This is a genomic window from Nostoc sp. NMS9, assembly GCF_017114995.1.
GTDB lineage: Bacteria > Cyanobacteriota > Cyanobacteriia > Cyanobacteriales > Nostocaceae > Nostoc.
On record NZ_JABXKL010000080.1, the window covers coordinates 230,685 to 288,355 of the forward strand.

At 41.3% G+C, this 57,671-nt stretch carries 57 protein-coding genes and 4 pseudogenes (1 of these 61 only partly in view); 20 read left to right on the plus strand and 41 right to left on the minus strand.

Annotated features, from left to right (window positions below):
- The first annotated feature begins 106 nt into the window (after positions 1 to 106).
- The 9 genes and pseudogenes from HWQ40_RS25390 (at position 107) to HWQ40_RS25430 (ending at position 8,244) form a co-directional block, all read left to right on the plus strand.
- A complete protein-coding gene (locus HWQ40_RS25390) occupies positions 107 to 448 on the plus strand; it encodes a cupin domain-containing protein (RefSeq protein WP_292783371.1) in 342 nt (113 codons plus the stop codon).
- 158 nt (positions 449 to 606) lie between these two features.
- Positions 607 to 753 carry a hypothetical protein gene (locus HWQ40_RS25395; protein ID WP_292783373.1) on the plus strand — a complete coding sequence of 49 codons (147 nt, stop codon included), beginning with the start codon at positions 607 to 609 and terminating at the stop codon, positions 751 to 753.
- Positions 754 to 848: 95 nt separating this feature from the next.
- A complete protein-coding gene (locus tag HWQ40_RS25400) occupies positions 849 to 2,420 on the plus strand; it encodes a GMC family oxidoreductase N-terminal domain-containing protein (RefSeq protein WP_292783375.1) in 1,572 nt (523 codons plus the stop codon).
- 549 nt (positions 2,421 to 2,969) lie between these two features.
- Positions 2,970 to 3,171, plus strand: a pseudogene (locus HWQ40_RS25405) (hypothetical protein); the annotation flags it as partial.
- Positions 3,172 to 3,237: 66 nt separating this feature from the next.
- Positions 3,238 to 3,921 carry a DUF4142 domain-containing protein gene (locus HWQ40_RS25410; protein WP_292783377.1) on the plus strand — a complete coding sequence of 228 codons (684 nt, stop codon included), beginning with the start codon at positions 3,238 to 3,240 and terminating at the stop codon, positions 3,919 to 3,921.
- A gap of 270 nt (positions 3,922 to 4,191) precedes the next feature.
- A complete protein-coding gene (locus tag HWQ40_RS25415) occupies positions 4,192 to 4,341 on the plus strand; it encodes a hypothetical protein (RefSeq protein WP_292783379.1) in 150 nt (49 codons plus the stop codon).
- A gap of 16 nt (positions 4,342 to 4,357) precedes the next feature.
- Positions 4,358 to 5,677: a Gfo/Idh/MocA family oxidoreductase gene (locus HWQ40_RS25420; protein ID WP_292783381.1), complete on the plus strand. Its 1,320-nt coding sequence runs from the start codon at positions 4,358 to 4,360 to the stop codon at positions 5,675 to 5,677.
- A gap of 768 nt (positions 5,678 to 6,445) precedes the next feature.
- Positions 6,446 to 7,603 (plus strand): XdhC/CoxI family protein, encoded by a 1,158-nt coding sequence (locus tag HWQ40_RS25425; RefSeq protein WP_292783384.1) that lies wholly within the window; start codon positions 6,446 to 6,448, stop codon positions 7,601 to 7,603.
- A gap of 5 nt (positions 7,604 to 7,608) precedes the next feature.
- Entirely contained in the window at positions 7,609 to 8,244 is a 636-nt protein-coding gene (locus HWQ40_RS25430) for a nucleotidyltransferase family protein (protein WP_292783402.1), read from the plus strand.
- 739 nt (positions 8,245 to 8,983) lie between these two features.
- Here HWQ40_RS25430 and HWQ40_RS25435 read toward each other — a convergent pair.
- The 8 genes from HWQ40_RS25435 to HWQ40_RS25470 all read right to left on the minus strand — a co-directional run bounded on the left by HWQ40_RS25435 (position 8,984) and on the right by HWQ40_RS25470 (position 16,019).
- Complete coding sequence (locus tag HWQ40_RS25435; protein WP_292783405.1) at positions 8,984 to 9,394, minus strand: peptidoglycan-binding domain-containing protein; 411 nt, start codon at positions 9,392 to 9,394, stop codon at positions 8,984 to 8,986.
- A gap of 354 nt (positions 9,395 to 9,748) precedes the next feature.
- On the minus strand, positions 9,749 to 11,116 hold the full coding sequence (locus HWQ40_RS25440) for an NAD(P)/FAD-dependent oxidoreductase (RefSeq protein ID WP_292783407.1): 1,368 nt from the start codon (positions 11,114 to 11,116) through the stop codon (positions 9,749 to 9,751).
- A 143-nt stretch (positions 11,117 to 11,259) separates the two neighbouring features.
- On the minus strand, positions 11,260 to 11,505 hold the full coding sequence (locus HWQ40_RS25445; protein ID WP_292783410.1) for a hypothetical protein: 246 nt from the start codon (positions 11,503 to 11,505) through the stop codon (positions 11,260 to 11,262).
- A gap of 39 nt (positions 11,506 to 11,544) precedes the next feature.
- A complete protein-coding gene (locus HWQ40_RS25450; RefSeq protein ID WP_292783413.1) occupies positions 11,545 to 12,210 on the minus strand; it encodes a heme-copper oxidase subunit III in 666 nt (221 codons plus the stop codon).
- A gap of 102 nt (positions 12,211 to 12,312) precedes the next feature.
- Positions 12,313 to 13,977, minus strand: a complete 1,665-nt coding sequence (locus tag HWQ40_RS25455) for a cbb3-type cytochrome c oxidase subunit I (RefSeq protein ID WP_292783416.1) — start codon at positions 13,975 to 13,977, stop codon at positions 12,313 to 12,315.
- Positions 13,967 to 14,890: a cytochrome c oxidase subunit II gene (locus HWQ40_RS25460; RefSeq protein ID WP_292783419.1), complete on the minus strand. Its 924-nt coding sequence runs from the start codon at positions 14,888 to 14,890 to the stop codon at positions 13,967 to 13,969. Before HWQ40_RS25460 ends, HWQ40_RS25455 begins: the two co-directional genes overlap by 11 nt.
- A 32-nt stretch (positions 14,891 to 14,922) precedes the next feature.
- Complete coding sequence (locus HWQ40_RS25465) at positions 14,923 to 15,528, minus strand: DUF2231 domain-containing protein (RefSeq protein ID WP_292783422.1); 606 nt, start codon at positions 15,526 to 15,528, stop codon at positions 14,923 to 14,925.
- Positions 15,525 to 16,019: a DUF2231 domain-containing protein gene (locus tag HWQ40_RS25470; protein ID WP_292783425.1), complete on the minus strand. Its 495-nt coding sequence runs from the start codon at positions 16,017 to 16,019 to the stop codon at positions 15,525 to 15,527. Before HWQ40_RS25470 ends, HWQ40_RS25465 begins: the two co-directional genes overlap by 4 nt.
- Before the next feature lie 909 nt (positions 16,020 to 16,928).
- On the opposite strand from HWQ40_RS25470, the gene HWQ40_RS25475 reads away from it, so the two are divergent.
- From HWQ40_RS25475 to HWQ40_RS25485, 3 genes are all read left to right on the plus strand, one after another.
- On the plus strand, positions 16,929 to 17,867 hold the full coding sequence (locus tag HWQ40_RS25475; RefSeq protein WP_292783428.1) for a cation diffusion facilitator family transporter: 939 nt from the start codon (positions 16,929 to 16,931) through the stop codon (positions 17,865 to 17,867).
- A 70-nt stretch (positions 17,868 to 17,937) separates the two neighbouring features.
- Positions 17,938 to 20,352 carry a glycoside hydrolase family 15 protein gene (locus tag HWQ40_RS25480; RefSeq protein ID WP_292783431.1) on the plus strand — a complete coding sequence of 805 codons (2,415 nt, stop codon included), beginning with the start codon at positions 17,938 to 17,940 and terminating at the stop codon, positions 20,350 to 20,352.
- A gap of 213 nt (positions 20,353 to 20,565) precedes the next feature.
- On the plus strand, positions 20,566 to 20,718 hold the full coding sequence (locus HWQ40_RS25485) for a lmo0937 family membrane protein (RefSeq protein WP_292735705.1): 153 nt from the start codon (positions 20,566 to 20,568) through the stop codon (positions 20,716 to 20,718).
- Positions 20,719 to 21,077: 359 nt separating this feature from the next.
- Here HWQ40_RS25485 and HWQ40_RS25490 read toward each other — a convergent pair whose 3' ends face one another.
- The gene (locus tag HWQ40_RS25490) at positions 21,078 to 22,286 is read right to left on the minus strand and encodes a 4-hydroxy-3-methylbut-2-enyl diphosphate reductase (RefSeq protein WP_292783434.1); all 1,209 of its coding nucleotides are present in this window, start codon (positions 22,284 to 22,286) and stop codon (positions 21,078 to 21,080) included.
- A 95-nt stretch (positions 22,287 to 22,381) separates the two neighbouring features.
- Positions 22,382 to 23,239: an SGNH/GDSL hydrolase family protein gene (locus HWQ40_RS25495; RefSeq protein ID WP_292783437.1), complete on the minus strand. Its 858-nt coding sequence runs from the start codon at positions 23,237 to 23,239 to the stop codon at positions 22,382 to 22,384.
- Between the two features lie 23 nt (positions 23,240 to 23,262).
- On the opposite strand from HWQ40_RS25495, the gene HWQ40_RS25500 reads away from it, so the two are divergent.
- The gene (locus tag HWQ40_RS25500) at positions 23,263 to 23,406 is read left to right on the plus strand and encodes a hypothetical protein (protein WP_292783440.1); all 144 of its coding nucleotides are present in this window, start codon (positions 23,263 to 23,265) and stop codon (positions 23,404 to 23,406) included.
- 56 nt (positions 23,407 to 23,462) lie between these two features.
- On the opposite strand, the gene HWQ40_RS25505 is transcribed toward HWQ40_RS25500, so the two are convergent.
- Positions 23,463 to 24,875 carry an ammonium transporter gene (locus HWQ40_RS25505; RefSeq protein ID WP_292783443.1) on the minus strand — a complete coding sequence of 471 codons (1,413 nt, stop codon included), beginning with the start codon at positions 24,873 to 24,875 and terminating at the stop codon, positions 23,463 to 23,465.
- A 670-nt stretch (positions 24,876 to 25,545) separates the two neighbouring features.
- The gene (locus HWQ40_RS25510) at positions 25,546 to 25,869 is read right to left on the minus strand and encodes a YnfA family protein (protein WP_292735637.1); all 324 of its coding nucleotides are present in this window, start codon (positions 25,867 to 25,869) and stop codon (positions 25,546 to 25,548) included.
- Between the two features lie 307 nt (positions 25,870 to 26,176).
- Here HWQ40_RS25510 and HWQ40_RS25515 point away from each other — a divergent pair, with 307 nt between their 5' ends.
- From HWQ40_RS25515 to HWQ40_RS25525, 3 genes are all read left to right on the plus strand, one after another.
- Positions 26,177 to 30,850 carry a GAF domain-containing protein gene (locus HWQ40_RS25515; protein WP_292783446.1) on the plus strand — a complete coding sequence of 1,558 codons (4,674 nt, stop codon included), beginning with the start codon at positions 26,177 to 26,179 and terminating at the stop codon, positions 30,848 to 30,850.
- 441 nt (positions 30,851 to 31,291) lie between these two features.
- Entirely contained in the window at positions 31,292 to 32,779 is a 1,488-nt protein-coding gene (locus HWQ40_RS25520; protein WP_292783449.1) for a CIA30 family protein, read from the plus strand.
- Positions 32,780 to 32,858: 79 nt separating this feature from the next.
- Positions 32,859 to 33,206 (plus strand): hypothetical protein, encoded by a 348-nt coding sequence (locus tag HWQ40_RS25525; RefSeq protein WP_292783452.1) that lies wholly within the window; start codon positions 32,859 to 32,861, stop codon positions 33,204 to 33,206.
- A gap of 192 nt (positions 33,207 to 33,398) precedes the next feature.
- Here HWQ40_RS25525 and HWQ40_RS25530 read toward each other — a convergent pair whose 3' ends face one another.
- The 4 genes from HWQ40_RS25530 to HWQ40_RS25545 are packed head-to-tail and all read right to left on the minus strand — an operon-like array spanning position 33,399 to position 37,335.
- Positions 33,399 to 34,913 carry a GH3 auxin-responsive promoter family protein gene (locus HWQ40_RS25530; RefSeq protein WP_292783455.1) on the minus strand — a complete coding sequence of 505 codons (1,515 nt, stop codon included), beginning with the start codon at positions 34,911 to 34,913 and terminating at the stop codon, positions 33,399 to 33,401.
- A complete protein-coding gene (locus tag HWQ40_RS25535) occupies positions 34,913 to 35,521 on the minus strand; it encodes a DapH/DapD/GlmU-related protein (protein ID WP_292783458.1) in 609 nt (202 codons plus the stop codon). Before HWQ40_RS25535 ends, HWQ40_RS25530 begins: the two co-directional genes overlap by 1 nt.
- Positions 35,518 to 36,270 carry a sterol desaturase family protein gene (locus HWQ40_RS25540; protein ID WP_292783460.1) on the minus strand — a complete coding sequence of 251 codons (753 nt, stop codon included), beginning with the start codon at positions 36,268 to 36,270 and terminating at the stop codon, positions 35,518 to 35,520. The genes HWQ40_RS25535 and HWQ40_RS25540 overlap by 4 nt, the downstream gene beginning before the upstream one ends.
- 42 nt (positions 36,271 to 36,312) lie before the next feature.
- Entirely contained in the window at positions 36,313 to 37,335 is a 1,023-nt protein-coding gene (locus HWQ40_RS25545; RefSeq protein WP_292783462.1) for an aromatic ring-hydroxylating dioxygenase subunit alpha, read from the minus strand.
- Between the two features lie 122 nt (positions 37,336 to 37,457).
- Here HWQ40_RS25545 and HWQ40_RS25550 point away from each other — a divergent pair, with 122 nt between their 5' ends.
- Together HWQ40_RS25550 and HWQ40_RS25555 are read left to right on the plus strand one after the other, a co-directional pair.
- Positions 37,458 to 37,682, plus strand: a complete 225-nt coding sequence (locus HWQ40_RS25550) for a hypothetical protein (RefSeq protein WP_292783465.1) — start codon at positions 37,458 to 37,460, stop codon at positions 37,680 to 37,682.
- On the plus strand, positions 37,682 to 38,095 hold the full coding sequence (locus HWQ40_RS25555) for a PIN domain-containing protein (RefSeq protein WP_292783468.1): 414 nt from the start codon (positions 37,682 to 37,684) through the stop codon (positions 38,093 to 38,095). The genes HWQ40_RS25550 and HWQ40_RS25555 overlap by 1 nt, the downstream gene beginning before the upstream one ends.
- Before the next feature lie 16 nt (positions 38,096 to 38,111).
- Here the strand turns inward: HWQ40_RS25555 and HWQ40_RS25560 are convergent.
- The 16 genes and pseudogenes from HWQ40_RS25560 to HWQ40_RS35740 form a co-directional block, all read right to left on the minus strand.
- A pseudogene (locus HWQ40_RS25560) lies at positions 38,112 to 38,189 on the minus strand (type II toxin-antitoxin system VapC family toxin); the annotation flags it as partial.
- A complete protein-coding gene (locus tag HWQ40_RS25565) occupies positions 38,186 to 38,431 on the minus strand; it encodes a type II toxin-antitoxin system Phd/YefM family antitoxin (protein ID WP_292783470.1) in 246 nt (81 codons plus the stop codon). The pseudogene HWQ40_RS25560 and the gene HWQ40_RS25565, both read right to left, overlap by 4 nt.
- 163 nt (positions 38,432 to 38,594) lie before the next feature.
- A complete protein-coding gene (locus HWQ40_RS25570) occupies positions 38,595 to 39,065 on the minus strand; it encodes an SMI1/KNR4 family protein (protein WP_292783472.1) in 471 nt (156 codons plus the stop codon).
- A gap of 32 nt (positions 39,066 to 39,097) precedes the next feature.
- Entirely contained in the window at positions 39,098 to 39,382 is a 285-nt protein-coding gene (locus HWQ40_RS25575; protein ID WP_292783475.1) for a 2Fe-2S iron-sulfur cluster-binding protein, read from the minus strand.
- Between the two features lie 18 nt (positions 39,383 to 39,400).
- Positions 39,401 to 40,606 carry a P-aminobenzoate N-oxygenase AurF gene (locus HWQ40_RS25580; protein ID WP_292783478.1) on the minus strand — a complete coding sequence of 402 codons (1,206 nt, stop codon included), beginning with the start codon at positions 40,604 to 40,606 and terminating at the stop codon, positions 39,401 to 39,403.
- A gap of 39 nt (positions 40,607 to 40,645) precedes the next feature.
- Complete coding sequence (locus tag HWQ40_RS25585; RefSeq protein ID WP_292783480.1) at positions 40,646 to 41,551, minus strand: ferritin-like domain-containing protein; 906 nt, start codon at positions 41,549 to 41,551, stop codon at positions 40,646 to 40,648.
- Entirely contained in the window at positions 41,535 to 42,596 is a 1,062-nt protein-coding gene (locus tag HWQ40_RS25590; RefSeq protein ID WP_292783482.1) for an aromatic ring-hydroxylating dioxygenase subunit alpha, read from the minus strand. Before HWQ40_RS25590 ends, HWQ40_RS25585 begins: the two co-directional genes overlap by 17 nt.
- Positions 42,597 to 42,601: 5 nt before the next feature.
- On the minus strand, positions 42,602 to 43,342 hold the full coding sequence (locus HWQ40_RS25595) for a hypothetical protein (RefSeq protein WP_292783484.1): 741 nt from the start codon (positions 43,340 to 43,342) through the stop codon (positions 42,602 to 42,604).
- A gap of 261 nt (positions 43,343 to 43,603) precedes the next feature.
- A complete protein-coding gene (locus HWQ40_RS25600) occupies positions 43,604 to 44,608 on the minus strand; it encodes an aromatic ring-hydroxylating dioxygenase subunit alpha (protein WP_292783487.1) in 1,005 nt (334 codons plus the stop codon).
- Positions 44,592 to 45,038, minus strand: a complete 447-nt coding sequence (locus HWQ40_RS25605; RefSeq protein WP_292783489.1) for an Mpo1-like protein — start codon at positions 45,036 to 45,038, stop codon at positions 44,592 to 44,594. Before HWQ40_RS25605 ends, HWQ40_RS25600 begins: the two co-directional genes overlap by 17 nt.
- Entirely contained in the window at positions 45,038 to 45,289 is a 252-nt protein-coding gene (locus HWQ40_RS25610) for a ChpI protein (RefSeq protein WP_292783491.1), read from the minus strand. Before HWQ40_RS25610 ends, HWQ40_RS25605 begins: the two co-directional genes overlap by 1 nt.
- An 80-nt stretch (positions 45,290 to 45,369) precedes the next feature.
- Positions 45,370 to 45,582, minus strand: coding sequence for a type II toxin-antitoxin system HicA family toxin (locus HWQ40_RS25615; RefSeq protein WP_292783493.1), 213 nt, complete (start codon positions 45,580 to 45,582; stop codon positions 45,370 to 45,372).
- Positions 45,579 to 45,824 carry a type II toxin-antitoxin system HicB family antitoxin gene (locus HWQ40_RS25620; RefSeq protein ID WP_094352872.1) on the minus strand — a complete coding sequence of 82 codons (246 nt, stop codon included), beginning with the start codon at positions 45,822 to 45,824 and terminating at the stop codon, positions 45,579 to 45,581. The genes HWQ40_RS25615 and HWQ40_RS25620 overlap by 4 nt, the downstream gene beginning before the upstream one ends.
- A gap of 432 nt (positions 45,825 to 46,256) precedes the next feature.
- Entirely contained in the window at positions 46,257 to 46,634 is a 378-nt protein-coding gene (locus HWQ40_RS25625; RefSeq protein WP_292783496.1) for a helix-turn-helix domain-containing protein, read from the minus strand.
- A gap of 106 nt (positions 46,635 to 46,740) precedes the next feature.
- Entirely contained in the window at positions 46,741 to 47,091 is a 351-nt protein-coding gene (locus tag HWQ40_RS25630) for a hypothetical protein (RefSeq protein ID WP_292783499.1), read from the minus strand.
- Positions 47,092 to 47,328: 237 nt separating this feature from the next.
- Positions 47,329 to 47,511, minus strand: a pseudogene (locus HWQ40_RS35740) (DUF4365 domain-containing protein); the annotation flags it as partial.
- 487 nt (positions 47,512 to 47,998) lie between these two features.
- Here HWQ40_RS35740 and HWQ40_RS25635 point away from each other — a divergent pair.
- Together HWQ40_RS25635 and HWQ40_RS25640 are read left to right on the plus strand one after the other, a co-directional pair.
- Positions 47,999 to 48,265, plus strand: coding sequence for a type II toxin-antitoxin system RelE/ParE family toxin (locus HWQ40_RS25635; protein WP_292783551.1), 267 nt, complete (start codon positions 47,999 to 48,001; stop codon positions 48,263 to 48,265).
- 4 nt (positions 48,266 to 48,269) lie between these two features.
- On the plus strand, positions 48,270 to 48,584 hold the full coding sequence (locus tag HWQ40_RS25640; protein WP_196511215.1) for a helix-turn-helix transcriptional regulator: 315 nt from the start codon (positions 48,270 to 48,272) through the stop codon (positions 48,582 to 48,584).
- A gap of 55 nt (positions 48,585 to 48,639) precedes the next feature.
- On the opposite strand, the gene HWQ40_RS25645 is transcribed toward HWQ40_RS25640, so the two are convergent.
- The 9 genes and pseudogenes from HWQ40_RS25645 to HWQ40_RS25685 form a co-directional block, all read right to left on the minus strand.
- The gene (locus HWQ40_RS25645) at positions 48,640 to 50,346 is read right to left on the minus strand and encodes an amidohydrolase family protein (protein WP_292783503.1); all 1,707 of its coding nucleotides are present in this window, start codon (positions 50,344 to 50,346) and stop codon (positions 48,640 to 48,642) included.
- A gap of 24 nt (positions 50,347 to 50,370) precedes the next feature.
- The gene (locus HWQ40_RS25650; RefSeq protein ID WP_292783554.1) at positions 50,371 to 51,072 is read right to left on the minus strand and encodes a hypothetical protein; all 702 of its coding nucleotides are present in this window, start codon (positions 51,070 to 51,072) and stop codon (positions 50,371 to 50,373) included.
- Positions 51,035 to 52,327 carry an AAA family ATPase gene (locus HWQ40_RS25655; protein WP_292783506.1) on the minus strand — a complete coding sequence of 431 codons (1,293 nt, stop codon included), beginning with the start codon at positions 52,325 to 52,327 and terminating at the stop codon, positions 51,035 to 51,037. The genes HWQ40_RS25650 and HWQ40_RS25655 overlap by 38 nt, the downstream gene beginning before the upstream one ends.
- A 180-nt stretch (positions 52,328 to 52,507) precedes the next feature.
- Positions 52,508 to 52,843: a XisI protein gene (locus HWQ40_RS25660; protein ID WP_292783508.1), complete on the minus strand. Its 336-nt coding sequence runs from the start codon at positions 52,841 to 52,843 to the stop codon at positions 52,508 to 52,510.
- A pseudogene (locus HWQ40_RS25665) lies at positions 52,831 to 53,247 on the minus strand (XisH family protein). The gene HWQ40_RS25660 and the pseudogene HWQ40_RS25665 overlap by 13 nt, the downstream one beginning before the upstream one ends.
- 13 nt (positions 53,248 to 53,260) lie before the next feature.
- The gene (locus HWQ40_RS25670; RefSeq protein WP_292783511.1) at positions 53,261 to 54,565 is read right to left on the minus strand and encodes a glycosyltransferase family 2 protein; all 1,305 of its coding nucleotides are present in this window, start codon (positions 54,563 to 54,565) and stop codon (positions 53,261 to 53,263) included.
- 8 nt (positions 54,566 to 54,573) lie between these two features.
- Positions 54,574 to 55,212, minus strand: a complete 639-nt coding sequence (locus tag HWQ40_RS25675; RefSeq protein WP_292783514.1) for a nuclear transport factor 2 family protein — start codon at positions 55,210 to 55,212, stop codon at positions 54,574 to 54,576.
- A 331-nt stretch (positions 55,213 to 55,543) separates the two neighbouring features.
- Entirely contained in the window at positions 55,544 to 56,623 is a 1,080-nt protein-coding gene (metX, locus tag HWQ40_RS25680; RefSeq protein WP_292783517.1) for a homoserine O-acetyltransferase, read from the minus strand.
- Between the two features lie 152 nt (positions 56,624 to 56,775).
- A protein-coding gene (locus HWQ40_RS25685) for an O-acetylhomoserine aminocarboxypropyltransferase/cysteine synthase family protein (protein WP_292783519.1) crosses the window boundary here: on the minus strand, positions 56,776 to 57,671 show its 3' portion. It continues 409 nt past the right edge of the window; 896 of the gene's 1,305 nt are visible here — the last part of the coding sequence; its start codon lies beyond the right edge, outside the window — the gene reads right to left on this strand; its stop codon occupies positions 56,776 to 56,778.

Below are 57,671 nucleotides of genomic sequence, written 5' to 3' on the forward strand. Positions count from 1 at the left end.
GAGGGAGATGAGGGAGATGAGGGAGATGAGGGAGACTAGGAAAATAACCTATGCCCAATGCCCAATGCCCAATTTCCAAAGTTAAAACTATAAAGAGGCAAAAAATATGTCTGATACAACCGTTAACAAAGTAGACTCTAGTCATTCTCCAAAAGGCCAACTTGGTCAAAAATATCTTGCATCTGGCAAAAGTATTTCCATGCGTCTGTGGGAAAATGAACAACCGAACGAATCTAAAGAGCCAACAGCACGAGAATATGAAACTGTTGGTTATGTAATCAATGGTCGTGCAGAATTACATATTGAAGGGCAAACGATTTTACTAGAACCTGGGAGTTCTTGGATAGTACCAAAAGGAGCCAGCCACACTTATAAAATTCTAGAATCATTTACTGCTGTTGAAGCAACCAGTCCACCCGCTCAAGTTCACGGGCGAGATGAAAACTGATTTGCAATTATTTGAAATTTGGCGATCGCTAAAAACTTATAGCCACTTTCAATAACATAGACTATAAAGCGGAATGGCACTAAGAAAAGCTATAAGGTTTGCGGAATAAGGACTACAGCTTTAATTCCCTCTTCCGTAGTAATGGCATGATTCAGGCGATGCCTTCTCTTCTCCTGTCGGAGACGCTGCGCGAACGAGAGGCTTCGCCAACGGCAACATCTTCTCTTCGAGACGCTGCGCGAACGACGAACACACCAGTGCTGGCGATTGCCATGACTTTGAATTGGTGTTACATCAGAGGTTGAGCAATACACGCTCTCAAAGCTGCTCTTGAAAGTCAAGAATAATTGTGGTATTGGGTAAATGATATTACACAGCAAAACGTTCTTGGTTCAGGGGAATGGTAATTAAAAACCAATATGACTACATTGTGATTGGTGCAGGTTCGGCAGGCTGCGTTGTCGCCAACCGTCTGACAGAAGAACCTGAAACCACTGTGTTGTTACTCGAAGCAGGTAAAGAGGATACAAAACCGGAGATTCAAATCCCGTCGGAATGTACAAACCTACCAGGCTCCGAGGTGGACTGGGGCTATTTCTCTGAACCAGAACCCTACCTCAATAACCGCAAAATCTTTTGTCCCCGTGGCAAAGTCTTGGGCGGCAGCAGTTCGATTAATTTCATGACTTATATTCGAGGCAATTATCACGATTATAACCACTGGAGGGAATTGGGGAATCCCGGTTGGAGTTACCAGGATATATTGCCCTATTTCAAAAAATCTGAGAACCAGCAACGAGGTGTTTCCGAATACCACGGTGTAGATGGCGAGTTGAGCGTGACCGATGTCATTTCCCCATCTGCAATATCCCAACGATTTGTAGATGCATGTGTGACAATGGGTTATGACGAAAATCCTGATTTCAACGGAATGCAGCAGTCAGGTGCGGGACCTTTTCAGGTGACTATCAAGGATGGTAAACGACACAGTACTGCTGCTGCATTCCTGGTGCCAATTCTCAAGCGTCCCAATTTGACAACAATGACTGGAGCGTTAGTGACTCGGTTGCTTTTTGAGGGAACTTGCACTGTTGGGGTGGAATATCTGCACGAGAGCATACTGCACCAGGTCAGGGTCAACAAAGAGGTGATTTTAAGTGCTGGCGCGTTCGATTCGCCCAAACTGCTGATGCTTTCCGGCATTGGCAATGCAGAGTACCTGCAAGCAATGGGAATTCCGGTCGTTGTTGATTTACCAGGTGTCGGACAAAACCTCCAAGACCACGTTTGCGTTCCTGTGCCATACGAGGCGACTCAGGATTTACACAGTAATGGCATCGCTGAAACTGGATTGTTTTTGCATAGCGAGGGTCATCTAGACGCTGCGCCAGATTTAGAGCTGATCTTCGCTCCCATTTTGAGGGTACCTCCTAGCTATCCCAACTCTGGTTTAGGTTTCACGGGTATAATCGTTTTGACTCATCCCCAAAACGTTGGCAGTATCAGTTTGCGCTCATCTGATCCCAAAGATACACCAATGATTTGGCTGAACTATCTGCAAAGTCAATCCGATGTGCAAAAGCTAGTTGACGGGATTAAATTAATACGCAAATTGTTTCATACTAGTGCCTTTGATGAGTTTCGAGGCAGAGAAGTTGCGCCTGGTGCCGATGTGACTAGCGATGAAGCACTCGTTGCTTACATCCGAGAAGTTTGCGGTACTGTGTATCATCCTATCGGCACCTGCAAAATGGGAACTGACCCAATGGCGGTTGTAGACCCCGAACTACGGGTACATGGGGTTAAAGGGTTGCGTGTCGTCGATGCCTCAATTATGCCAACTTTAATCACGGGACATACGAACGCGCCGACAATTATGATCGGCGAAAAAGCAGCCGATTTAATTAAAGCCACTCTTCGCGTTTCACAGCAAGTAACTTTCAAGAAACACATTGGGTGGGGTAAGAAATAGGAATTTGACTTTTCACGGGATATGGAAAAGACAAAGTAGTTCGCGAATATTGGGGCTTTGTTGGCGAATTCTTTGAAGTCAAAATTAGACAGCTATTGCTGCGAAGCGAGAAATACTCTTGCCAAAATTATTAGCTTGGATCCACCATTGCCAAACTATTGTTACAGAGAAGCAAGCTACGCATCTTGTTTGCTGTTGGTGCAGCTCTCATAAAGAAGTTCAAATCACTAAATAAAGCATATTTAGTGTGGTGTTTCACTGTTTATATTCTGATGACTGACGCCTTAATTCTATTTTGAGAATTATAGATAAGACTTATGGCATAAATCTTCTGATAGAGAGACATAACAAGATGAAATTGTATTCTATTAACAATGTCTTTTTAGAGAAAATGCTTGTAAGAAAGTATGGTTTATTCAACAGGTTTCTCTAGGTGCAACCCATGATGGCAAATTGACTGCTCTGCGACACGCCGGGACTTCACAGACTTCAACTTTCGATGAATTTATCGAAGCGCGTGCAGATGCCAAGCCTGGAGACGAACAAAAGAATGTACCAGTGAATGCAGACGTTCCTGATATTGAGGTATTGTTTGTGGATGAACACGATCCACATATCAACCCGCTTGGGTGTCAAGGGAATTGGTGAAATTGGGATTACCGCAACTGCGGCGGCGATCGCTAACGCTGTCTATCATGCCACGGGTAAGCGTGTCCGCGATTTGCCAATTACCTTAGACAAACTTTTGTAGACATGGCGATCGCGCTTATTTTTCATTCAACGTTTCAAAATATAGCTTTATCCAAGGAGAACAATTATGTCCAACTTCAAAATATATTCTACTGGTATAGTAGCGATCGCCTTGTCTCTGGCAACTGGTTGCACACCAACTACGCCCCATGACGACAATATATCTGAAGCTCCACCTGCTCAATCTGTGCAAACGACAGAGAGTCCATCTCCAACTGCATCACCAACTACACCAGGGCAAAATAGCCTCAGTTATTCAGACAGACAGTTTATCAATGAAGCTGCTCAAGGTGGTTTAGCAGAAGTCCAACTAGGACAACTAGCATCACAACGTGGAGCTAGCAATGCGGTAAAACAGTATGGACAGCGTATGGTTCAAGATCATACCCTGGTAAACAATCAACTCAAACAGTTGGCGACTCAAAAAGGTGTAACCCTGCCAACTCGTCTCGACAGAAAAAATAAGCAAATCCAGCAAAGCTTATCCAAACTTTCTGGTGCTAAATTTGATCGCCAATATTTGAATCATATGCTTCAAGATCATGAAAAGGATGTCTCTGCATTTCAAACTGAAGCTGAACAGGGACAAGATCCAGAAGTGAAAGCATTTGCGGCTCAAAGTCTACCAATCCTCCAAGAACACCTGCAACAGGTTCGTTCCCTTGTTAATTCTGGAAGTTCAACTAGCACCTCCACTCCAACTAGCACCTCCACTCCAACTAGCACCTCCACTCCAACTAGTACTCCCTAATATCATGTCCGGGTAATTAGTTACAAAGTGTAGCTTTGGCTCTTGAGGGTTGACCAGAGGCAGAGCATCTGGGAATGAGATGACAACGCATCATGAGCGTCCATAAAAGCTTCGGCAGTATGGCTTGGGGTTTTCCCCGAAGTTATGCTGCCCTGGATCTGGGGAGGTTGGGGAAAAGGAGTCTAATATCAGCGTTGCATGAAGGAATTAGATAATTTATTTCTTGGAGTCCTCTAAGTAAAGTTTTGCGTAAAAGCGTAGTGTTTTTAATTGCAAAGAAAGGTATTAGCATTGTTAGGCGACACAATGGCATTGTCAGGCGACACAATGGCATTGTTAGGCAACACAATGGCATTGCAGGGTATTCCTAAATTGAATTTGCTACAAATTGCTGTACTCAATCCAAAATTTCATCATTAAGAATTAAGAAACCACGATGCCTGAATTGTTTAAAGGAAAAATTTCTCGCCGTCAGATTCTGACTACAGGTGGGTTAGGAGCCATTTCAGCCGCCGCAATTGGTAGTATGGGCGAAGAGGTTACTGCTCAACAACCAACTGGGCAAGCAACCCCACGCGGAGGCCCGTTACCGCCTCAGATTGAGTTTCCACCCATCTCAGAAAAAACTGAGGTTGAGACAGGGGGGCCACCAACTGCATTACCTCCAGAGCGACGCTTAGGATTTGCGATCGTTGGACTTGGCAGACTGACATTAGAAGAAATCATGCCTGCGTTTGCAGAATGTAAACTAGCAAAGCCAACTGCATTAGTTAGTGGTGATGCTGCTAAAGCCAATCAAGTTGCACAGCAGTATGGCATTAAACCGCAAAACGTCTACAACTATCAGAATTACGACAATCTCCGCAACAATCCAGACGTTGATGTGATTTATATTGTACTGCCTAACAGTATGCACCGGGAATATACGGTGCGTGGTGCGAAAGCTGGGAAGCACATTCTGTGTGAAAAGCCAATGGCAACCACAGTCGAAGATGCTCAACAGATGATCGACGCGTGCAAACAAGCCGATCGCAAGCTGATGATTGCTTATCGCTGCCAATATGAGCCACACCATCGTGCCATGATTCAGATGATCCGTAGCAAAGAATTGGGAACTGTGAAGGTGATTCAGGCAGATAACGGACAAAACCAGGGAGGTGACTTAAATCAATGGCGATTGAAACGCGCCTTAGCTGGAGGTGGCTCTTTACCGGATGTGGGAATTTATTGCTTGAATGCAACTCGTTATTTAACAGGAGAGGAACCGATCGCAATTAGCGCCCAAATCTTCAGCACTCCTGGCGATCCTCGCTTCAAAGAAGTTGAAGAAAGTGTCACCTTCCAGCTGCGGTTTCCCAGTGGGATACTAGGGATTTGCTCCACTAGCTACGGCTTCCACGAAGCGCGTCGATTCCGCGTTTTCGGCTCTGATGCTTGGGCGCAACTCGATCCGGGGTTTTCCTATAACGGTTTGCGGATGATGATTTCGCGCAAATCGCCCACCAATAGCATGGCAGAAAACATCAGCGAAGTGCGGATAGGTGAGAAAAATCAGTTTGCCTTAGAAATCGATCACATGGCAGATTGTGTGATTCAAAACAAGCAACCTCATACCCCTGGTGAAGAAGGTTTGCAAGACCAAAGACTAATAACCGTGATTTACGAAGCCGCACAAACAGGCAAAACGATCGCTCTACCTCGTGTGTCATCAGGATTGGATGTCACTCGTGGCCCTGCTCCTCGAATGCTGAAGTGATACATGCATACCGCAGTTATGACAACCTCTACTTAGAGTCCGCTCCGTAAATCTTTGTTTTGCGATCGCTCAATTGCCTCAATTGTTTCCAACATTGGGGGTTGCATGAACCACAAGATACTAAAAAAAGATGAACCTGAGTTAATTTGCCCAAGCAGCGGCGTCTCAGTGTTCATCTAGATGGTGATTTATTCATTGTCTAAAAAAACACATAATGTTTCATCCACCACACAACAGAAAATTATCTAGTTTTGCGGGTGGTTGAGAGTATTCACTGTAGTTACGAAAAATCAGTATTCCGTGCTAATTCTAATGATAGATAAATGACTCAAGTTGACAACTATCCCGTGGGGCATGATTTCAGCGGTATTTTCGCTTATCTTGAGTAGTACAACACTGCGATGCCTGCGGTGGTTAACAATGCACCTCATACCATTTCACGAAATACTTGATACAAATAATTTGTTTCTAACTCTTTCCCCCTGCTCCTCGGTCACTGAGCATAGCCGTACCCCTACGGGGAAGCAAGCTACGCGCAGCGTCTCGTAGAGAAGTGCTGCTCCCCTGCTGCCTATTTGTATCAACCTAAAAGTGAAATGGTATCAGTTTAATGCATATACTGCAATCATTAATGGGCGGCAAAGAGACTTGTGTTTGACACTAGCAGCGATGCACAATCGCACAGGATGGCACAGTCATCACATTGTTTTCATTGGGACTGCTTGCTCAAGCTGACAAACTGCTAGAAACAGAAAAATAAACAATCAAATGAACGAATTACAAGCAATTTTAGAAGGCTTCGAGTCAAGTCAAAAAAGTGGTGAAATGACTTTTATTGCGACTGTAGTTAAGACTCAAGGTTCAACCTATCGCCGATCGGGTGCTAAAATGCTGATGACAAATACAGGTCGGACTATCGGAACAATCAGTGCCGGTTGCTTGGAGAACGATGTATTTGAGCATACTCAACAACGAATGTCAGACGGTGAACCAATTGTTGTTACTTACGATAGTACCGCCTCCGAAGATATTCTTTGGGGCTTTGGTTTGGGGTGCAATGGGATAGTGCAAGTTCTCATCGAACGTCTTGAGGGAGAAAGCACACCAAATGCGATCGCTTTTATACAGGAGTGTTTTCATAAAAAACATTTGGGTATTATTGCTACAGTCTTTGCCTTTGAAGGCACAGTCAAGGTCAAACTTGGGTCGCGCCTCCTGCTGTATCCTGATGGTAAAATTATCACTGACATCAAAGATCCAAATTTAATTCAATCTCTGCTTGCAGATAGTCAAGCAGCCTTTGCTAATCAAAAGTCAAGGGTAAACAACTATCAGTTACGTTTAGGCAGTGCTGAAGTTTTCATCGAAGTCATCCAACCACCCAGATCTTTAATAATATTTGGTGCAGGTTATGATGCTGTACCCGTAGCCCAGTTTGCTCAAGCATTAGGTTGGGACGTTACTATAGTCGATTGTCGAGCTAATGAGGCAACTAGAGCACGATTTCCTATGCCTTGTAATGTTATTCTTAGTCTGCGAGAAATTGTACATAAACAGATATTTATAAATGCCCACACAGTTGCTGTAGTGATGACGCATAATTACCTTGACGACCTAGAAATTTTGAAAATGTTGCTGCCATCTCCTACACCCTACATAGGGGTTTTAGGCCCAAAGCTGCGTACTGAAAGATTGCTTGAAGATTTACATCTGCAAGGAATAGATTATACTACTGAACAATTAAAAAGATTGCATGGCCCAATTGGGATTGACATTGGAGCAGATACACCTGAAGAAATAGCGATCGCGATTATTGCGGAAATTCAAGCAGTGCTAACAAACTGCAATGGTAATTTTTTAAGAAATCGCAATCAACCGATTCACCAACGTTATGAAAGCAACTCAAACTTGCTACTTACCACATAGTTTTTATGACTGCTATAGACAACGAGAAATCAACCATAGCCATTATGATTCTTGCTGCTGGTGCATCTACTAGGATGGGTACACCGAAACAACTATTGCTTTACCAAGGGCGTAGTTTTTTAAAATATATTACAGAAATAGCGCTCGCTTCAGTTTGTCAACCTGTGGTAGTAGTACTTGGAGCCAATGCAGAACAGATTCATCCCCAAATTAAACAACTTCCTGTTAAAGTAGTTAAGAATTTGGATTGGGCTTGTGGAATGAGTACTTCAATCAAGAGTGGTATTGAATTGTTAAATAATCTTCCGCAAAAAATAGAAGCAGTAGTTATTACACTTGGCGACCAGCCATTTGTTTCTCCCCAAATTATTAATCAACTTGTTGATGCATATTATTCGACAAAAAAATCGATTATTGCTTGTGAATATGGGAATACATTAGGTGTACCTGCTCTATTTAATCAGACATTTTTTTCAGAACTTGCTGCTTTAAAAGAAACTTCAGGAGCAAAAAAAGTTATTAATAATAACCTCAATGAAGTTTTTTCTATTCCGTTTCCACTAGGGGATATGGATATTGATACACCAAAGGATTACGAACAATTGCTATCAATTACTAGAGGAATTTCTGGCGTATCTTGAAGAAGATACAGAATTCAGAATCAATTAGTCGGGTATAGGTGCAGGAAGCAAGCTACAGACCATTGGTGTCAACTTAACGCTAAACCCGCTTGGTGAAAACGTTTTGCCCTCACCCTCAGCCCCTCTCCCAAGAGAGCTACGGTGTACACACAAGTCGAATTACCCCCCTTAATCCCCCCGATATATTGGGGGGAAATAGGAAATTTGGTTCCCTCCCCTTTATAAGGGGAGGGTTAGGGTGGGGTAAAACCTTGGTTAATCAACTATTTCAGACTTGTGTGTAAACCGTAGCCCAAGAGAGGGGAGCTAGACATTCAATTCCCCTTCTCCCTTGGGAGAAGGAGTTAGGGGATGAGGGGGTGAGAGATTTGCAAAACGCCTGTCTGATATAGTTTTCGGCTTAAGTTGACACGTATGGCTACAGACCCACCACTAGGAAGGTTGACTACCAAATTGTTAAATTTTTGACGCTGAAACAAATATACATTATTTATTAATACGCTTGAGTTAAGCAAAGTACAACCCAACAAAGCCCCAGAAATGTTGGGTTTCGTTCCTCAAACGCTACTTGCTATCGGCAGGGAACGTTAAAAGCGAATAAATCGGGAAACCGCAAAGACGCAATGGCTCCCCGACCTACGCAGATAGAAAAAGTTGGTTTAGTATTTTAAGACTAGAATTTATTTTCTAGCCTTTTGTCTTTAAAGCATTTCAGCAATGAGGATATTAGTAAACTATTTTATTTAAGAGCTGCTAAAGTCCGGCGTCCAATTATTCCGTCTGCTCTTAATCCTTTAGACTTCTGAAATTTGATCACCGCTGCACGAGTCTTATTATCAAACACACCATTCACACTTGCTGTATAGAATCCTTGCTGTTTTAAAGAATTCTGAGCAGTTTTCACTGTCTCTCCTCTGCTGCCTACTGTCAGTACACTACCAGTACTACGCTTTGCCAAATGATTAGACTTGTGCTTGGCATTAAGCTTTGGTACAGCATTAGCTTTTTTCATGGTGTTGCCTTGCTGAGTACTTTGGGCAATGTGGGTAGCAGTAGCCGGATTTTGGCTTTTATTATTAGTTAAAGAGTAAGCAGGCACAGCAGTAGCTAAAGTCAAAGCAGGGAGCAAAGCAAGTACTTTCCAATTCATCTTCTTGTTCCTTCCAACTGTATGAGATTTTGCAATTTCTATTTGAAGAGTCATCTTCATAAGGGACTGTGCTTAAGTGATTCTCCTCTGTAGATTCTGGTGTGTGGGTTTAGTCTGAGACTATTTCCGAAGCCAGAGCTATAGCATCACACATCGTATTGACAAAGCTATTGCGAAATTGTGACAAAAGCATGACTAAATAGACCTCTTGCACGAATGTAAAACTAGCCCTCATCTCCCAAGTGTGGGAGAAGGGGAGCCAATTTTAAAGTCCATTTCAAAGTCTCTCTCCTTTGGGAGAGGGATTTAGGATGAGGGCTTTTGATTTATGCAAGAAGTCTAGATTACTAATCCCTAGTCTCTTTTATCTTCCGAACCCAACATTTTCAATAATTTTCTGGCAGCTAAAACGCCCATAACTCCTGCACCAACTACTTCCACTGCTTGGACAACTTTTTTGCCTACATCATGAGGGTCAAGGTGGTGATGAAAAATCTCTTCATCCACCCATTCAGTTGTTGCTTTAAAGTCATGAATTGGTGTTGGCAATAGCGTTAAATAAGTGCCTTGACGAATTAAATGCCCGGATTCCCCTGCAACTTCAAAAATATTGAAAAGGTTAGCGGCAGCATCATTTAACCCCAATTTTAAGAGAGTTCCGCGTAGATTTACCTTTGCTGGTTTGAGGTCTTCACCTAAAGCTAATGCTTTCAAATTTTGGGCAATATTAGCTCCTTGCTGATAAGCAACTTGGGCTGTTGGCGGTAGTGATTTATCCTCAACTGCTACACAATCTCCGCCTGCAAATACTTCTGGAAAGTCGAGTAGTTGCATTGTCGGAGTAACTAGGAGGCGGTTATGACGATCCCGATGTTCTTGGGAAATTGGTAAATCTTTAATTAGTGGGTGAATAGAAGTACCAGCTGTCCAGATTGTGGTGTATGTTGGCAATGTCTCAATTTGCTCATTGCGCTTATATTCAATGGCGTTAACATGAATAGTAGTGGCTTCTGCTCCCGTAAGTATTTCAATTGGGATCGTGCGTTTTTGTAATTCTTTCTCAGCAATTGGGCGCAGAGGATCGTTAATATCACCATTAAGGATTTCTTTACCGTGATTGAGCAATACCACCCGGATTTCATCAGAATTTCCTCCCATAGCGGTATACCAATGTGGGAGTAAATCAGCTAAAGTGGCTGCCATTTCAACACCACTTGCACCACCACCAACTACAACTACTGTTAGCAGTTGACGACGTTGTTCTGGATCTTCAGTTTTGATTGCTTTTTGTAAACAGTCGCCTAAATGCCGATCGAGAGCGATCGCATCTGCTTCTGTCCAAAAAGGAAAAGCGTATTCTTTAGCACCTTCAAGATGATGATAACCAGTAACACTACCCAAAGCTAATACTAAGTTACTGTAGTTGTATGAGTTTCCCGAAGCTAATTTGACTTGTTGTTGATGTAAGTCTATCGATTCCACTGCATCTTGAACAAAGATGACACCACTGCCTTTAAGCAATTCTGCAAAACGCGGTACTACTTGAAAAGCATCCATCTCGCCACTGAAATATTCGTAGAGTAATGGCTTAAAGCAAAAGCTTTCATTTCGATCGATCAAAATTACAGAGCGAGGATAATGTTCGTGAGCTAGGTGTAAGGCTGTAAATAAGCCGGTGAAGCCACCACCGACAATCACAGTTTGGTAAACTGGGCTGTTCATAAAATATCTCCAAAGTATTGTCAAATCATGATTTTGCCAGGATGTTAAGCATTTAAATCAGATTTTTTGCCTCACATAGAGGTGCAAGAAAAGAGTCAAAATTAAGACTTTTACAAAAATACAAATGACCAATGACAAATCTGCTATATAAATAAAAATAACGCAATTAAAATGACACTAAGAAACAAAGCGAAACCAATAGCGTATTCGACTCTGCGACTAAAAAATCCCACAGCAGCAATTAGAGCGATCGCTAGCCCAATAATGCCAATATATTGCTCTTTTTGTAAACCTTGTGCAATGAGTGGATCTTTACCTGGTGCGGGAGTTTCTTGAACTGCTTTTGGGGCGAGTTCTGATGCTGGTAGTTCTTGCAATAATAAGTTCATCAAATTACTCCTGAAAATACTTGGTTAACTGAAAGATTTTTATGCCCGCCAAAGGTAGATAAGCGAGAAAAGGAAGACCCAAACTACATCAACAAAGTGCCAAAATAGAGTAGTCGCACTTGTACCGAAGTGAGTTTTATTATAATTGCCTGGAATGAATGAGCGAATCAGCATAATTATCTGAAGCACAACACCAGCCAGAACGTGTAGACCGTGGAAACCTGTCAGCAAATAGAATGTAGAACCAACTAATCCTGTAGTAATCTTGAAATCAAGATTTTTCCACTCAATTAATAGACCAATTAAAAAGTAGGTTCCCATTGCGATCGTTATCAGCCAGAGCCAGCGAAATTTTCTGAGTTGATTTCGTTTGAGGGCATTTTCTGCTGGTTGAATCACAAAGCTGCTAGAAAGCAAAACTACCGTATTAATAATCACGAGTTTAGATAATTCTGGGCCAGAAATACCGGGTGGTAGCCAGTTAGTAGTATTCAGTCGTAGAGCAACATAAGTAAAGATAAAACTCAAAAAAATGATACTTTCCGACAACAGAAACACAGTAAATCCGAACATTCCTTTGCCATGATGATCTTCATGACTTCCGCCACCACTTGGCAGAAAGCGCTGTAACCAATTCGGTAAGCGTCGCCGCCACCGATCAAAACGGATCGGACTTTCATCTATATGAATGTTGCCACGTTGCATGATTTTGGAAATTGGGAATTAAGAATTGGGAATTGGGGATTGGGCATTGGGCATTGGGCATTGAAGAATTTATAACTATATCTCCTTCCCAGTCCCCAGTCCCTACCGATTTGACTCACCATTATCAGAATTTTCCACAAATGAATATTTTGGATCGCCATAGTCGTAAGGAGGTCTGTTGACAACAGGAATCTCTTCAAAGTTATCTCGCGGAGGTGGTGAGGAAGTTGTCCATTCCAATCCTGTAGCGTGCCAGGGATTATCAACTGCTCTGGCTCCATATAGCCAAGAACCGACAATGTTAGCAATAAAGGGCAGCGTAGATGCTCCCAGTAAGAACGATCCCAGGCTAGCGATGACGTTCCATCCCTGATACTGGGGATCGTAGGAGGAAATTCGGCGTAGCATCCCTTGTAAACCTAATGGGTGCATGGAGAAAAAGGTGATATTGGCAGGAATAAAGGTCAACCAGAAATGCAGCTTCCCCCAACCCTCGGCGTACATCCTGCCAGTTATTTTGGGAAACCAGAAGTAAATTCCGGCAAAGATTGCCATTGTAATAGTATTAAAAACAATGTAGTGGAAGTGACCCACGACAAAGTAAGTATTATTGACGTGGATATCAAATGGCGTGGCGGCAAGCATCACACCTGTGACACCGCCAAAAATAAACATCACTGCACCTCCCATCGCAAATAACATTGGTGTCTCTAAGTGCAACTTGCTCCTCCAGATTGTGGCAGTCCAAGCAAATGCTTTAACACCAGTAGGTATGGCAACTAACATCGAGGTGGCCATGAAAGTCATCCGCATCCAGCCGGGGGTCGCACTGGTGAACATGTGATGCACCCAAACGAAAATGCTCACTACAGCAATACCCAAAGAAGCAAGAGCAACTGACCGATAACCAAATAGGGGATTGCGAGAAAAGGCTGGCAGAACTTCCGCAATAATACCGAAGGCTGGTAGCGCCATGATATACACTGCGGGATGAGAGTAGAACCAGAATAAATGTTGGTAAATTATCGGGTCGCCGTTTCCTTCAGGTTTAAAAAATTGTGTACCGAAGGAGAGGTCAAGTAACAGCAGTATCAATGCACCCGTCAAGGCTGGTAAGTTAATTAGCTGCAACAACTGGGCACTGAGAACTGACCACACAAACACGGGCATTCGGAAAAATGTCATCCCTGGCGATCGCATCCAAAAGATAGTGGTAACAAAGTTGACAGCCCCCATAATTGAAGAGATGCCGATTAGTACTAGGCTAACTATCCAAATAAATTGACCGTTAATCAACTGATCGCCTGGAACTTGCAGACTAACTGGTGGATAAGACCACCAACCAGCTTGTGCAGTCCCGTTAGGTAGCAAAAAGCTAGACAGTAGTAGCAGACCGGCTGGTGGTAAAATCCAAAAAGAGATGGCATTGAGCAGGGGAAAAGACATATCCCGCGCTCCAATCATCAGGGGTACTAAGTAGTTAGAAAGACCTGCATTGAAGGGAATAACCCACAGGAAAATCATGATTGTCCCGTGCATGGTGAATAAACCATTGTAGAGGGGGCGGTCAACTAAATTTGCTTCCGGGGTGAGCAACTCCGCACGGATGATCATCGCCAACAGCCCGCCGAGAAGAAAGAAAATGAAGGTCATCACCATGTACTGAACACCGATTACCTTATGGTCGGTGCTGAAGCTGAAATATTGCCGCCAGCCATTCTGAGGTTCTCTATCCCTGGCTATAGCTTCACTCAAATCATGTGTCATTATTTATTTTCCTTTGATTGGCTACAGCAGGTTGAGCAGGTGTGACGTTGTGCCAGCCGCTTCTGAATAATGTCTTTGGTGGTTGGATATTTTCGGCAACTGCCTGATTTTGAGCGAAACTGCGATCGCTAGATACCGTTTGCGCGAGCCATTGATTATACTTATCAAGGGATTCAACGTATACATCTGCCTCCATCAAGGCAAAGTAAGTACCACTGAATTGAGAATCTTTCAGTCGATATTTACCTGGGCGAATGGGTGTTAGTACAATGTCAATCTTCCGCCCTGGAACAATATCCTGTTTTAAGCGAAACTCAGGAACATAGAAACCGTGGATTACATCTTGTGCTTGCATATTTAAGCGAGTACTGCGATTGTTCGGTAAGTGTAATTCCTTACTGGTAATATTATTTGGATAGTGGAAAGACCAATCCCATTGCTTAACGAAAACATCAATTGTTTCAGATGCAGGTTTGGGGACATCGCTAACGGTTGCAGCGTAGGCGGGTGCAGATTCTAAGGGCGCGTGCAAATGCACAATTTGGTTTAGACCGAGAATATTTAATTGCTGATAAATATTGAAGCTTTGGAAGGCAATCCATATTACTAACAGAGTTGGGGTAGCTGTCCATAATATTTCCAGCCTCGCATCACCTCTAGAAGGGTGTCCTTCGCTGTAGTCTTCTGGGCGGGCGCGATGGAAGGCGATCGCATACACAATAACACCAACCAGCCCCAGCAAGATAAATGCTCCAATTGAGACTAAAAAGCTAAATAAATCATCTACCCGTTGTGCTTCTGCTGTCGCCTGGGGAGGCATCCAAGAAAACGCCTGTTGTCCAATCCATCGACTGACAATTAGCAGCCCTGCGACATAAAACGCTATTAGTACATATTCAAAAAAACTAAACATAATAATCTCATGTAAGAGTGCTTCTTGCTTGATTATTTGGGTAGTAAATTTGGGTTTTTACCTTCTTGGAGTAACTTCGCAGCAGTAACGTGAATTCCAAACTCTTCTCCCAATTGCGCTCCCAAAGTTCCGTGGACAAACAAGATGCCCAATATTGCAATACCTGCTAACAAGTAACTCCACTGCACCTGCCTAGAAGCATCCTTGCGCCAGCGATAGCGTTGCAAACCTCTCCATACTGTCATAGCTGCGATCGCTCCCAACAGCAAAACGCCACCCAAACCATGCAAAAGCATTGTCCAACCAGCAGTTAACCCCCAAGCGCTCTTTTGATCGATTGGTGGATTTGCTAGCAGTAGCTCGAAAAAACCAGCTGCAACGGTGAAAAAGGTGATCAAAGCTGCTCCAATGAGGTTATACCAGCCGACATCAAAAAAACCAGAACGAAGGGCAGGCAAACCCAAAAATTTGAAGATTGGTTTTTCTAAAGCAAAAAGCGCTCCTGCGATATCAAAAATAATAGCAAGAATGAACAAACCCAATGTTAGATGCACCAGTTGCGGATGTATTGGAATCTCATAAGGTAATCCGTTAGCATTCAGCCTCAATCTCAACTGGTCAATGAGTTGCCAGTTCATGGCGAAACTCCCTGCTTCATTGCTTGCACAACTGGCTCAATGTGTAACCCATACACCCAAACTAGCTTGCTCCCTAAATAGATTTGCAAGCACACTAAGCAGACTAAAAAGGTTGCAGCACCAAGGTAAGCAGGTGGTACTTTCCGTGGAGTGCGTTTGCGAATCACGAAACGCCAAGCTGTAATGCCAACAACAATAGCCGCCAGCGACCAACCCATCACCGTATGAAAATTTAGTGTTGGTTGGACTGCTGGGTAGATGTTCGCCAGACCTGCTTCAAACTGACCAAGAATCACCGCTAAAAAGATAGCTGCTGAGGCCACAAACATATTCCAGAAACTCACCTCAAATAACCGCACGTTGCTGGTGAAATAGCCCAGCACATCGCACACAAAAGAAAAAAGCACCATCGCAATTACGAAATGGACAATGATGGGGTGCAGAGGGTCAGGGTATGGTAAATTTTGGTTATTCAGAGACAGAGCAGGCATCGTTTTCTCCTTCATGGGTCTAAATATGTAGATGCGTGTATAGAATTGCCATCCGTTTAACGTATCATTCATATTTTCAAGAATACTGTGTTAACGTCACAGATCAACCAATTAAAAAACGTTGATAATTTACGATGCACTGAAATTTTTCAAGTAGCTTTTGAAATAGAAAAATACATATTTACTATTTTTCATTAATTATTTTTTCCAAATGTCAAACCCCACTAAAATAACTATATTTCTGCTTAATATCATATATTGTTTGGCATTTAAAAGAACTAAAAAATGGTTATTTTTATTAGATGGGATTGATAATAGCCAATCTAATCAGACGCTTTAGAGGCGGCTAAAAAGTCTTTAACGTCTTCTCTTATATGGTTCTCTTATTTAGGTCATCTTAGATTTTGGATTGATTAACTAAAAAATTTACTTTAACCAATAACCCAACTTGCTTTGAATATACCATAAATTTTTCTGGAGATTGATATAAGCTTTAAAATTACATTTTTACAAATCTTAAACAGAAAAACATATTATTGTCACATAAATGACAAATAATTTAAATATTTTTTAGTAAAAAATATGCTATTTATCTTTCTCTAGATAGATTAGAAAAATACTAAAGATTTTTAAAATAATAAAAAAGCAAAAATTTTTTAATCAGATATTTTACTGATTTGACAATTTAAATCATCAGGATAATACTATGGCCAAAAAGCAAAAATATCATGAAGGTCTTGCAAATCTTTAGATATTCACAACGAATACAATGTTAATCCTGGTTTGATAACAATCAACGATTAAATTTGGCTGTAGGAGAAGTTTTGGCACAATGTCGAACCAACCCAATGGGAAGTTACCCATCTGGATGGTGAATTAGAAGTTTCTGCATAATTATTATTTACTCTCATGGCATCTGATTCATCTCATAAAACTATATTTGCAGCGATGGGCGCTAACTTAGCGATCGCTATTACTAAATTTATCGCTGCCTCCATTACTGGCAGTTCCGCCATGATATCTGAAGGAATTCATTCGGTAGTAGATACTGGCGATCAACTAGTACTTTTGCTGGGAATTCGTAGAAGCCAAAAGCCAGCAGATGATAGCCATCCCTTTGGTTACGGTCAAGAACTTTATTTCTGGACTTTCATCGTTGCTATCCTAATCTTTGCCCTTGGCGGCGGGATGTCAATTTATGAAGGAATCACTCATTTAATTAAACCTAGCCCTTTAGAAAACCCAATGTGGAATTATATTGTGTTAGGTATGGCAATATTATTGGAGGGTTTTTCTTGGACTGTAGCTTTAAAAGAGTTTTTGCCGACCAAGGGTAAACAAAATTTCTGGCAAGCAATCAAAAACAGTAAAGATCCCACAGTATTTACAATATTATTTGAGGATACTGCTGCAATTTTAGGTTTATTCGTTGCCTTAATCGGAATCTTCTTAGGACATTTATTTAATAATGTTTATTTTGATGGCATTGCCTCGATTATTATTGGCATTATCTTGGCTATAGTAGCAGTGGTACTAGCGAGAGAAAGTAAAGGATTGTTACTTGGTGAAAGTGCTAATCCTCAAACTATAACCAATATCCGCTCTCTGTCAAAAACAGAACCAGGAGTGCAAGAAGTTGTACGTGTACTAACAATGCAGCTTGCTCCACAGGAAGTATTGCTTAACTTAGAAATTCAATTTTCTAAAAATCTGACAGGTGAGGAAATAGCCTTAACTGTAGAAAGTTTAGAAGTAAAAATTCGCCAAAAGCATCCTGAAATCAAACAAATTTTTATTGAAGCAAAATCCTTAACTGCCGCTCGCAAATTTTCGCCAACTTCTGAATAAATTTTTAGTCACACAAATATCAAACACAGCATTTTCAAAATGCACTCAAAGCTTATCACTACAATAAATTATGGTAAAGATTATTGGTCAATCAGAAGCTTTTGGCTCACCGGGTATTGAGCCTCGATGGACTCATGCTAATAAAGATGGAGTCGGAACAGCTTACTCTACCTCTAGTAACATTTGGTTTACTCTTTGGAACGGTATTGTCACTGAAATCTACCATCCCACAGTAGACAAACCCCAAATTCGGGATTTGCAGTATCTAATTTCTGATGGGAAAAGCTTTTTCCACGACGAGAAACGCGATCTCGAATCAAAAGTGGAACCAATGTGGACTCATAGTTTAGGATACCGCATCACTAATTCCGATCCACAAGGACGTTATGCCGTCATCAAAGAAGTGATTGCTGACCCGCATTTCCCCTGTATCTTACAGCACACAAAATTAACAGGAGAGAGCGATTTTATCTCCCAACTTCAGTTATATGCTTTGTGTGCACCGCATCTGGAAGTTGAAGGAATGGGTAATAATGGTTACGCTGTAGAGGTTGCTGGGCATCGTGTTCTGATAGCCCAGAAAGAAGGAACATGGCTAGCACTGGGTGCAACAGTTCCCTTTACCCGCCTTTCGTGTGGTTACGTCGGTGAAAGTGATGGCTGGACAGATTTAGCTGATAATTTCCAGATGGATTGGGAGTTTGATAGTGCTGTAGATGGCAATCTTGCTTTGACTGGAAAACTAAATCTAGATAGTAGTAAAGAGTTTACTTTAGGACTGGCGTTTGGTACAAACTTGCATAATGCAATTTCCACGCTATTTCAGTCGCTTAATATTCCTTTTGAACAGCAGAAGCAGCAATACAACGAACAGTGGAAGCGATCGCGCCGCAATATCCGACCGCTAGAATGTGTTTCATACAATGATGGGAAGTTGTATCACAACAGCATTAGTTTGTTGTTAGCACATGAAGACAAAACTTATCCCGGTGCGTTGATTGCATCCCTGGCGATTCCTTGGGGTGAAGCCAAAGACGACCAAGAACAAGGAGGATATCACCTTGTTTGGACGCGGGATATGGTAAGCAGTGTATCAGGTTTAGTAGCTGCTGGTCAAACAGAAACAGCAGTGCGATCGCTAATTTATCTCGCAACTAGTCAGCAGGAAGATGGCGGTTTTGCCCAAAATTTCTGGGTTGATGGTGAACCATACTGGAAAGGTATCCAACTAGATGAGGTGGCATTTCCGATTCTTTTAGCATGGCTACTGCATCAGCAGAATACTTGCTTAAAGTTCGATATTTATCCGATGGTTCTCCGGGCGGCGGGTTATTTAATTCGTCACGGCCCGGCTACCCAACAAGAACGCTGGGAAGAAAACAGTGGTTATTCACCCTCAACAATAGCATCCACTATTGCCGCCTTAATCTGTGCTGCTCAATTTGCTCGTGAACGTGGGGATGAAGCAACAGCAGAATTCATCGAAGAATATGCCGATTTTTTAGAATCTCACATTGAAGACTGGACAGTAACTACTGAAGGAACTTTGGTTCCTGGGATCAAACGGCATTATATCCGAATTACTCCTTCAGATATTAATAATCCTCAACCCAACGAAAATCCTAACCAAGGAACTCTTTTGATCAGCAGTCAACCTCCTGGTGAACCAGCAGAATTTCCAGCCAAGGAAATTGTTGATGGTGGGTTTCTACAATTGGTGCGCTATGGAATTCGTAAACCAAATGACCAGATTATTGTTGATTCTGTCAAAGTAATTGATGCAGTTTTAAAAGTAGATACACCCGTTGGGCCTTGTTGGCATCGTTACAACCACGACGGTTACGGTCAGCAAGAAGACGGAAGTCCTTATACTGGCTGGGGTAAGGGACGCGCTTGGCCTCTCTTAGCAGGAGAGCGAGGACATTATGAACTAGCTGCTGGCGGCGATGTCAAAACATATATCAAGGTGATGGAAGGATTTGCTTCAGACACTTGTCTGCTACCAGAACAGGTTTGGGATCAGGCAGATATCCCTGATATCTATATGTATTTAGGAAAACCAACAGGTTCAGCGATGCCTTTAATGTGGGCCCATGCAGAGTATATCAAGCTGCTACGGTCAACTCATGACGGACAGGTGTTTGATTTTATTCCAGAGGTGGCAAATCGCTATCTAGGCGAAAGAAAGCAGTGTAAATCATTGGAAATTTGGAAGTTTAACCGACAAATCAGCCAAGTCAAAAAAGATCAGACATTGCGAATTCACACTTTAGCATCTTTTCAATTGCACTGGTCAGATGATAATTGGCAAACCACACAAAATATGCTTTCTACTTCCACAAAGTTAGGAGTGGATTTTGTAGATATTTCTGTTTCTGATAACCAGCAACAGCCAATTAGCTTTACCTTTTTCTGGATTGAAAGCAGTAAATGGGAACAACGCAATTATACGGTTGCGGTTGACTCGAAGAGACTCAGACTATAGAGCAATCCTGTCGTTTGAGGTAATGATGGAGGCAGTTAACTGACAGCCCACAGCCGCTACCTTTATCTAATTAAATAGTAACGATATATTAAGCATACCAAGTCACTTGAGTAATGGTGCAAAATAATCTTTCTTAGGGCAAATAGAATAAAAGTGAAACTAGGGAGTAAAATATTTGAACAAATTAAAACTGATTTAATTCAGAGCAAATATATGTTGAGTATACTTTGGGGTATTGTTGTTATACTGGTTGCTTTTTGGGCATTAGGACTGGCACTTCATATTGCCGGAAATCTAATTCATGCAGTGTTGCTTTTAGCCATTGGTCTTGCTATCTATAATTTTTTCAAAGCGCGGGATGTGTAAATAAATATAGCTTTTCCTGATCATCGTAAGGTACATCATAGTCCCTTCCTTGCTTGGCAAGAGAGTTTAAGTTGCAGGTGAACAGCTAATCGAGCAGCAATATCAGGGTCAGCGCGACGAGCAAATCATACCTTTTGCCAATTTGCTCATAAATAGGGATTTGTTTTGGTTTTTTACAAATTATTCAAACAGCGAACACTAGTTACCGATAACTGATATTGGTGTGGTGTTTCGCCAAAAATGAAATCGATAACTGAGGAATTTATAACAAATAAATTATCCAATCTTGTAAGGCAGACAGATGCCCACCCCACAAGAACTGATTGGATATTTTTTATTTTGAAGTCCTCTGAGAACAGTTAAACCAGCGCTGCTGTTGCTTTTAATGTAAAAATCTTCTCAATTACATCTTCTACCACCTTATCTGGCGTAGAAGCACCAGAAGTAATTCCCACAACAATTTCTCCATCAGGCAACCAGTTTTCTGTAGTTATTAACTGTCCATTTAATTGCCGATGTTCAATAGAATATCCTGATTTAAGGCGTTCAACAGTATCAATATGATAAGAAGGAATTCCTCGCTCAAAGGCAATTTGTTGCAACTGAGTAGTATTGGAGGAATTAAACCCACCAATTACTACCATCAAATCTAAATTATGTTCCACTAATTCCAGCATGGCATCTTGCCGTTCTTGAGTGGCATCACAAATGGTGTTGAAGCTTTGGAAATGCTGATTTAACTCAGTGGGGCCATACTTCTGTAACATAGTCCGCTCAAAAAGCTTGCCGATTTGCTCAGTTTCGCCTTTAAGCATTGTAGTTTGGTTAGCAATGCCAACTCTTTCTAAATCGCGATCGGGATCAAATCCTGCTGAACAAGCTTTCGGAAATTTTGTCAGAAATTCTTCACGATTGCCACCATTGATAATATAGTCAGCAACATAAGCTGCTTCTTGCAAATTCAACACAATTAAATACTTGCCAGCGAAGGAACTAGTCGCAACTGTTTCTTCGTGCTTATATTTACCGTGAATTATTGATGTATAATCGACTTTTTTATGCTTTTCTACTGTATTCCAAACTTTAGAGACCCAAGGACAAGTTGTATCAACAATTTTGCAGCCTTTATCGTGAAGTATCTGCATTTCTTGAACGCTAGCCCCAAAAGCAGGTAAGATAACTACATCACCAGTGCCAACAACAGAAAAGTCTTTTTTAATTCCTTCAATGGGGATAAATTCTACTTCCATCTCCTGCATCCGCTGATTTACAGAAGGGTTGTGGATAATCTCGTTAGTAATCCAGATGTGTTCTGTGGGGAAGTGCTGACGGGTTTCGTAGGCCATTGCTACAGCCCGTTCTACACCCCAGCAAAAGCCAAAGGCTTGTGCTAGTCGGATTGTCACATCACCCCGTTGTAGGGTGTAATTGCGATCGCGAATTTCCTGAATCAAGTTACTCTGATACTCAGATTGCAACTGAGTGGCAACTTCTGCTTGATGACCAAAGCCCTTGCGATTGTAATTTTCTGAATGTTGGAGGCTGCGCTTAAAAGCTTTTGTATCCATTGGATTTGTCTACTTAAATCACTATTTCTTATTTTCTCGCGCCTAGACGCGATTGATACAGAGTTGTCTTCAAAGATATTACTTCTTTTTGGGCTTTAGCCTTTTTCTCCGGCAGGAGGTTGACGCTGAGGTTTTAATTCAATCTCGCTATAAATCTGCAATGCAGAACGCCAAACCATATAGCCTTCAGGACTTAAGTGTAAGCCATCAGTAGTAAATTCACGGCGGAGATTTCCTTGCTTGTTGGTAAACAGGGGATGTAAATCGAGATATTTGACACCTTTTTTGGTAGATATGCTTTGCAGTTGCTGATTCAACTTGCGAATGCGACTATTGGCAACAGCCAATAGTTTATCTCGTCCTTTCCAAGTTGCTTCTTCTGCCCCATGTGGCAAAATCGATTGGACAACAATTTGCGCTGTAGGATGCGTCTTTTGTAGGTAATTGATAATTTGCCGCTGATTATCTAAAATTTCCCCATTGCTCATCCCCCGAATTAGGTCATTAATGCCAATCATCACAAAAATCACCTCTGGCTGGGTACGGTCAAATATTTTTAATCTTTTCAAGAGTCCATTGCTGGTTTCGCCAGAAATTCCTTGATTGAGCCAATTTTTACCTTCGGGTAATAACTCAGGGGGAAACCACAAACTCAGGGAATCTCCCGCCAGGATGGTTAAATGCGGAGGATGTTGGTCAGCAGCGACCTTGGCTTCTTGGTTGAGGATATCTACCCACTCTTGATAAGTGAGTTGGTGACGGCGACCTAAATCAGGTGTAGCAATTTGCGGTGAATTATTCAGGTTGATTGGCTCTGGGGATGCGATTATCCCAAAAAAAGCGGCCAATCTCTGCTGTTGCCAAATTAGCAGGATGACCGCCAACATTAGGATGCCGTTGGTTAACAGCGAGAAAAATGCCCAGATAGGAAAGGTTTTAAGAGATGTAGACACGACTAGCGAAATTTACCAATTATTTGAATCAAATTTTAACGCTAGCGATCGCAAATTACACAATCTTAAATTGGGCATTGGGCATTGGGCATTGGGCATTGGAGAAGCAAACAGAAAGTTCTTTCCTCCAAACTCCTAACTCCAAACTCCTAACTCCAAACTCCTAACTCCTAACTCCTAACTCCTAACTCCTAACTCCTAACTCCTAACTCAGCACTCATTACTAAGTAGGACGATCGCCAAACTCCGAGTTGTAACCTTCTTCGCCGTGTTCGTTGATATCTAAGCCTTGCAATTCTGATTCCTCTTTGACTCGCAGTCCGACTGTAACATCAATAACTTTGAGAATAATCCATGTACCAACACCTGCGATCGCATAAGCAACGGCAATTGCTACTAGTTCAACTCCCAATTCACCAAAATTACCACGCAGCACACCGTCTTTACCTCCTCCGTTGACTTGAGTCGTAGCAAAGATGGCCGTTAAAATTGCCCCTACTGTACCACCAACCCCATGCACAGGAAAGGTATCTAAAGCATCGTCAATTTCTAACTTGTGCTTGAAACTCACAGCATAGAAGCAAACAAAAGCGGTGATGAAACCAATTAAAATCGCTGATAGCGGTGTGACAAATCCGGCGGCAGGGGTGATACCCACCAAACCCGCTACGGCTCCTGTAGCTGCTCCCACGGCGGTTGGTTTACCTCGTAAAACGCTTTCCAAAATTAGCCACATTAAAGCCGCCGCCGCTGCCGCTGTATTAGTAGCAACAAAGGCTGTTGTTGCTAAATTTGTTATTAAATTACCAGAAGTTCCACTGGCAGCAGATAAGGCACTCCCAGCGTTGAAACCGAACCAGCCAAACCATAGCAAGCCAGCACCCAGTAAAATAAACGGAACATTGTGCGGCGGACTAAGACGATCGGGATGGGTTTTCCGAGGCCCAAGGACGAGCGCTGCTACTAGGGCTGAAACCCCAGAACTAATATGCACTACTGTGCCGCCTGCAAAGTCGAGGGCACCTAATCCACCATACAAACCCAAGAATCCACCTTTTGCCCAGACCATGTGGGCCAGGGGAGCGTAAACAAAGGTTGACCACAGTAGGACAAACAGCGAATAGGCGCGGAAACTCATCCGCTCTACGATCGCTCCAGAAATTAAGGCTGGGGTGATAATGGCAAACATGGCTTGGTAGATCATGAATGCCTGATGGGGTATTGTTCCGGCATAAGAGACGACTTCCGGCGGGTTTGACCCTTTGAGATAATCGGTTATCTCTAACCCGACACCATTTAACCCGAACCATTGCAATCCACCGATGAACGGTAAACCTGGCGCAAAGGCAAGACTATAGCCCCACAGAATCCAGGTAACTCCGACGATCGCCATTAACACAAAACTCATCATCAATGTGTTTAGGATGTTGCGCGATCGCACAAATCCACCATAGAAAAACGCCAATCCTGGTGTCATTAGCAGCACAAGTGCTGCTGAAATCAGCATAAATGCTGTATCTCCAGTATCAGCAGTAGGTGGGGCAGCAGTTGGGGTTTGGGCAAAAGCATTGCCCATCAACGGCCCTCCTAAAAACAGTAGGGTGATAGCTCCAATCATCACAACTTTCTTCAACACTTTTTTTTCTTCCTAAGCACCAACGATTTGTATACTTAACTACATTTGATTACTTTTATTGACACATTTTTGTCTTGAAAGTTACTTAACCTGAATTTTCTTGAAATGTTAACAAAAATATAAACCGGATTGTAGTTGCCAAGATTTAAATTAGCGTATAAACACGCAATCATTACATTGCATCTTTATTTTTTGAAGAATAGAAGAATAGTATCTTATTCAAGCCTGACAAAATTCCAAATTTTTATTTACCTACTGTTACAAACCAAAATAATTGTGATATTTGACAAGTATTGTAAATTATCGCCAGTATTTTCCAAGAATTTACACAAATATGCAGCAGATTTAAACTTCTCTACAAACGCGAACAGCCTGTCAAAGACAGAGGCTACGCCAATGTGAGGTACAGAAATACCCTACTTGTGCGATCGCAAAGCGTCTCCTAGAAAAGGGAGAAGCGAGTGGCGTCAGGGTTGGGAAGAAGTATACCTCATGTAGTTGCAAAATACTGCATCATGAATTCTCTTTATATCTTCGACATAAACGCGTAGATATTCAGATGCCTGCTTTTAACAGGTTAGTTGCTAAAAAACTTTTGCAATTTTGCGTGAGATTATTATCTGTTTAAAAGGGAACACTATAAAAGTTCAAAATAATATAGAAATTTTACTTAAGTTCTGGGAGCAAACATGATAATTAAAACACTCATTAAAGCTAAACATACTCCGATTAAGTCGTATCGGTCTGGAGTTACCCCGTCTACCTTCCAACCCCAAAGCATTGCCATTGCGATAAACACGCCGCCATAAGCCGCATACACTCTGCCAAAATTTGTTGGTTGTAAAGTTGCAATAACCCCATAGAAAGCTAAAGCAATTCCCCCCAATATGCCCAACCAGGACGGCTTACCTTCGCGCAACCACAACCAGATCAAGTAGCCGCCCCCAATTTCCAGTAAACCAGCCCACAAAAAATACAGCAGGGACTTAATCATTTGACCGATTATTTAATAACATATAACTCAGTAAAATTACGCTAACGCTTTTAAGTAAACTATTGTCATTAATTAAGGTAAGTTTATTGACCAATTGGGCATGGAGCACAAGAGGCAGAGGGGCAGGGGTGCAGAGGTGCAGAGGGGAAAAAACTTCTCGTTATTGGGCTGTGCGTCACGGTAATAAAAAGGTGCAGAGGGGAAAGAACTTATACAAGAACTCTCCTCTGCTCCCCTGCTCCCCTGCTCCCTTGCTTCTTCCCCATTCCCTATTCCCCACTCCCCAGAATGTAGATAAGGCTCAAGGATGAAAGCACCATTACCTGATAACGAAGCCCAGAGAATCGAGGCAATTTTGCAGTATAAGATTCTTGATACGCCATCGGAAGCCACCTTTGACGATCTGACTCGTTTAGCCTCGTATATTTGTCAGACTCCTATTGCCTTAATTAGCTTAATTGATACAAATCGCCAATGGTTCAAATCAAAAGTCGGTTTGGATGCCTCAGAAACGCACCGAGATTTCGCATTCTGTGCCCATGCCATTCTCCAGCCTGATATTCTGGTCGTGCCTGATGCAAGAGATGACGAACGGTTCGCTACAAATCCACTCGTGACATCTGATCCAAATATTCGGTTTTATGCTGGTGTACCTCTAACGAACCCTGAAGGATACGCCCTCGGAACCCTATGTGTAATTGACTACGTACCACGAGAACTTAATCCAGAACAAATAGAGGCATTACGAACTTTAGGTCGTCAAGTCATTAAGCAACTGGAATTGCGCCGAAATTTAGCAAGTTTGGTACTTGTTACCAAGAAAGGCAAACAGGCACAGATGGTACGCAAGCAATTTTTCAAAAAGATTGCAGCAAGTTTTGGTTTGTCGTCAATAATTTTAGTTCTGATTGGGGTGGTTTCTTATCAAAATACAAGAGTATTTAGTAATTTTAATCGCAGTATAGTAAAAAATACTTATAAAAAACTTAACAGCCTAGAGGAAATACTGTCCCAGGTAAAGGATGCTGAGATTGGACAACGTAGTTACATCTTCACTGGAGAAAAACTTTATTTAAAATCGTATCAAACAGCACTTGATAACGTCGATCGAGAAATTGCCAAGCTGAACAATTTAACGGCAGCTCAACCGAATCAACAAAAGCAGATTGCAAGGCTTGAATTTCTGATAACGGCTAAACTTACTGAACTAAAACAGACTATCGATTTGCGCCAGAACAAGGGATTAGAGGCGGCGTTGCAGGTACTGCTGAGAAACGCTCGACAAAATCTCATGGATGATATCCGCAAGGCGATCAATGAGATGGAAAACGAGGACAGGGGACGAATCCGACAGCAGTCACAAGCAGCAAAGAGTCGGACTCGGAACACAATTCTGACACTTGCGATCGCTATAAGCCTAAGTTTTATTGTTCTTGTTATAGTCTACTACTTGATCTATCGTGAGGTTATTGAGCGGAAGAGGACAGAAGAAACCTTAAATCAAGAACGCAACTTTATCTCAGCAGTCCTTGATACAGTCGGTGCGTTGGTAATAGTTCTCGATTCTCAAGGACAAATTGTTCGTTTCAATCAAGCCTGTGAGCAAATAACGGGTTACTCCTTTGATGAGGTGAGGGGCAGGTATTGCTGGAACTTGTTCCTGATTCCTGAAGAGGTGGAGCCGGTCAAAGCAGTTTTCGAGCAGATGCAATCTGGTCAATTCCTCAATGAGTACGAAAATTATTGGGTAATGAAAGATGGCAGTCGGCGGCTGATTGCCTGGTCAAATACCACCTTAAAAGACTATGAGGGCTGTGTTGAATACATCGTTGGTACTGGCATTGACATCACTGATGCCAAACGCGCACAACAGCATCTGACTGCACAATATGCTGCAACCCGCGTCTTAGCAGAGTCCGCCACAATTAGCGAAGCTACTCGCCAAATATTGCAAGGAATCTGTGAGAGTTTGGCATGGGATTTGGGTGAAATTTGGATGGTAGATGAGCAAGCAAATGTGCTGCATTTTCTCGATATATGGCATAAAGCATCCATTGAAATGCAAGAGTTTGAAATACTGAAGCGGCAAACCACCTTTGCACCCGGAATTGGACTACCTGGACGGGTTTGGGCTAGTTCTGAATCTGTTTGGATCGCTGATCTCGCTAAAGATATTAATTTCCCTAACTTCAAAATAGCGGCTCAAGTAGGATTACACGCAGCTTTTGGTTTTCCGATCCGCAGTGGTAATAAAATCCTCGGTGTCATTACCTGCTTCAACCGGGAAATCCAGCCGCTTGACGAAGATTTAGTAAAAACAATGAATTCTATCGGTGAGCAAGTGGGGCAATTTATCCAGCGTAAACAGGCCGAAGAAGAAATACAACGCCAAAATTTGCGATCGCAACTATTTACCGAAATCACCCTGAAGATTCGTCAGTCTTTGGACATCGAAGAAATTCTTCAAATCACTGTCGAAGAGGTACAAAAGATTCTCCAGACTGACCGAGTTTTAATCTATCAGCTTTTGCCAGATCAGTCTGCAAACACCGTTATTGAAGCAGTAGTTTCTGGCTTACCAGCAATCAAAGAGCAAAACAACACCGCCCCCTACTTTCAAGCAGAATATCTCCAACAGTACTATCTACAGCAGTACCGTCAAGGAAAGATTTTCGGACTGGATAACTTGGATCTCCTGGAAGTTGAACAAAGCCATCTGGAATTAATGCAACAGTTTGGGGTCAAAGTCAATTTAGTTGTGCCCATTCTTGTCAAAGAAGAACTTTGCGGTTTGCTCATAGTTCATCAGTATGATGATTCCCACCACTGGTCTAGCTTTGAAACTGATCTTTTGCGGCAAATAGCCGACCAAGTAGGTATTGCTTTAACCCAAGCCCAACTATTAGCAGCAGAAACTCGTCAGCGACAAGAACTTGAAATTGCCCGTCGCCAAGCCGAATTAGCTTCTCAGACGAAAAGTGCCTTTTTGGCAAATATCAGTCATGAAATTCGCACGCCGATGAACGCTGTATTGGGGATGACCAGCTTGGTGTTAGATACTCCGTTAGACCCAGAACAGCGAGATTTTATTGAAACAATTCGGAGTAGTGGAGACGCCCTTTTAAGTTTAATCAACGAGATTTTGGATCTTTCCAAACTTGAGGCTGGAGAGATGGCTCTCGAAACTCTCGATTTTGACCTATCCACTTGTGTGGAAGAAGTGGTGGAATTATTGGCTCCCTCAGCCCATAATAAGGGATTAGAAATTGCCGCACTGATTGATCGCAACGTCCCCACTCAACTCAAAGGAGATACTGGTAGGCTGCGGCAAATTTTGATGAACTTAATCAGCAACGCGATCAAATTTACCAGCACTGGCGAAGTATTAGTGCAAGCCGAATTGCGTACGCTTTCTTCAACTACAGCCACTATCCATTTTGCCATTACAGATACAGGGCTTGGCATTAGCCCTGAAGACCAACGCAAACTCTTTACGCCATTTACCCAAGTGGATGCTTCAACCACTCGCAAGTATGGTGGTACCGGTTTGGGATTAGCCATCTGTAAACAACTTGTAACCTTGATGGGAGGAGTGATTGGGGTAGAAAGTCAGATGGACAAAGGATCTAAGTTTTGGTTTGAGGTGCTTTTTACCAAACAAGTTGAGCCTGTTGAGCCAAAATGCGAACGCGGACTTTTGCAAAATCGCCGCTTATTGGTGGTGGATAACAACACTACTAATTATAAAATCATCTCCCATCAAGCTACTCATTGGGGAATGGAGGTAGATCGAGCTGACAGTATTGCTGCCGCCCTTAAAATGATTCAGCAAGCTAGCGAACAGGGGAAATCATATCATGTTGCCTTGGTTGATATGCAAATACCCCAAACAAATAGCATAACAATAAAAGAACAAATTCCAACCAATTCTGCAATTGCTAAGATCCCTTTGATTATGCTCTCCTCTACTAATCAACGCGATGAAGTGCAACAGGCGCTCAAAATCGGATTTGCTGCTTATTTAGTCAAACCCATTAAGCCATCACGACTCCTTGATGCCATCATAAATATTTTAGAAACTCAGCCGGAATCAGAACAAGGGTTTAGAGACAGGAGGCTAGAGGCTACAGAAGAAATTCCGAGTACAGAAACTTCAGGTATTCTGACTTCTTCCCCTAACTCCTCTACTAAATCCAAGTTAAGAATTCTCTTAGCCGAAGATAATTTGGTGAATCAAAAAGTAGCACTAAAGCAACTCCAGAGTTTGGGCTATAAAGCCGATGTCGTTGCCAATGGAAAGGAAGTTTTGCAGCTATTAGAAAAAATTCCTTACGATTTGATTTTAATGGATTGCCAAATGCCAATTCTCGACGGTTTGGAAACCACAAAAGAAATTCATCGTTGGCAAGAGGATGCTTTTGCATTGGGTCATCGTCCTGTGGTGATTGCGATGACAGCTAATGTGATGAAAGAAGATGAAGAAACGTGTCTAAATGCCGGAATGGACGACTATTTGAGTAAGCCAGTATTTAAAGAAAAATTGGCTGAGACTTTAGAGCATTGGACAGGTGTAATCGTTTCCCAACAAGAAGGAGTTGTCTATGAACAGACAGTTTCCACTGACTTACCAATTGATTGGGAACACTTGCATCAGATATCAGGAAATGATCAAGAATTTGAATTAAATCTATTGCAAATATCCGTTGAAGATATTAAACCCCGTTTAGAGATAATTAAAGCAGCGATCGCAGCTGATGACTTTGGGCAAATAGTGCGAGAAACTCATCACCTTAAAGGTGCTAGTGCCAACATTGGAGCCACAGCTATGTACTTAGCAACTGACAAACTAGAACAACTAGCTAGCGATCGAGACCTTAAAGGTACTACTAATTTAATTTTAGAATTAGAAGAATTTGTCAACTGCATTCAATACTTTTTAATTAAAAACAAAGTCGTGAAGGAGGCAGGGGGCAGGAGGTAGGAGGCAGGGGGCAGGGGGCAGGTGGTCACTGAGCGACTTACCTACGGCAATGGACTGTACAACGCAGGCGCTCTTGGATTATGCACCAAGTCAACCTGCTCTGTTGCTGGCTGAAAACCAAGATTGTGGTGTTGAGTTGAAAGACTGTCATGAATCCCCAGATGATACTATGTACCCAACGCAATAATTCAGCATTTAAAACCGAGGGGGATGAGTAGGGATACTCATCCCCCAACTTTTGGGAATTCCCTATTGCCCATTCCCCAAAAAGTTTCAGTTACCCTGAATCCCCAGATGATACTATGTACCCAACGCAATAATTCAGCATTTAAAACCGAGGGGGATGAGTAGGGATACTCATCCCCCAACTTTTAGGAATTCCCTATTGCCCATTCTCCAAAAAGTTTCAGTTACCCTGAATAAAGTTATGAGGACGCAAATATGACTGACAAAAATCGTTCTCAATGGGACTTAGGCAGGTTTATCGAAACCCTGACTTACTTTGAGGTAATTCCTTTCTTTAACTGGGTACAGCAGTTAATCCAAGGCCGTCCTAAGGATAATCAATATAGACCCAATGGAGGAATAAACGTGGGTGTAATATTAGTGGCAGGTGCAACAGGTGGTGTCGGTAAACGAGTAGTGGAGCGATCGCTCCAACAAGGTTATAAAGTTCGCGCCCTAGTTCGAGATATTGACAAAGCGCGGTCAATTCTTGGTAATGATATAGATTTAGTAGTTGCGGATATCACGCAACCAGAAACTTTAACTCCTTTAGTTATGGCTGATATCCAAGCTGTAATTTGTTGCACAGCAGTACGCGTACAACCAGTTGAGGGAGATACAGCAGATAGAGCCAAGTATTATCAAGGTGTTAAATTTTACCAACCAGAAATTGTTGGTGACACTCCTGAAAATGTAGAATATCAAGGAGTCAAAAACTTAGTCGAAGCCGCAGTAAAATATTTGCCCCAAGCAAAGGAAAAACTAATATTTGATTTCACCAAGCCATCAGCAGAATTAAAGGATAACTGGGGAGCGTTGGATGATGTCGTCATGGGTGGCGTGAGTGCCAGTAATATCCAATTAGTAGAAAATACAGCTTTATTTGCTGGTAATGTCTCCACCGCTAACTCTGGCGGATTTGCTTCTGTCAGAACGAAGAATTTTGATCCACCCTTCAACCTATCTGATTACGAAGGTGTGAAATTGCGTGTCAAAGGTGATGGTCAACGTTATAAAATCTTTCTACGGACAGATACAAAATGGGATGGTATTGGCTACAGCTATTCTTTCGATACCGTAGCTAATACCTGGATAGATATTCACATTCCCTTTGCAGATTTGACTCCTGTATTTCGGGCAAAAGTTGTCAAAGATGCGCCGCCAATTGAGCAAAGTAGAATTTGTTCATTCCAACTGATGTTGAGCAAATTTGAATACGATGGCGCTTTAAATCCCAAATTTTCCCCAGGTGGTTTTGCTTTCCAGTTGGAATCAATTAAAGCTTATGGGGGAACAGCTTTACCACAATTTATCCTCGTCAGTTCGGCAGGTGTAACTCGTCCCGGCCGCCCTGGGATTAATTTAGATGAAGAACCGCCAGCAGTGAAATTAAATGACCAATTGGGAGGAATTTTAACTTGGAAGTTGAAGGGAGAAGATAGTTTAAGAGAAAGCGGAATTCCTTATACAATTATTAGACCTTGTGCTTTAACTGAAGACATCGGTGGTAAGGAATTAATATTTGAGCAAGGTGACAATATTAGAGGCAAAATCAGCCGTGAGGATGTGGCAGAACTTTGTGTGCAAGCGCTAAAACTAGAAAAAGCGTCTAACATCACATTTGAGGTTAAACAGGGAGAAAATACTGTCAAGTCTATCGATTGGCAGAGTTTATTTTCTAATTTACAACCAGATAAGAGATGAAATATCTACAGATTTTTAGTCTGTAGCTATCCCAATCAGGTCTGGTTAGATAGACTGTTCTAACAAGTCAGCTATTGGTATGAAAAAAATCAAGGTGCTAGTAATCGCCGGGATTTTAGTAACAATTATCTGGGGCAGTTTTTTTTCCAAAACTGCCTCATCACAGCAAGTAGAGTCCCGCATCAATAATTTGGAAGCGGACTTGAATCGTGTTGAGTCGCGGTTAAATCAGCTAGAGTCTCAGCTAGGTAAAACCCGTCAGTCTCCATCCTCAAGAACAACACTTACCCCACGACAGTCAACTGGTTCCAGAGGGAACTTATCACAGCAAGATCCGATGTTTGATCGGCTTGCAACTTTGGTGATTGAATTGAAGCAACAAGTTAATAAATTAGAGGAGCGAGTTGCTAAATTAGAATCACGCTAAATATTTAATCAAATTTCAAAAGGCTAGTACGCAAGGCGGAATTAAAAATTAAAAATTAAAAATGAACACATTAAGGCAAGAGACGCGATGAATCGCCGTCTCTACAATAATCAGTCTTTCGTCTTGACGGCGATTTATCGCATCTTTGTAATCTAGAATTTTCATCAAAAAACCTTAACGAACCGTATTGAGCTATTTTTGGGCAATTTTCAACTTCAATTCTTGTAAAAGGTCAATGCTAATGGGTGATGTTGCCAGAATTGGATGCTTAATACCTCCCCAAATACTTCCAGTACGGATACGATGGGAAACTAATATTTCAGGAATTTGACTAGAAATTAAAACTTGTGGTGGTGCAAGTTGACCGAGCGATCGCGCTTTCTTGTAATGATATGATTCTGATAGAGCCAGATCCAGTTGTTGAGCGATAATTTCTGGAGTTTCTTTTGCCGAAGCGAGTAATAGAATATAGTGTGGAGGATCGGCAATCGGTATCAAACTTTTAAAATTAGTTTCTTGCAAGTTCAATTGAGTCAGAGCATTATTGACAAAGGTTTCTTGCAACTTTTCGCCTACTAAATCGCTAACGGCTTGATGTCGTCCGAGAAACTCTAAACAGGGAGTGTGGCGATAGTAATGAGTTACCCGGATGCGATCGCCAATTCGATAACGATACAATCCTCCTTTCTGCGATAAAATAATCGTGTATTCCTTGCCAATGTTGAGTTCATGTAAACCATACAGGGAACCAGTCTCATCCTCGAACTCGAAAAATACTTCATCGAGAACTGGCACACATCCCCCAGCGATAATCAAGTGAATCGTTATTGGGGCTTCGGTTGCTAGTAGTCCTTTTCCTTGAACTAATACACCTGGGAATTGCGATCTTAATCCCTGAGCTTGATCTGCTGCATTGGCACTATCCCAGCAAGAAATCAGCTTCAAATGTGGCCAGAGTTGTATCCAGGGAATATTACTTTCGCACAGGAGTTGCAGGCGATGATATGAAATTCTGTTTTGTAATTCTTCTCGCAATAAATCTTGATTTTCTTGGATATATTTTAAATGTACTTGCAGAAAACTAGGACTCCAAATAGAAATAATTTCTAGTTTTTCAGCCTCTAATAATGCCAAAGCCAGTTGATGTTTAAACAAGTTCGCGTCATGCAGCCGATTAAGTTTATTTGGCATCACCAACCAAGGACGCAAAAACCAACGCAACCAGCCATCTAAATAATCTAAATCATCTTGTAAAGTTTGGCTATCAGCTACATTTAATTGTGGCGAGATACAAGCATAAATATTGCCTTTGGAAAATTTCGGCCCGTGTACAATCAAATCATGCGCCCATACGCAGAACATTTGATTAAACGATCGCCGCAAAGATTGAGTATAAGGAATCCATTTCACCGCCCCACTACTACCAGAGGTTTTTTCATAGAATAAAATGGGTTCGGGAGTGAGAGAAATTTGTTGATGTTTTTGATTTAAGTAGGGTTCGAGTGCATCATAATCTACAATTGGTACACGCTGCCAATCGTCTACAGAATGAATCCCTAAAGTTTTACCATACTCACTCTTGATTAGGCGATCGCAAATTTCCTTCTGTACAGATGTCTGCATTAACTCTGGGTTATCCAAAGCTTGATGAAATCGCCTCGCCGTTGGTGCGAGGATTTGCCCAAAAAGCTGAATAATTGGACGCATTATTGCACCTTTTGATTAGGATAAAGGTTACTGGCTGCTGGTAAGTAAGAACCATCACCAATGACTACACCGGGAGCAAGATTAGATCCGGCTCCCACAAAAACATTGCTGCCAATCTTGACTTTTTTTACATACAACATTAAATTTTGCTTGCGGGGTTTAATGATGTGGGAATAGATACCGACACCATGCCCGATAACGACGCGATCGCCAATTTCTAATAAACTGCGATCGGCAATTTCTAAACCTGGTGTCCAGTAAACATCTCGCCCCACTTTAGCACCCCACAATCGCAACCAACAGGAAAATACCCCCGGAATTAATCGCAACACTGCTTCTAAAGCTGGAATGGCAATATAAATTGCCTGAATTTGATGACTACCCCACCAGGGACTATATTCTTTATTTTGTAAATAACTAATACCTTCCCGCACAGGATAAACCCATTCATGCAAGCGGTAAACTAACACTGGTAGCCCATAAATAGAAACAAACACCGCCAGAATGCTGAAGATGTTGGGTGAATAGGCGAGGTAGACTATTGCTGCCCCTGTTAGCAATAATATAAAGGTGGGAAAAAATAAAATAATTTTACTTATAACTATCATATAAATGGGAAGAAAAGTTTTTGGAACAAGTTTAATGAGCTAGAAATTCCGATTATAGATGGCAGCTTTTTGCTTTCATAGTATGTTCCATGTAACTTATCCCAAATTTTCAGATTAGCTCCATAGTTATAATTGTGGACTTCACGGCAATGATGCCAAGCATGATCCTGTGGTAAGATTAACCAAGAAGATAAAAATTGATAAAGCCTGGTATTTGCAGGAATTATTAAGCAGCTATGCCGCCATAAATCTAAGGCAGAAGTTAGACTTACTCCAAGTAAATAACCTGTTGGATCGGCTAACAAATACAAAAACAAAGTGTGTATCCATAAATAAATAATTAGTAAACTTGTCCAAAGTGTGTTGCGAGAAGTTCCCAATACATCCATTTGAGTAACAGTATGATGGACTTGATGAACCTTCCAAAAAAAAATAGTATGTAATAAACGGTGATTCCAATAATATAAATAATCAACTCCAACAAAACTGATAATAAAAGCCGGAATTAATGATACTTTTAAACATCCTTGCTGAGTAGGTAATAAATGTTGATAAAGCCAATAAACTAAAGTCGCTTGTAGTAAAGGAATTAAAATTCCTTGAATCGTTAATCCTATACCATCTATTAGCCAATCTTCACGAGTTTTCACTTGAAGTTGACTTTTCCCAACCTGATTGTTAATAGTCCAACCAACTAATCCGATAAAAGATCCAAAAATTATTATTTGTGCAAAGTTTTGTATTCCCACTTATGATTGCTCACAATGATATTGATTAATTACGAATTATTCTTAAACCCAAAATGTAACTTTTACTGATTGATTTGGCAATAAACGCGGATCTTCTCCACGAGATATAGCTGCCATAATTGACTCTACAAATATATGAATTGTGTCCGCAGGCGTATTATAAAATTGTGTGCCGTATTTAGCGATCGCTTCCCCTTGAATACCCAAAATTTCCACGTCTTGGCGGATAATGTGTTGAGCAGTCCACCGCACAAAGGGACGTGCTAACTTATTCCAAATACCATAGTTATAGGTGACATCGGTGTAAACCAGAGTTGAATTATCGGTTTCTGGAATAGATTGACTGGTAATGAACAAATGGCGATTATGTGCCATCTTATACTCTACAGAGGTAATATTTGGCATATAAAAGCGATCGCTATGTTTAATCTCTGCACCCTGCAAATTCAGAAAACGGCTATACCATCCCAAATTACTGTTTTCGTTGCGATACTCCACCAAAACCGAACCATTCCACCGTTCAACAGTCATCTCTAACTTTTGTTGGCGGGAAGTACGGAAAACACCAGGATGAACAAAAGCCGTATGGGGAATATCAATAAAGTTCTCCGCACAATTAGTAACATTGTTAGCAAAATGGTTAATTACCCGCACCGTTTCCCATCCCGTTTGTCCGTAGTGAGGCATAGAAAAGGGTTCAAAATCAACGCTTGGGGTATCGGCTAACCGCACATAAACATAGCCATCTTGTTCTTTGGTAGCGTAACCCTTGGCTCGACGCTGTGGGGAAGGTTTGAAATCATCTCCTTCGGCTGGAACAGCAATAACGTTCCCAACTCCGTCGTATACCCAACCATGATAGGGACATTGTAAAGCACCGTTACAGATTTTACCTGATGATAGACGGCTATTGCGGTGTAAACAGCGATCGCGCAAAGCTACGGGTTGTCCATCTTCACCGCGAAATATCGCTAACCATTCTCCTAAAATGGTTCGTGGTAATACCTTGTTAGGTTCTAACTGTTCGCTGAGTGCGACAATGTACCAGAAATCTGCAAATTGCATGGTGGGTGGGAGCGATCGTATTTAAATTATGGCAATGTCTTGGCTAGAACTGCATTCCTGGATCTATCGAATTCCAAAAGAGCTAATTTACAATTAAAGGTGAGATAGGCTGAGATGGGAAAATGATCGTGACATTACAACAATTGCAAAAGCAGGTATTAGAGTTACCAATTAGCGATCGGTGGACATTAGTGCAGATCCTTTTGGAGTCGCTACAGCAAGAAACTAGTTCTAAATTGAAAAAGGGTAACTTGTCTCGACTGCGAGGGATCGCAAAAAGTACAGAAATATTAAGTGAAGATGTTGAAGTAGATTATGTTAACTATCTGACTGAAAAATATCAATAATGCGAATTTTAATTGATACAAACGTTGTGCTTGATTTTTTACAAGAGCGAGAACCTTTTGTAGAGGATGCGGCAAAACTGTTTGCAAAAATTGATGCTGGTGAAATCGAGGGATTTATTGCAGCAACAACAATTACTAACATCTATTACATTGTCCGCAAAGCAGCGGGTGCGATCGCTGCTCAAGATGCAATTGTACAAATTCTGACAGATTTACATATTTGTGCAGTCGATAGAGGAATTTTGGAACGAGCGCTCGCACTTAATTTTCAAGATTTTGAGGATGCGGTGCAGTGTGCTTGTGGAATAACACATGGGGTTGATGCGATCGTAACTCGTGATGCGTCTGGATTTGTCAGCGCGGGAATTTTAGTAATCGCACCAGGAGAGTTAGAAAATATTAGTAGTCAGTAAATGAAGCGATCCTGAATGCGATCGCCTCCTCATTCAAACGCTCTGGTTGGGCAAACCACCATAACCAGCACTGCGTATCTAGCAAAAGTTTCACTCCTCACCACCTTCAAATGCTGCTAACATCTCATCTGGTAAAGGGGCGTTAAAGTCCTCTGGCACTACAAAACGCCCTTTATCCTGTCCTAAACTATCGCGGCGATTTGATGAGGTGCGAAACGGAACCAACTTGGCAATGGGAATACCTCGATCAGAAATAATGATTTCTTCTCCATGCTCTACCCGCAATAAAAGCTGTGAGAGATTCGTTTCAGCTTGATGGATATTTACAGTTTCCATGATTTTATCTAAGTCTCTAAATTAAGTTTAACCAATTCATCCTTCCAGTCTGCAAATTTCAACATTACGGCGAAATAAGCTTTTTTAATTCGCTTTTACTGGGTACAAATACAACCTTCTTGGTTAAGAGGAAAACTGATTTTCAATTTGATATGGCAAATATCTAACTTGCTAGAGTCATTGAATATTTTAAATAAAGCTCGATTTCCACTGCTATAAAATCACTAAATGTATCATGGATTTTAACAAAATAAGGCTCTTGCTGCCCCTCGCAATATGAGTAAGTTGGTGGATTATCACCTTCTGACAGCCTGAAAAAGCTAAACTGATAACCCTCGTGCATGAAAAATACAAAAGTATCCTCTGGCAAAGCTTCAGGAAAATCATTTTCTACCAAAAGTTGTTTAGCCCATTCTTGAATTTGCGGTAGATGTTGGTAAAAACAATCTGAACCACGCAAAAACTTCCCAGCACCATGCCCCATAATCTTGAGAAAGTCTTTGTAATTACTGGGTAAACTAATACCTTGTTGTTGTTCAAATTGAATGATTTCCAAATCTGAACATGGCGAAAGCTGATTATCGTTAAAAATAAGCTGAAGTGGTTCGGGTAAATTGCGAGTTGACAAATCCATACTTGCTCTTTTAGTTGTTTTTAAATCACCATCTAAATCTTACGAATTTCAACATTACCTGTAACATCAAGCTGACAAGCTAACCGCGCATGAGGATGATTAGCCACTAAAGTTTCCAACATTTCCTGTTCATCAGGTTGAGGTGGAGGAATATCACCAATAACCTCAACCAAACAAGTGCCACAAATACCAGTCCGACAACCAAACAAAACAGGTGAATTCTGAATTGTGAGATGTTCAGATAAATTTTGATCACATTCCAAAGTGATAGGAACAAAATCACTTCCCGGAAACGATATCTTACAGAAGTCAGCCATAATACGCAACAATATTACCTAAACAACACTCTTCCATTCCTCTCTGTGGCTCTGCGTATCTGCATGAGATAAAATCAAATCCTCTTGATGCTCAAAACTTTGAAAAGCCCTTTTTTGAGTCGCCAAATATCGAGAAATTGAATTAGTACCTATCAGTGACATATCCCGATTACGTTGCCAAAGATAATCGATTTTTTCAACATACACCTGATAAGATTTCATCGCCTCCTGATGAGTTGAAAAACTGCGCTGCAATCCTTCAGACTCCTCCGTAAAACAACGCCGCATCATTTCTTTAGCATCCTTGTGACTCATCTCAAAAATCGGCGATCGCAACACCCGATAAATCTTGCCATACAGCGCCGGATCGTACCAAAAAATCCCGTTAATCGCAGCCGAAAAATGAAAATGATCGCGTTGACATCCTAGCAATCCTAAATTAGCAACCAGTCGCTCAAAAGCAGTCGGTGGCTTAAGGCAAGTGACAACATCGTGCGATATAATTGTCGAACTATTGAAGTGAAAACTTTCATCCATGAAGTGATAATAGGAGACTTTCGCAGGAATTGGAGCAGCTTCAGAATGGGGATATTTTTGATAATAATTGCTGAGTTTGTGCTGTACTAACTTGCCGTTTAGTGTCCGCACTCCCCGTACTGTGAAATACTGACAAGCCAAAAAAGTATTATTCGCAGAAATTAGCCCAAAGTATTGAAGTTGAATTTTTTTCCACCAAGTTTTTAGGGCATTGGTGTCAGCATAAACCATCGTTTCTGTAAAGGGGCCGCGCATAGGGTAGGTAAAGATAAGTTCCCCAAACAACGCTTGTTCAACCTGTTTGGCAATTGTGCGGAAGGCGTTAATGTGCGATCGCTCTTGGCAGGATTCCAAATCTAAGGTATCGCAGATTAAGCGAAAATCTTCTTGAGCGTAAAGTCCAGCTGCACTGGTTTGATTGAAAAAGATAGTTGCAATTTCAGCAGAAACAATTTGTGAGTAGTAAGCTACCCAGTAAAGTTGGTTCAAAATTATACGCTGATGTTGGCTAGACTGTTCCCATAAAGGTGTACCGTATAGCAGGGAAAATTCCTCTGGGTTCCAATACTCGTTTTGGCAATCCTCATAGCGAAAATTGGTAACTGCTTCATCCATTAAAGAAGTATGATCTTGCTGTTTGTTGCGGGTGTGGTTAATTTGTAATTTGCGATGAATAGTTTTTTCCATATCCGTTTTGCTTTAACGCAGAGATAAGATTAATATTTATTACACACATTGATGGGCGGGGAGGGGTTCAAAGGCTCCACGTTCTTCTAAATTTTGCAGGATAGACTGGGCTGATTTTATCCCCATGAGCGATCGCAATATTTGTAATCGCGTTCCGCTATGAGTCTCTGTATCTAGTTCTTCTAAGATTTGGATTTTTTGCGATCGCGTCAGATGTCCTTTCACTTGTTCGACTGCTGTTAGTAGGCTTTGTGGCCCCACCTGCACCATAAACAAAAACTGTGCCAATACATCGAGAATTGTTGTTTGACTCAATGCTGAAACAGTAATTTGATTAAACAAGGTGGTTCCCGTGGCGTGATGACGGGATTCAGATTGTAAAAAACTGGAAAAAAGTTCTGCTAAAACTGGATAGCAACATTCCTTTGCTAAACGCCGATAATGACTTAAACCCCATCCTTCTAAAACGACTTGCAGCACAAACAACAAAACTGTTTTATCTGCACTTTCAACCACTTCTGATAGTAAGTGCAAAAACGGATCATCCGTGCTAGTTACTTCCATTTCTGGTAAAAAATGGCTAACTTGGTGAAGGTGGGTAGCTTCATCAGCCGTAAACAATGCATAAAGCATTCGTTCTTCAACTGTTTCTGCTAACAGTACCATTTTTGCCATGTAGCCAACCCCTGCTTTCTCGATAAAATATGATTCTTCTAACAGGCTGCGGTTGGCAAGTTCCAGAATAGCAGATTGTTCAGTAATATTAGATTGTTGGAAAATTTTAACTTTATATAATTTAAAAAAATCAGCATCCCAATAATTTAATTCTGGGTAATTAGCATAATTATTATGATTAGGTAATGCTGCTGTTAATATACGTCGCAAACGGTCATCAGAATCTGTATGCGGTAAGTCAAAACCGACAATGTTATATTTTGAATCCATGTTCAGAGCTAGGTGTTGATAGGGTTTGAATATTTTGATAATTAACAGTGTCCCAAGTTCCCCAAGTTAAAGCTTTCTGGTGATTAACATGCTGAATAAATTCCAGAATAGATTGATCTGCTTTAGTGGGAGTCTTTAAATCAAACTGAATTCTTTGAAATACCTGTGTATCCCCTTTGGCGAAGTAATTACCAACCTGTTGGGTTAACCATAACAAACCACGATTTAAAACCCATCCCCAAAATCCCGGACGCTTGGGAGTGACAAGAATTGTTTGCCCTTCAGTTTTACCACCTTCTATCATTCGCAGTGTAAATATAATGTAGAAGTGCAGAAAATCTGGGCCTAGCGTCACAGTGCCAGTGCTGCCATACCAGTAACACATACTATAAGTAACTTCATTGCGATATAGAGGACGAATCAGGCGGATTAACCAAGAATTATCCCCTCCCCGTGTAGTATTGCTGAAGGTAATAGCGTTGGGGTTGAGGTCTTGGGAATCAAATACAATCTCCAAGGGCAGATTGTGTACTGTATTGAAATGGTGAGCATCAATCGCATTAATTAGTAACACATTGGGATGGCAGTTTTTGACAAATCGAGTCCCCAATATATAATCGCAATCTGCCTGTTCTAATTCTGGTACAAAAGGCAGCGAACTTGGCTTTTCTTCTCCCGTCCAAACCCAAATTATGCCGTATTTTTCTGCCGTGTGCCAAGTTTTAATACACACAGGTAACGGTTTTCCAAGAGAAGGAACATCTACACAAATTCCGCGCTCATTGTATTTCCAATTATGAAAAAAACAGCGAATATTGTCATCTTCTACCTTACCCTGTGCTAAATGTGCGCCCATGTGTGGACAATAAGCATCTATCGCTACTACCTGACCACTAACTCCCCGATAAATTGCCAGATTTCTACCTAGTAAAGTTATTGCTTTAACCTTGCCAAGCTTTAATTTTTTTGATGGTAATGTCCAGTACCATCCCTCTATAAATTGTGTTGAGTTGTTAAAGTTTAAGTATGGGTCAGTAGATGGCATAAAAATTAAATAAGAACACAATCTTGCACAAATTTTAACGATGATTCTGACTTCCACATCCGTTGTCCAGAACGAGTGAGATTGTCATAATTAATTTCAGTTAAACAAACCAATTCATCACCTAACCGATAGCCAGGGTTTTTTTCCTCGAAAAACTGGATATGAGGATTAGTTTGTCGTCCTGATGGAATTTCAATCAGCCCTTCGCGTAAAATTTGAGGATGCGGAAACCGAACAATACCAGTTGCTTCTTGATATAAGCTACCATAATATTCCTGTGCTAAATTCCCCATTAGATGCTTAACATCGGGAGGTATTGTGACATCATAACGCGGATAGAAATCTTGCCAAAAAGTAGGAAGAAAACGATAAGTGCGAAAGCCAGAGCAAATTAGCAGCCAGTAAAGTTTATTTTCTGCATAGTGTTGACGCAGAAAATTAACGGCAGCAATCCAACTACGTGGTAGTGTTGTACTCGACCAAGCACTAGGATCAACAATAGTGTCGCCGGAATATACCACACTGATTTTTTCTCCCAAAAAAGTCTTTTGGCATAATATCAGAGTTGAAAATCCTTTGACTGCATTGGATGTCTCATCTCTCAACAACAAAACCCAGTTTTTGCGCTCTAGATCAATTTCAAACCCATCCCAGGTTATACCTTTAAAGTGATTTTGCAGCAGCGCATACATGGCGGTGCGATCGCTTGGCTGCAAATTTTGAACAGGAATCAGCAAACTCTTCATTATTCGTAAATTACCTAGACTCGATTTGTATTATATTTAATTAAAACTTTATCGACCATTTTGGTAAATTTACGGTGTAATGTGACAGATTCCAGAATGGTTATCTATGCTACAATTCTGTATTCACATCTTGCACCTTCTCAATATAGAGTTGATGGAAATCCCCCACTCTACAAAATAATTAAGATGTATTTAGATTGAGAAACAAAATGCAACATTACCAAAGCTTTTGTTGGGTTACGCGATCGCTAATCTAACCTACTATTCTACACCTCTATTTTTTGACCATCGAGACGGTTTTAGCTGATTTACATACTCCATATATTCAGCTAATGGCCGATCGATACTAAGGAGCAATTTCGGATTAAAGCGAATATTGTTGTAAATTTTGCCATCCTCATCTCTGAGCATATAGTAAGCCAAGCGAGTACAAAATAGCAAAAACTGACTTAGCAGATATCCCACAATACCTTGACGTTTTTCAGTTACATAAATCGGTTGAATTATCGTTCTTCCAGGTGCAATTGGAGTATAAGCATATATCATATATAGTGGGGGGAAAAGCCTAACATCCTTCATCATTGTCAACAAACCAATGCAACCATGAGCATAACGCATTGAATACTGATATGTAGAACCAAGAAATCTTTGACCTAACTTTTCTCTCCAAGTAGTTTGAGGGAATTGTCCCCGCATTGTAAAGTCAATTTGCGTCCCCAATTCACTGCGATGTAGCGACAGATCCATTTTGATATCTAAATGATGAATTGTTTTTAAATGTTGAGCATCAATCCCATTCATCATACAGATATGGTGATGGCAACTTCTTGCAAATGCAATATCAGCTTGTGCAACAATTTCTTTTCCCTTCAATTCATCAAAATCAGCCACTCCCTCTGGTGCTTTAGCATCTGGATAAATCCAGATAAATCCATATTTTTCCTCTGTTGCATAAGCTTGTAATTTAGCTTGAGTAGGAATTTCTGATTGACAAGGAATATTTTGACAAAGCCCTGTTTCATCAAATGCCCAATGATGAAATGTACAACGAATCCAATTACCATCAACCTTCCCAATGCCTAAATCTGTCCCCAAATGAGGGCAGTAAGCATCTAAAGCGCGTACTTGCCCATCTTCACCTCTAAAAATGGCAATTTTCTGACTGCACACTTCTACAGACTTAGCTGTTTTTTTAGGTATTTCATGAGTAGGACAGGCAATATACCAACCCTTAGCAATTACATTCCAATTATTGAATATTTGCATAATTGTTTGATAGATAATTATTTAATATTTCTTGTCGTTGGCAAATATCATCTCGATATTTACCTGTCAAAATTCTAAATAACATTTTACCTAAACAATAAGAAGCCCGCCAAGAAAATACAGCATCTTGTAAATCAATATGGCTACGCTCAAATAAAAAATGTCCAGTTAATCCGACCAATTGAGTTAACGGTAAGCCCAAGAGCAACCAAAAGCTTTGCAATTTCCAAGTATAAAAGAGTAAACCGTAAAAAAAGAATATCCCCAAAATGTGTAGAGTAATATTAATTGGATGCTGATGTTTAAGAATAAAAATATCCCAATAGTCTGTAAAAGGATGATCCAGAATTTGATTATTAATCCGATTTATCAAACTTTGTTGAGGATTAGAATTCATCTCAAAACCTGACCAAATTTCACCTCGCTGCATCACCAATTTTCTTCAGATATCGTATAGGCTTGTAGCCTTACAAACAATGGATTAAGGCTGCTGTCTTCATCGGCATATACGGTATCTAACTGTTTAGTAATTTGCTCCGGTTTATGCGATCGCAAGTATTCTTTAAGTGCTACAGCATAAAGCTGACTACGGGATAACCCCATAAGTTTTGCAAATTCTTCAGCAGCTTCAAAGAGAGGATCAGGAATGGAAATCGCTGTTTTCATAGATTGGTATAACATTAGTTATACCCTCATGCTATCGATTTTTTGTAATGAGGGCAATTATACAATCCCCTACTCACAGCAGGTACAATGATTGGTTATGTCTCTTCAAAGTCAGACCACTCAATTCCTAGTTGTTTTATAGCTGCTCGTAATGTTCCTAGTTTTAGATCGCGGCCACTCCAGTCAGGAAGTACAGTTGCTTTCTGCGTAATTGGATTAAACCACTTCCTATGCGAGCCTCCACCACGTCTGGGAATTTCTTCACATCCAAGCCTAGATAATTTCTTGGCAACTTCTCTATAGTTCATTTGGTAGAGATAATTGTTTCTATCAAGGCTGGTGAGTTTTGGTCTACAGATTGTAGGTTGTGAGGAAGCTCTTTACCTAAATCTTCATAGACTTCAAGAACCGCTTCAAATGCATCTCTAGCATTCACTAAAACTTCGTCCACAGAGTTCCCCTCAGTTATCAGTTCTGGCAAAAGCGGAGAAGTTACCGTAAACCCACCCTCTGGCTGAGGTGTAAGTAGTAGTGGAATTTTGTAGAGCATAACTAGATTTGTTTATTTACTGATTTCAGGTTAACAGCATCATAGCATTGCCAAAATCGTCGGGTTGTGTAGTGCATCAGATTTCGTTGCTATACCCTGTTTGAAACTCAGCGATCGCACTTTATCCACGGTAGGCATCGCTTTCATAAAAATAGTGCTTTATATTTCGTTAACATAGCCTACAAGAACAAAGAGCGATATAATTTATACCTTAATAGTCATTGTCAGCCACACAAATACCTTTACATTTAATACCGTTCGTAGCAGTACGCTGGCAATGAGGACATAGAACTTTTTCGTTTTCTATTTCTTCATTTATTTTTATACTAGTGCTTTCCTGTAGCTTGTCTTCGTCGGTCTGAAGTTTTACATTCATAAAAATAGAGGAATTTTTCACGGTTTAATATTTCGTCGCTTTTTTCTGGTCATTATTTAAGCAGAGGTTTGCACTGAATCATAAGGCTGGATTAGAATCTCAGCCGGAATACCTAACTCTTGATTTAACTTCCGAATCATCTCCAAGGTCAAGGAGCGTTTACGAGATAGTATCTCAGATACCCTCGCTCGACTGCCAAGACATGACTCCAAATCACGACGAGACCAGCCACGGGTATCCATGTAGTATTGAATTGCTTCGATAGGATCGGGTTTTTCAATAGGAAAATGTGCCTTTTCGTAAGCTTCTACTAAGGTACTCAGCACATCTAATCGATCGCATTCAGGTGTATTAGGGACGGCATCAAACAGCAACTCAATTTCTCGAAGAGCTTCCTGATAGTCAGCTTGGGTTCTAATTGGACGTAATTCCATACATCAACCTCTATTTATATAGAGTCACTTGAAGAAATGCTAAATTTTATCCCGAATTAAGTCTAACGTTCCTAATCAGCGATCGCACTTGACCATATTCCACACCTTACATTCCATAATACTTACTACTGAATCCTACTGACAGAGGTGCGCCCTCATACTGGCAGGATATGCTGACCTTTAACTTCCTCTTGTGGTCATAATAGGTGTGAAAGTGCGTCTGTTTGCGGACTAGTTCTAACTCGGATGGATTAATACTAAGTACACCCAAGATTTGCTCAGAATCGAACGGGCAGCTTTGACTCCAGGGCGCAGTCTTTTTGATTTCAACATCCACATAGCTGATAAAGTTTCCTTCTGCCTCTAGTACCATGTGCGATTGCTCAGAGTCAATGATAATGTTACCCACTTCATTAGGCTTCCCCCCAACCGCTTTTGCAGCTTCTGTGATAGACATTCCAATATACTGGAAAGGACGATGGAAGGGTGCAATCACTATATCTAATCCAGAATTAATAGCTCTCTCTATAGCATCTGCGAGAGTCAACGTTCCAAGATAATTGCCATGCTGAGGAGTAACAGAAGCCTGTGAATTAACTATTGAAACTAATTGAGATGGTAAAGAGTTTATATCTTGCTCAAAACGGTTTTGAATAGAAACCGGGAGCGATACCTTTTTTTGTTTTTGCCAGTTTTTCTCAAGTGAACTAAGAAAATCTTTTGGAAAAGACCAATAAAAAATGTAATTTTGGCAGTCAACAATAATTAAGAATGTGGGATTTTTCTGAAGTAACCAATAATTAAGAGTCGTAACTGCAATAGGAACTGTAATTGAAGTGCCTTTTACTTCAGCTTCTTCTGTCCCTTTACATTGAATGTTAAATAACTTTCCAGTTGGGTACTACTCCCTGCATAATTTCACAGATAAAATCAATGCCAAGATCCAGTTCTTGAGGAACAGGAATAACAATGCAAAATTTAGTAAAAATTGATTTGAGGAAGTCCGCCGCACTTTGGCCGATTCTCTGAGACTTTGTACGTTTTGGTAACTTGGTCATCACAGTGTTATAAATTTTCTCATAATCTTAACTCAACTACTATCTAGGATGATAAATAGGTAGGAGTAGCAATACCTGAAGTAGAACTAATAAGGAAACAAAACAGTTCTCAACTTTTCACGCCCCAAGCGATCGCTCACCTTACCCACACAAACAACCTGAATCCCATTAATATAAGTTCCCTTTAATCGGTATATTATATCGATATATCAGATATGATATAAATACAGTCTGGGAGATCAAAGTAAGCCTTTAGTTTGGTTACATGGTGAAGTTAAAACCCCACCTTTCACTCAAGAAGCACGCATAGAAGCGGGTGTTATCCTCAGACAATTACAGGAAGGTGAATCCCTTGGGTTGCCACATTCACGCCCTATGCCAAGTATAGGAATTCACTGTCATGAATTACGTATTCGAGATGCAGATAAAAACTGGAGAATCATTTATCGAATTGATGACGATGCAATTTTGATTGTTGAAGTCTTTAATAAAACAACGAGAACAACATCCAAGAAGATAATTGAGGTTTGCAAAAAGCGTCTGAGCAAATATGATACCGATCAACAGGAGTAATGTGATGGATCAAGCTAAGAGAGAACGTTTGGAATCTAAAGGCTGGAAAATTGGCACAGTTTCAGATTTTTTGGAGTTAACACCCGAAGAAACTATCTTGGTTGAAATTAAGCTAGCTCTCAGCCAAAACTTAAAGGAGCGTCGGCAAAAACTGATGACTCAAAGTGAACTCGCTGCTAAGATTAGTTCCAGCCAACCTCGGATTGCTAAAGCTGAAAATGGCGATGCTTCAGTATCAATTGAATTGCTGATTCGGGCAATGTTAGCAACAGGTGCAACTCCTCAAGATATTGGGCAGGTAATTGCTGGTGTGGGGTAAAAGCAATTCAATACTAAATTCTCAAACTTCTCTTTGCACCTCTGCGTGAGATACTTCAACAAGGAAACAAAACAGTCCCCAACTTTTCACGCCCCAAGCGATCGCTCACTTTACCCCGACAAACAACCCGAACCGCATTAATATAAACAGCTTGCACAATCTCATCTGAACCACGCTTAACCATCCGAGGTTCACCATCTAAAACGGGATCTGATATCTGCACCTGCGGGCTAATTGGCTGATTTAAAGCATTGGGATCGAGTAAAACTATATCCGCTTTCGCACCAACTTTGAGAACTCCCGTATCAAGACGAAACCAACCAGCAGGTTCTCCGGTAACGCGGCAAATTGCAGCTTCAGGTGAAAGAAACTTCGTTGCAACTGCTTGTTTGAGCAAAGACAAAGCTCCATCATAGTAGCCCAGGTTGCGGACGTGAGCGCCAGCATCGGTAAAACCAGGCAAAATATGGGGATGCTGCATCATCGCTAAACGAGGTTTTAGGCGATCGTTTGCTCCTGTCGCCACCCAACGTAAATCTGTATCGTATTTTTGTAATGCGTGGATAAATAAATCTACTGGTTCTTGTTGCTTTTGACGCGCAATTTCTGCAAAACTTAACCCTTGCCAACTTGCTTCGGGACAGTGAATAACTTCCATCAAATCTAACTGACGATGGAATGATTTACGCCATTTACTCAGCCATTCTTGGCGAAACTGACGACGAAAAATTTCCGATGCCCATAGTTGTTGCCTTTCTTCTCGTGACTGACAGCCATTGAGTTGTGCGCCTGTGGAGAATTCTTCAAATAAGGGAGTCACAGATCCATCAGAGTAAATGGTGAAGGGTTCGGTTAGGGTTTGAAAGCGGACATTACCATTTAGAAGCCGATTCCAAATAAAAAGTAGGGGGGAAAATATTCGCCATAGGTTGCGATCGTGTACGGCATCTAAAGCTGAGAGGACAGTTAGCCGGAGGGGTTTTTGTCCAATCCCTGAACCCATACGCAGAATATCTACAAAGGAAGCAAGTCGTTGTAAATTGGGTGTGACTTGAAAAACGCGTTGGCTACGCCGACAGAGATTAGCTAACATTGCATATTCTTTAAATTTGGCATGTTGAGAAGGAATTGTGCAGCCTTGCCATTCTCCACTCATCCGATGCCAGGGAAACATATCAATAGAAATGCCAATAAAGCCAGCGTCTAAAGCATCTCTGGTTATGCGCTGCATAAGTTTTAGTTCAAATTTTGTCGGCTGAACGGTTAAACTGCGTTCTAATCCCATCACATGAGCGCGTAAGGCACTGTGTCCAAACATTGCGGCAACATTGGGGCCAAGGGGTAACTGTTGCAAATGCTGTAAATATTCTGCTGGTGTCTGCCAGGAAACCGACTTTTTCAACCATTTTGCGATCAGCCGATGGGAAAGTGTCTCTACCCTCTGAAAAATATCAGCCAAGATTTGGGGTTGTGCGATCGCAACAGACAAGCTACAGTTACCAATAACCACGCTGGTAACACCATGACGAACTGATTCGCTCAATCCTGGTGCAATTTCTAACTCTAAATCGTAATGGGTATGAATATCTATAAATCCAGGTGTCACCCATAACCCAGAAGCATCAACCACTTCACGCGCTGGCATATTTAAGGAGGGTGCAAGGGTGACAATGCGGCCGTTTTGAATGCCGATATCTCTGCGAACAGGTGGAGAGCCTAAGCCATCGAAAATTAACCCGTTTTGAATCAGCAAATCTAACATGATTGTTTGTTGCCCTTGTTTGCTCTACTGCCCACTTAAACGTCGAAGCTGATCTCGAAAATAGCAGAAGCTTGGTGATTGATTATTGTCAATGTCCATAAGGGGAGATATCTTTTCAGCCAAAGTTGCTTTCTCTTTACCAATTGCCTGATAAGCAAGTTTAGACAACTTTTGGCGACCACCAGAATATACTGCGTCAGCTAACTTCTCCCATGTGCCACAAATCTCATCGTTGGTGTATGAATTTAGAACTGCTTGTTTTGCACTCGGATAAGCTGCCTTCACTGCTGCTAAATCACCTAAGTACCATGCTTCTCCTTCCTCAATAGCGACGCAAAATTGTGTTTTTGGCTTAGGATTACAATAATTTACGAGTTCAAGTAGTTCTTTGCGAAAAGCACTCAGGCATCGGTCATCAAGATCGCAAATGATGATGAGGACAGCGTGATAATCAGGAGGATAACTAGCAAATGTTTTACCATAGCCTTGAATAAGTCGCGGCAATTGATCGAGCAAAATTCGTTTGTTGGCATCAGAAGTAGATTTTAAACCTTGAGGAATATGCCCTATTCCTTTGTAAGCATGGATATTAAATGTGTGTTGTTCAGTGTTAATAATTTTTGGGACAAGAATGTCAAGAGCAGTTTTGCCGGAAATATCCTCAACGAGTATTTCAAAGTGCATATACTCACCTTGCATCCAAGTAATCGCTATACCAAAGTCCACCAAGGGGCAAACCTTCAGAAACAAGGTTATTGATCAGAGGATCTTCACTAGCTCGCTTAATTTTAGCAAATCCATCCTCGCCCTTTTCCAAGACCCAAACCTCGTCAGGTTCAAGGGCATCTACAAAATATGGTTGATGTGTTGTCACAAATATTTGTGATCCACCTTTCTGACCTGTAGCGTGTTCTCTAAATTCTCGCGCTAGGGTTTCTAAAAGTTTATGGTAAAGTCCATTTTCTGGCTCTTCTATGCACAAAAATGGTGGTGGCGAGGGTTCTTCTAACAGGAGAAGATAGGCAAATACCTTAAGTGTTCCGTCTGACATTTGTTGAGCATAAAATGGGTCTTGAAAACCCTTGTCATTGAAACGCAGTAGGAGTCTTCCATCTGGACTTCTTTCGGTACTAATTTTATTTATACCTGGAATTTTACTAGATATCTTTTCAAGTATGGATTGAAACTTTTTAGGATGTTCTCTCTCCATAAACTGAACTACATTACCCAGATTATCGCCATGAATATTCAGATGCTTTTGTGGCCCAGCCAGAGGCAAACTTCGTGCAGCATCTGGAGTAAAATAGCTTAAATACCATCCTTCAATAAATCTACGAAATACAGAAATTCTTGGGTGTTGTTTGAGTGAACCCAAAGTTGCAATTCCCAGTTTTCGCTTATCGTCAAGTTCAACTACCTCAGTTTCCTTACTTTCCTCTTCCCCTTCACCTCTCTGTATTTTTTCTATTAATTTTGACAAATCAAAATCACCTTTTTCTTCCTCAACTTGTTTGCCTTCTTGTTCACCTTTCCATGCAATTCCTCTACCTTCATTGAGTATTAGAAAAGAAAAAGGTTGTCCCTTGCTTTGTCCTTTTATTCGTTGTCTGAGTCTTTCCCTCTTTACATAAGGTCTTCCAGAGGAGTCAATATCTATTGCCAACTCATAGGTAATTGGCCGGGCATTACGATCTTCTTTATAATAAATATCAAACTCAATACTTCCCTCTTGTCCTTGGGAACGAATTCTCTCAAAGCCCCCACGGCCACGAGAATCGCACGCTTCCTCTACTCCATTTTTCAAGCAGTCTGCAAGAAAGCCAAAAGTGTCGAAAATGGTGCTTTTTCCCACACCATTTTTACCGATGACGGCTGTCATTGACGTTAATGGCTTGGCATTCTGTGTGTTCCACAACTTTCCCAAGGTGATATCACGAAGAACTCTGTAATTTCTTACCCTAAAGCCTTCTACTTTAGACATTTAAGCCCCTTTGGTCAACTAAAAGTAATCCTACGATTTGCTCCAATTATCTGACAATTCGATAAATTTAACACTATATTTGATTTTATTTATGCCATTCCACCACGATGCTCAGTTTTAACCCAGTGCGTAGTTTACCGCCGTAGGCATCGCTCATTCTTCCGATTTTCTCGGTTAAACTTATGCAACACCATATCCCGTATATTGCCTGACATTTTGCGGGTGAAATCCTAAGACAATTTTATCTTTAGGAATTCCGGCAGCTTCTAATTCGTAGGTAACACCATCTTCTGTATCATCCCGTTGTACCCATATTTTGCCATCAATAATGTCAATATGAACTAAGCAACTGTGAATTCTTTTAGCACCGTCCCAACCAAGAGTTATCAGTAGATAGCTGTCATTTTCACTATCAAAGACTGTTTTACACTCAATAGCTGCATAGGAATAAGGAATTTGTGTATAAGGTACTAATACCTCTTTGATGATGCGTCGATAGTTATCTAAGGTATCCATTGGATAATCCTCTCAGTTTCAGGATTGAAAACAAGTAAATTTAAATTTTCACTTTCTATTAAAAGTGTACCAATTGGTTCCTCGAATAAAGCTGTGAATACGCTGTTACGCACTGCTAAATATAATATTCTATCAGGTTATAGACGACTGATAACAGCACGATGCAGAATAAATCCGCCGATGGCATTTTTGAGGTCTGCCATTTCTGAAGGACTGACAAAACTTTTAATTTCTACAGCTATTTTTTTAGTTCCTTTTTCTGCGGCTAAAAGTTGTTTTGCTCCTAAATCTACATACATATCTTTTTGACCCCATTTTAAATGTAGGGGGTCATCTGTAATTATCCAACCTTCTTTAATTAAGGAATTTTTAACAGTATCGTGATAGATATCTTTTGCAGGCATATTAAATGTTATTTTATTGGTTGCCAGAATCACTGTCAGGATTTTGACCAAGATGCTCAGTTTTAACCCAGCGCGATCGCTCCTTTTGCACACACATTTTTAAAGTTGTTAGAATCATCACAGGAATCCAATGAATCATGTAGAATGACCCTTGAATTGTTGCCCAAACCAAAGACCATCCTCGTAAATTTTGAAATTGGTAAATTCCAGCAATAAAAGCAATTATCAAAATGATGCTGAGTAGTGTTTGCAGTGGAAATAGAACTGGATGATGGCTATAAAATATAGTCCAAAGTAAATCGGTGATTAGTCCAATTGGTAGAAGAAATTGCAATAGAAAAAACAATAATAAATCAATTCCTTTTGCCCAACCTAAAGTAAGGATTTGCGGAAAATAATCTAGGTAACGCTGATAGCCACCTTCAGCCCAACGACAGCGTTGATGCCAAAGTTTTTCCCAAGTAGTTACACCTTCTTCCTGAATTGATGGAACTGTAACAAAGTCAATTTCTGCACCTGCTAAATAGAGTTTGAAACAAAGATCCAAATCATCGGTGACAGTGTTCTCATTCCAACCTTGACACTTTTCTAACAATTCCCGACGAACTAACATCCCATTACCCCGCAGTTCAGACATGCCACCAATAGCAATGCGATGGGTTTGCAGAAAACTATCACAGCACATTTCCATCTGCTGGCAATGGGTTAAGAAATTGGTATTAGCATTAGAAATCGCTTTTCGCACTTGCACTGCACCGATAGCTTGCTTCTGAAACAGAGGTACTGTTTGCCGGAGAAAATTGGCTCTTAACTGAGCATCCGCATCACAGACTAGAATAATCTCCCCTTGGGTAAAGGGAAACACTGCATTCAATGCGCCTGATTTACCACCTTTTGATTCCCGTCGATAAACTTGTAAAGCTGGAAATTGAGTTTGTAATTCTTTCAAAACCTGGGGGGTTTCATCGGTACTGCCGTCATCAACGACCCAGATATCTAGGGAATCGCTGGGATAATTCAAGTGGCATAAGCTGTAAACTAGATTAGCCAAGACTGGACTTTCATTTTTAGCCGGAACTAAAATCGAGACTGGCGGTAAATAAATCTCACTCTCCATTACCGCCGCCGCTGGTTTTGCTAACAGCATCCGTAACGTTTGCACAGTCAGGATTGATGTTAATCCCAGGATCAACCATTGTGTTTCTGGTAGCCAGTGCAGCAAACTCACGCCACCCCAGACTAATAAAACTACTATGGTTGCTTTCAGACGGCGATGAAAGCTAATATTTTTACTGGGCTGATAGGTGCTTCTTCCCACTTTATTTGCTATATCCTTTCGGTTCGTGGCTTGGTTCTGCGACGTAATAATAGCATCGTCACTGCTCCCAGAAGGAAACCGCCCACCCCTGCTGCAACTGCTAGAATCCGCCCCAATTGTTGAGCAGCATTCAACACTGGGTTATTCAGCAGATTGGAGGAGAAATGCAGCGATTGAATCGTCCATTTATCTTGGAGTTTTTGCAGCACTGCTGTCCATCGCAATGCCATATCAGTGGCTTTGCCATCTTTGAAAGAGAAAGATGCGATCGCTTCTCCAGAGGCAACATCTATTTCTGGAGTGAGAAATGTTCTGAGAGGATCTCCCTTGAGTTGCATTTTGATATCTTTAATGGAACTGGAAAACTGCTGATTCCAGTACTTTTCAAACTCAGGAACTTTGTTAAAAGTCTGATTATCAACTGTTGTAATTGTGAAATTTGGGTGCAAGTAAGGCTGTATTTTGGCAAAATCGCGAGTGTTTAGGGCTTGCAGGGCAATATCCCGTGTGCGAATAATTGCATTTATCTCCTGTGGGTTGACATCTGCCAAAGCGTATTGGGGTAGATTCCAAATTACCAACAGTAACAAAACACTCCAAAGTAGCTGAGTGCATTTGTATATGCTTGCCCATCTCTGTTTTATCATCTAAAAAACCTGTAGATTGGGTGATGCTTACCGATAATTTTTTAATGTTACTACCCACATTTTGCCACTTCTGTTGGCTGGTGCTGATTAAAAGAATTTTTACCAGCGATCGCAATCTGGTATACTATCTTTTCGTTGGCGCTGTCGCAAAATCTCAACTCCCGCGACTGTCGCCACGCTATAAATTGTTTCCATATATAAAATTTACCCACCTGTAGCGATGTCTACGACTGACTGTGATGCTCGATAGCGCAAGATGCGATCGCCTTTTTAACTATCATAATTTCATCTCAAAACTCGAAACACCAAGCTTTTTTCTCAATACATCGAGTTAGGAAACTGAGAAATCTAAACTTTGCCGAAAAGAGATTAGTATTTCATTTAATGCAGCCATGTCAATTAAAAATGCATCATGTCCGTGGGTTGACTTCAGCCACGCCAGTTGAGCATTAGGGATTAAATTTGCCAATTCTTGTTGTTCTACTGGAGGATAGAGGATGTCAGAATCAATTGCAACAACTAAAGTTGGTTGCTGGATGCTTTGCAAAATAGATTCATAATCTGACAAATCAGAACTGGTGCGATCGCGTGCAATATCGTGGCGATCCATTGCGTGGGTAAGGGTGATGTAAGTGTTAGCATCAAATCGTTCTGTTAGCTTTTGACCCTGATGCTGTAAGTAACTGGCTATAGTAAACTGCTCAGATGCATCATACTCGCGTCCAAAGCGGCTTGTAAAACTATCCCAAGAACGGTAAGTAGACATCGCCATCATCCGCGCTACTGCTAGTCCTTGGTTTGGCGGCGCATCCAGAGTGTAGTTCCCTCCTTGCCAGTTTGGATCGGCATAAATTGCCTGTCTTTGGGCTTCACTTAATCCAATACACCAAGCTGAATGTCTGCCAGAAACAGCAATGGGTGCAATTCCTTCCACCTTTTCTGGATATAACAACGCCCACTCCAGTGCTTGCATCCCACCGAGTGAGCCACCAATTACTAACCGCAGAGATTGAACACCCAGGTATTCTAGTAGTACAGCTTGCAGGTGAACCATATCTCGGATTGTAATCTTAGGGAAGGATACACCATAAGGGTTTCCCGTTGTTGGGTTGATAGTAGTTGGCCCACTTGTGCCGTAACAACTTCCCAAAATGTTGCTGCATACAATAAAGTCGCCTTCTGGATTGAAGGCTTTCCCTGAACCAAACAAAGGCTCCCACCAATCATCAGCGTCAGCGGAACCAGTTAAGGCATGACAAATCAGTACCCCATTATCGCGTTGAGCATTTAACTGTCCCCACGTGCGATAGGCAACCTGAACCCCAGTTAATGTTTCGCCGCCTTCTAGTTGAAATGGCATCGTCAGTTGGTAAAACTGGGTTTGTGGTGAGATAAAGTCTGAGTAGATCATATCTAGGAGTGGGGAGTGGGGAGTGGGGAGATGAGGGGGATGAGGGAGCAGAGGAGCAGAGGAGAAGTTGCAGTAAGTTTTTCCCCTCTGCCCCTCTGCACCTCTGCTTCTTGTGCCCAATGCCCAATGCCCCATTCCCAATTTATTGAGAACTAAATCCTAACTTGCTGGAATGCCTGCTGGAAATCCTCTTTGATATCGTCGATATGTTCAATTCCCACCGATACTCGCACTAAGTCGGGTGTCACACCTGCTGAAAGCTGTTCGTCATCACTTAGTTGTTGATGGGTTGTGGAAGCGGGATGAATAACGAGGGTTTTAGCATCACCAACATTTGCTAAATGACTTGCTAATTTCACATGATTAATAAAAGCTTTACCTGCCTCCAATCCACCTTTAATGCCAAAGTTTAAAACTCCCCCAAAGCCATGCCGAAGATATTTTTTCGCTCGTTCATGATATGGGTGATTAGGAAGCCCCGGATAATTAACCCATAATACTTGCTCTTGCTGCTCTAACCACCGAGCTAATTCTAGTGCATTGCTCACATGACGATCTACACGTAAAGAGAGAGTTTCTAATCCTTGCAGTAAAAGAAAGGCATTAAATGGACTCAAGGACGGGCCAAAATCTCGTAACCCCTCTACTCTGGCGCGAATAATAAAGGCAATGTTGCCAAAGGAACCGCTAGGGCCAAACACTTCTTGGAAATTTAGCCCATGATAACCGGGTGCTGGCTCAGTAAATAGAGGAAATTTGCCATTACCCCAGTCAAATTTACCCGAATCGACAATTACGCCACCAATGGAAGTACCATGTCCACCAATCCATTTAGTTGCAGATTCCACTACGATATCTGCACCATGTTCAATGGGCCGAGCTAAATACCCACCAGCACCGAAGGTATTATCTACAATTAAAGGAATGCCGTTTTCGTGGGCAATGTGAGCTAAAGCCGCAAAGTCGGGAATGTTAAATTGGGGATTGCCAATGGTTTCAACGTATAACGCTTTCGTGCGATCGTCGATCGCTTGACGAAAACTTTCTG

Coding starts and splice junctions, on each gene's coding strand:
- HWQ40_RS25390 (WP_292783371.1), top strand. CDS start 107: ATGTCTGATACAACCGTTAACAAAGTAGACTCTAGTCATTCTCCAAAA.
- HWQ40_RS25395 (WP_292783373.1), top strand. CDS start 607: ATGCCTTCTCTTCTCCTGTCGGAGACGCTGCGCGAACGAGAGGCTTCG.
- HWQ40_RS25400 (WP_292783375.1), top strand. CDS start 849: ATGGTAATTAAAAACCAATATGACTACATTGTGATTGGTGCAGGTTCG.
- HWQ40_RS25410 (WP_292783377.1), top strand. CDS start 3,238: ATGTCCAACTTCAAAATATATTCTACTGGTATAGTAGCGATCGCCTTG.
- HWQ40_RS25420 (WP_292783381.1), top strand. CDS start 4,358: ATGCCTGAATTGTTTAAAGGAAAAATTTCTCGCCGTCAGATTCTGACT.
- HWQ40_RS25425 (WP_292783384.1), top strand. CDS start 6,446: ATGAACGAATTACAAGCAATTTTAGAAGGCTTCGAGTCAAGTCAAAAA.
- HWQ40_RS25430 (WP_292783402.1), top strand. CDS start 7,609: ATGACTGCTATAGACAACGAGAAATCAACCATAGCCATTATGATTCTT.
- HWQ40_RS25435 (WP_292783405.1), bottom strand. CDS start 9,394: ATGAATTGGAAAGTACTTGCTTTGCTCCCTGCTTTGACTTTAGCTACT.
- HWQ40_RS25440 (WP_292783407.1), bottom strand. CDS start 11,116: ATGAACAGCCCAGTTTACCAAACTGTGATTGTCGGTGGTGGCTTCACC.
- HWQ40_RS25445 (WP_292783410.1), bottom strand. CDS start 11,505: ATGAACTTATTATTGCAAGAACTACCAGCATCAGAACTCGCCCCAAAA.
- HWQ40_RS25450 (WP_292783413.1), bottom strand. CDS start 12,210: ATGCAACGTGGCAACATTCATATAGATGAAAGTCCGATCCGTTTTGAT.
- HWQ40_RS25455 (WP_292783416.1), bottom strand. CDS start 13,977: ATGACACATGATTTGAGTGAAGCTATAGCCAGGGATAGAGAACCTCAG.
- HWQ40_RS25460 (WP_292783419.1), bottom strand. CDS start 14,890: ATGTTTAGTTTTTTTGAATATGTACTAATAGCGTTTTATGTCGCAGGG.
- HWQ40_RS25465 (WP_292783422.1), bottom strand. CDS start 15,528: ATGAACTGGCAACTCATTGACCAGTTGAGATTGAGGCTGAATGCTAAC.
- HWQ40_RS25470 (WP_292783425.1), bottom strand. CDS start 16,019: ATGCCTGCTCTGTCTCTGAATAACCAAAATTTACCATACCCTGACCCT.
- HWQ40_RS25475 (WP_292783428.1), top strand. CDS start 16,929: ATGGCATCTGATTCATCTCATAAAACTATATTTGCAGCGATGGGCGCT.
- HWQ40_RS25480 (WP_292783431.1), top strand. CDS start 17,938: ATGGTAAAGATTATTGGTCAATCAGAAGCTTTTGGCTCACCGGGTATT.
- HWQ40_RS25485 (WP_292735705.1), top strand. CDS start 20,566: ATGTTGAGTATACTTTGGGGTATTGTTGTTATACTGGTTGCTTTTTGG.
- HWQ40_RS25490 (WP_292783434.1), bottom strand. CDS start 22,286: ATGGATACAAAAGCTTTTAAGCGCAGCCTCCAACATTCAGAAAATTAC.
- HWQ40_RS25510 (WP_292735637.1), bottom strand. CDS start 25,869: ATGATTAAGTCCCTGCTGTATTTTTTGTGGGCTGGTTTACTGGAAATT.
- HWQ40_RS25515 (WP_292783446.1), top strand. CDS start 26,177: ATGAAAGCACCATTACCTGATAACGAAGCCCAGAGAATCGAGGCAATT.
- HWQ40_RS25520 (WP_292783449.1), top strand. CDS start 31,292: ATGACTGACAAAAATCGTTCTCAATGGGACTTAGGCAGGTTTATCGAA.
- HWQ40_RS25525 (WP_292783452.1), top strand. CDS start 32,859: ATGAAAAAAATCAAGGTGCTAGTAATCGCCGGGATTTTAGTAACAATT.
- HWQ40_RS25530 (WP_292783455.1), bottom strand. CDS start 34,913: ATGCGTCCAATTATTCAGCTTTTTGGGCAAATCCTCGCACCAACGGCG.
- HWQ40_RS25535 (WP_292783458.1), bottom strand. CDS start 35,521: ATGATAGTTATAAGTAAAATTATTTTATTTTTTCCCACCTTTATATTA.
- HWQ40_RS25545 (WP_292783462.1), bottom strand. CDS start 37,335: ATGCAATTTGCAGATTTCTGGTACATTGTCGCACTCAGCGAACAGTTA.
- HWQ40_RS25550 (WP_292783465.1), top strand. CDS start 37,458: ATGATCGTGACATTACAACAATTGCAAAAGCAGGTATTAGAGTTACCA.
- HWQ40_RS25555 (WP_292783468.1), top strand. CDS start 37,682: ATGCGAATTTTAATTGATACAAACGTTGTGCTTGATTTTTTACAAGAG.
- HWQ40_RS25565 (WP_292783470.1), bottom strand. CDS start 38,431: ATGGAAACTGTAAATATCCATCAAGCTGAAACGAATCTCTCACAGCTT.
- HWQ40_RS25570 (WP_292783472.1), bottom strand. CDS start 39,065: ATGGATTTGTCAACTCGCAATTTACCCGAACCACTTCAGCTTATTTTT.
- HWQ40_RS25575 (WP_292783475.1), bottom strand. CDS start 39,382: ATGGCTGACTTCTGTAAGATATCGTTTCCGGGAAGTGATTTTGTTCCT.
- HWQ40_RS25580 (WP_292783478.1), bottom strand. CDS start 40,606: ATGGAAAAAACTATTCATCGCAAATTACAAATTAACCACACCCGCAAC.
- HWQ40_RS25585 (WP_292783480.1), bottom strand. CDS start 41,551: ATGGATTCAAAATATAACATTGTCGGTTTTGACTTACCGCATACAGAT.
- HWQ40_RS25590 (WP_292783482.1), bottom strand. CDS start 42,596: ATGCCATCTACTGACCCATACTTAAACTTTAACAACTCAACACAATTT.
- HWQ40_RS25595 (WP_292783484.1), bottom strand. CDS start 43,342: ATGAAGAGTTTGCTGATTCCTGTTCAAAATTTGCAGCCAAGCGATCGC.
- HWQ40_RS25600 (WP_292783487.1), bottom strand. CDS start 44,608: ATGCAAATATTCAATAATTGGAATGTAATTGCTAAGGGTTGGTATATT.
- HWQ40_RS25605 (WP_292783489.1), bottom strand. CDS start 45,038: ATGCAGCGAGGTGAAATTTGGTCAGGTTTTGAGATGAATTCTAATCCT.
- HWQ40_RS25610 (WP_292783491.1), bottom strand. CDS start 45,289: ATGTTATACCAATCTATGAAAACAGCGATTTCCATTCCTGATCCTCTC.
- HWQ40_RS25615 (WP_292783493.1), bottom strand. CDS start 45,582: ATGAACTATAGAGAAGTTGCCAAGAAATTATCTAGGCTTGGATGTGAA.
- HWQ40_RS25620 (WP_094352872.1), bottom strand. CDS start 45,824: ATGCTCTACAAAATTCCACTACTACTTACACCTCAGCCAGAGGGTGGG.
- HWQ40_RS25625 (WP_292783496.1), bottom strand. CDS start 46,634: ATGGAATTACGTCCAATTAGAACCCAAGCTGACTATCAGGAAGCTCTT.
- HWQ40_RS25630 (WP_292783499.1), bottom strand. CDS start 47,091: ATGTCTATCACAGAAGCTGCAAAAGCGGTTGGGGGGAAGCCTAATGAA.
- HWQ40_RS25640 (WP_196511215.1), top strand. CDS start 48,270: ATGGATCAAGCTAAGAGAGAACGTTTGGAATCTAAAGGCTGGAAAATT.
- HWQ40_RS25645 (WP_292783503.1), bottom strand. CDS start 50,346: ATGTTAGATTTGCTGATTCAAAACGGGTTAATTTTCGATGGCTTAGGC.
- HWQ40_RS25655 (WP_292783506.1), bottom strand. CDS start 52,327: ATGTCTAAAGTAGAAGGCTTTAGGGTAAGAAATTACAGAGTTCTTCGT.
- HWQ40_RS25660 (WP_292783508.1), bottom strand. CDS start 52,843: ATGGATACCTTAGATAACTATCGACGCATCATCAAAGAGGTATTAGTA.
- HWQ40_RS25675 (WP_292783514.1), bottom strand. CDS start 55,212: ATGATAAAACAGAGATGGGCAAGCATATACAAATGCACTCAGCTACTT.
- metX (WP_292783517.1), bottom strand. CDS start 56,623: ATGATCTACTCAGACTTTATCTCACCACAAACCCAGTTTTACCAACTG.